This is a genomic window from Campylobacter sp. MIT 21-1684, from assembly GCF_026241315.1.
GTDB lineage: Bacteria > Campylobacterota > Campylobacteria > Campylobacterales > Campylobacteraceae > Campylobacter_D.
This window is the reverse complement of sequence record NZ_JAPHNA010000013.1, coordinates 1-56348: the sequence shown is the minus strand read 5'-3', so window position 1 is coordinate 56348 and position 56348 is coordinate 1. Positions and strand designations below refer to the sequence as shown.

The 56348-nt window shown below is 32.1% G+C and carries 45 protein-coding genes; 31 read left to right on the top strand and 14 right to left on the bottom strand.

The genetic code is table 11. The annotated features are described in order from the left end of the window. Window positions 1-179: 179 nt before the first annotated feature. The 4 genes from OQH62_RS06280 to OQH62_RS06265 form a co-directional block, all read right to left on the bottom strand. Window positions 180-1166 (bottom strand): asparaginase, encoded by a 987-nt coding sequence (locus tag OQH62_RS06280; RefSeq protein WP_266015364.1) that lies wholly within the window; start codon window positions 1164-1166, stop codon window positions 180-182. A gap of 78 nt (window positions 1167-1244) precedes the next feature. Next, window positions 1245-2345 (bottom strand): NAD(P)-dependent alcohol dehydrogenase, encoded by a 1101-nt coding sequence (locus tag OQH62_RS06275; protein ID WP_323053627.1) that lies wholly within the window; start codon window positions 2343-2345, stop codon window positions 1245-1247. A gap of 143 nt (window positions 2346-2488) precedes the next feature. After that, on the bottom strand, window positions 2489-4060 hold the full coding sequence (recJ, locus tag OQH62_RS06270) for a single-stranded-DNA-specific exonuclease RecJ (RefSeq protein WP_266015361.1): 1572 nt from the start codon (window positions 4058-4060) through the stop codon (window positions 2489-2491). After that, window positions 4047-5681 carry a CTP synthase gene (locus OQH62_RS06265; protein WP_266015358.1) on the bottom strand — a complete coding sequence of 545 codons (1635 nt, stop codon included), beginning with the start codon at window positions 5679-5681 and terminating at the stop codon, window positions 4047-4049. Before OQH62_RS06265 ends, recJ begins: the two co-directional genes overlap by 14 nt. A gap of 97 nt (window positions 5682-5778) precedes the next feature. Between OQH62_RS06265 and thyX the strand changes: the two genes are divergently transcribed. The 3 genes from thyX (at window position 5779) to OQH62_RS06250 (ending at window position 8824) form a co-directional block, all read left to right on the top strand. Further along, complete coding sequence (gene thyX / locus OQH62_RS06260; protein WP_266015355.1) at window positions 5779-6399, top strand: FAD-dependent thymidylate synthase; 621 nt, start codon at window positions 5779-5781, stop codon at window positions 6397-6399. Window positions 6400-6630: 231 nt separating this feature from the next. Then, complete coding sequence (locus OQH62_RS06255; RefSeq protein WP_266015353.1) at window positions 6631-7920, top strand: O-acetylhomoserine aminocarboxypropyltransferase/cysteine synthase family protein; 1290 nt, start codon at window positions 6631-6633, stop codon at window positions 7918-7920. A gap of 31 nt (window positions 7921-7951) precedes the next feature. Continuing rightward, window positions 7952-8824 carry a homoserine O-succinyltransferase gene (locus OQH62_RS06250; protein WP_266015351.1) on the top strand — a complete coding sequence of 291 codons (873 nt, stop codon included), beginning with the start codon at window positions 7952-7954 and terminating at the stop codon, window positions 8822-8824. Window position 8825: 1 nt separating this feature from the next. Here OQH62_RS06250 and OQH62_RS06245 read toward each other — a convergent pair whose 3' ends face one another. Together OQH62_RS06245 and purB are read right to left on the bottom strand one after the other, a co-directional pair. Further along, complete coding sequence (locus OQH62_RS06245; protein ID WP_266015349.1) at window positions 8826-11198, bottom strand: ribonucleoside-diphosphate reductase subunit alpha; 2373 nt, start codon at window positions 11196-11198, stop codon at window positions 8826-8828. A 12-nt stretch (window positions 11199-11210) separates the two neighbouring features. Then, complete coding sequence (gene purB / locus OQH62_RS06240) at window positions 11211-12539, bottom strand: adenylosuccinate lyase (protein WP_266015346.1); 1329 nt, start codon at window positions 12537-12539, stop codon at window positions 11211-11213. Window positions 12540-12692: 153 nt separating this feature from the next. Here purB and OQH62_RS06235 point away from each other — a divergent pair, with 153 nt between their 5' ends. Both OQH62_RS06235 and OQH62_RS06230 read left to right on the top strand, forming a co-directional pair. Next, the gene (locus OQH62_RS06235) at window positions 12693-13553 is read left to right on the top strand and encodes an RluA family pseudouridine synthase (protein WP_266015376.1); all 861 of its coding nucleotides are present in this window, start codon (window positions 12693-12695) and stop codon (window positions 13551-13553) included. Between the two features lie 60 nt (window positions 13554-13613). Further along, the gene (locus tag OQH62_RS06230; RefSeq protein ID WP_266015343.1) at window positions 13614-14474 is read left to right on the top strand and encodes a fumarylacetoacetate hydrolase family protein; all 861 of its coding nucleotides are present in this window, start codon (window positions 13614-13616) and stop codon (window positions 14472-14474) included. Window positions 14475-14477: 3 nt separating this feature from the next. Here OQH62_RS06230 and OQH62_RS06225 read toward each other — a convergent pair whose 3' ends face one another. Next, window positions 14478-14825, bottom strand: a complete 348-nt coding sequence (locus OQH62_RS06225) for a hypothetical protein (RefSeq protein ID WP_266015341.1) — start codon at window positions 14823-14825, stop codon at window positions 14478-14480. 286 nt (window positions 14826-15111) lie between these two features. On the opposite strand from OQH62_RS06225, the gene OQH62_RS06220 reads away from it, so the two are divergent. From OQH62_RS06220 to OQH62_RS06190, 7 genes are all read left to right on the top strand, one after another. After that, entirely contained in the window at window positions 15112-15411 is a 300-nt protein-coding gene (locus OQH62_RS06220; protein WP_266015373.1) for a YqcI/YcgG family protein, read from the top strand. Between the two features lie 252 nt (window positions 15412-15663). Continuing rightward, the gene (locus OQH62_RS06215) at window positions 15664-15843 is read left to right on the top strand and encodes a hypothetical protein (protein WP_266015338.1); all 180 of its coding nucleotides are present in this window, start codon (window positions 15664-15666) and stop codon (window positions 15841-15843) included. 480 nt (window positions 15844-16323) lie between these two features. Then, complete coding sequence (locus tag OQH62_RS06210) at window positions 16324-17127, top strand: undecaprenyl-diphosphate phosphatase (protein WP_266015335.1); 804 nt, start codon at window positions 16324-16326, stop codon at window positions 17125-17127. 334 nt (window positions 17128-17461) lie between these two features. After that, window positions 17462-19270 (top strand): threonine--tRNA ligase, encoded by a 1809-nt coding sequence (gene thrS / locus OQH62_RS06205; RefSeq protein ID WP_266015332.1) that lies wholly within the window; start codon window positions 17462-17464, stop codon window positions 19268-19270. Next, window positions 19267-19785 (top strand): translation initiation factor IF-3, encoded by a 519-nt coding sequence (gene infC, locus OQH62_RS06200; RefSeq protein WP_266015329.1) that lies wholly within the window; start codon window positions 19267-19269, stop codon window positions 19783-19785. Before thrS ends, infC begins: the two co-directional genes overlap by 4 nt. 288 nt (window positions 19786-20073) lie before the next feature. Beyond that, a complete protein-coding gene (locus OQH62_RS06195) occupies window positions 20074-21453 on the top strand; it encodes a methyl-accepting chemotaxis protein (RefSeq protein ID WP_266015370.1) in 1380 nt (459 codons plus the stop codon). Between the two features lie 3 nt (window positions 21454-21456). Beyond that, window positions 21457-21948, top strand: coding sequence for a PAS domain-containing protein (locus OQH62_RS06190; protein WP_266015326.1), 492 nt, complete (start codon window positions 21457-21459; stop codon window positions 21946-21948). On the opposite strand, the gene OQH62_RS06185 is transcribed toward OQH62_RS06190, so the two are convergent. Then, window positions 21945-23255: an MATE family efflux transporter gene (locus tag OQH62_RS06185; protein WP_266015323.1), complete on the bottom strand. Its 1311-nt coding sequence runs from the start codon at window positions 23253-23255 to the stop codon at window positions 21945-21947. The genes OQH62_RS06190 and OQH62_RS06185 overlap by 4 nt on opposite strands. Before the next feature lie 639 nt (window positions 23256-23894). On the opposite strand from OQH62_RS06185, the gene OQH62_RS06180 reads away from it, so the two are divergent. The 16 genes from OQH62_RS06180 (at window position 23895) to OQH62_RS06105 (ending at window position 44060) form a co-directional block, all read left to right on the top strand. After that, on the top strand, window positions 23895-25751 hold the full coding sequence (locus OQH62_RS06180; protein ID WP_266015320.1) for a DUF1561 family protein: 1857 nt from the start codon (window positions 23895-23897) through the stop codon (window positions 25749-25751). A gap of 144 nt (window positions 25752-25895) precedes the next feature. Continuing rightward, the gene (locus OQH62_RS06175) at window positions 25896-26084 is read left to right on the top strand and encodes a hypothetical protein (protein ID WP_266015317.1); all 189 of its coding nucleotides are present in this window, start codon (window positions 25896-25898) and stop codon (window positions 26082-26084) included. Continuing rightward, complete coding sequence (locus OQH62_RS06170) at window positions 26048-26689, top strand: restriction endonuclease (protein ID WP_266015314.1); 642 nt, start codon at window positions 26048-26050, stop codon at window positions 26687-26689. The genes OQH62_RS06175 and OQH62_RS06170 overlap by 37 nt, the downstream gene beginning before the upstream one ends. After that, on the top strand, window positions 26676-27881 hold the full coding sequence (locus OQH62_RS06165) for a class I SAM-dependent methyltransferase (RefSeq protein WP_266015311.1): 1206 nt from the start codon (window positions 26676-26678) through the stop codon (window positions 27879-27881). The genes OQH62_RS06170 and OQH62_RS06165 overlap by 14 nt, the downstream gene beginning before the upstream one ends. A 22-nt stretch (window positions 27882-27903) precedes the next feature. Continuing rightward, window positions 27904-28368 carry a restriction endonuclease gene (locus OQH62_RS06160; RefSeq protein ID WP_266015308.1) on the top strand — a complete coding sequence of 155 codons (465 nt, stop codon included), beginning with the start codon at window positions 27904-27906 and terminating at the stop codon, window positions 28366-28368. Between the two features lie 88 nt (window positions 28369-28456). Then, window positions 28457-31378: a DEAD/DEAH box helicase family protein gene (locus OQH62_RS06155; RefSeq protein WP_266015306.1), complete on the top strand. Its 2922-nt coding sequence runs from the start codon at window positions 28457-28459 to the stop codon at window positions 31376-31378. Window positions 31379-31381: 3 nt separating this feature from the next. Further along, a complete protein-coding gene (locus tag OQH62_RS06150) occupies window positions 31382-33460 on the top strand; it encodes a site-specific DNA-methyltransferase (RefSeq protein ID WP_266015302.1) in 2079 nt (692 codons plus the stop codon). A gap of 73 nt (window positions 33461-33533) precedes the next feature. Next, a complete protein-coding gene (locus tag OQH62_RS06145; RefSeq protein ID WP_266015300.1) occupies window positions 33534-35009 on the top strand; it encodes an AAA family ATPase in 1476 nt (491 codons plus the stop codon). Next, window positions 34999-35568 (top strand): hypothetical protein, encoded by a 570-nt coding sequence (locus tag OQH62_RS06140; RefSeq protein WP_266015297.1) that lies wholly within the window; start codon window positions 34999-35001, stop codon window positions 35566-35568. The genes OQH62_RS06145 and OQH62_RS06140 overlap by 11 nt, the downstream gene beginning before the upstream one ends. A 5-nt stretch (window positions 35569-35573) precedes the next feature. Next, window positions 35574-36533: a virulence RhuM family protein gene (locus OQH62_RS06135; protein ID WP_266015294.1), complete on the top strand. Its 960-nt coding sequence runs from the start codon at window positions 35574-35576 to the stop codon at window positions 36531-36533. Between the two features lie 34 nt (window positions 36534-36567). After that, entirely contained in the window at window positions 36568-36777 is a 210-nt protein-coding gene (locus OQH62_RS06130; protein ID WP_266015291.1) for a hypothetical protein, read from the top strand. Between the two features lie 30 nt (window positions 36778-36807). Then, entirely contained in the window at window positions 36808-39093 is a 2286-nt protein-coding gene (locus tag OQH62_RS06125) for a restriction endonuclease subunit M (RefSeq protein WP_266015287.1), read from the top strand. A 154-nt stretch (window positions 39094-39247) separates the two neighbouring features. Continuing rightward, window positions 39248-41353 (top strand): restriction endonuclease subunit S, encoded by a 2106-nt coding sequence (locus OQH62_RS06120; RefSeq protein WP_266015284.1) that lies wholly within the window; start codon window positions 39248-39250, stop codon window positions 41351-41353. 1 nt (window position 41354) lies between these two features. Beyond that, on the top strand, window positions 41355-42854 hold the full coding sequence (locus OQH62_RS06115) for a nucleoside 2-deoxyribosyltransferase (RefSeq protein ID WP_266015281.1): 1500 nt from the start codon (window positions 41355-41357) through the stop codon (window positions 42852-42854). Window positions 42855-42935: 81 nt separating this feature from the next. Further along, on the top strand, window positions 42936-43112 hold the full coding sequence (locus OQH62_RS06110) for a hypothetical protein (RefSeq protein WP_266015278.1): 177 nt from the start codon (window positions 42936-42938) through the stop codon (window positions 43110-43112). A gap of 282 nt (window positions 43113-43394) precedes the next feature. After that, window positions 43395-44060: a hypothetical protein gene (locus OQH62_RS06105; protein WP_266015275.1), complete on the top strand. Its 666-nt coding sequence runs from the start codon at window positions 43395-43397 to the stop codon at window positions 44058-44060. A gap of 331 nt (window positions 44061-44391) precedes the next feature. Here the strand turns inward: OQH62_RS06105 and OQH62_RS06100 are convergent, their stop codons facing one another. Beyond that, on the bottom strand, window positions 44392-46494 hold the full coding sequence (locus tag OQH62_RS06100) for a TonB-dependent receptor domain-containing protein (protein ID WP_266015272.1): 2103 nt from the start codon (window positions 46492-46494) through the stop codon (window positions 44392-44394). A gap of 232 nt (window positions 46495-46726) precedes the next feature. Here OQH62_RS06100 and OQH62_RS06095 point away from each other — a divergent pair, with 232 nt between their 5' ends. Next, window positions 46727-47389, top strand: a complete 663-nt coding sequence (locus OQH62_RS06095) for an energy transducer TonB (protein ID WP_266015270.1) — start codon at window positions 46727-46729, stop codon at window positions 47387-47389. Here OQH62_RS06095 and OQH62_RS06090 read toward each other — a convergent pair. The 5 genes from OQH62_RS06090 to OQH62_RS06070 form a co-directional block, all read right to left on the bottom strand. Then, a complete protein-coding gene (locus OQH62_RS06090) occupies window positions 47386-48486 on the bottom strand; it encodes a DNA adenine methylase (protein ID WP_323053629.1) in 1101 nt (366 codons plus the stop codon). The two genes, OQH62_RS06095 and OQH62_RS06090, sit on opposite strands and share 4 nt — an antisense overlap. Window positions 48487-48931: 445 nt before the next feature. Further along, a complete protein-coding gene (locus OQH62_RS06085) occupies window positions 48932-50728 on the bottom strand; it encodes a DUF262 domain-containing protein (protein WP_266015268.1) in 1797 nt (598 codons plus the stop codon). A gap of 103 nt (window positions 50729-50831) precedes the next feature. Then, a complete protein-coding gene (locus OQH62_RS06080) occupies window positions 50832-50996 on the bottom strand; it encodes a hypothetical protein (RefSeq protein ID WP_266015266.1) in 165 nt (54 codons plus the stop codon). A 192-nt stretch (window positions 50997-51188) separates the two neighbouring features. Next, entirely contained in the window at window positions 51189-54677 is a 3489-nt protein-coding gene (locus OQH62_RS06075) for an acyl-[ACP]--phospholipid O-acyltransferase (RefSeq protein WP_266015264.1), read from the bottom strand. Window positions 54678-54724: 47 nt separating this feature from the next. Further along, window positions 54725-54889 (bottom strand): hypothetical protein, encoded by a 165-nt coding sequence (locus OQH62_RS06070; RefSeq protein WP_266015262.1) that lies wholly within the window; start codon window positions 54887-54889, stop codon window positions 54725-54727. A 394-nt stretch (window positions 54890-55283) separates the two neighbouring features. Here OQH62_RS06070 and OQH62_RS06065 point away from each other — a divergent pair, with 394 nt between their 5' ends. Together OQH62_RS06065 and OQH62_RS06060 are read left to right on the top strand one after the other, a co-directional pair. Continuing rightward, window positions 55284-55472, top strand: coding sequence for a hypothetical protein (locus OQH62_RS06065; protein ID WP_266015260.1), 189 nt, complete (start codon window positions 55284-55286; stop codon window positions 55470-55472). Between the two features lie 624 nt (window positions 55473-56096). Then, window positions 56097-56327, top strand: coding sequence for a hypothetical protein (locus OQH62_RS06060; RefSeq protein WP_266015258.1), 231 nt, complete (start codon window positions 56097-56099; stop codon window positions 56325-56327). Window positions 56328-56348 lie beyond the last annotated feature (21 nt).

Below are 56348 nucleotides of genomic sequence, written 5' to 3'. Positions count from 1 at the left end.
ATTGAATATTTCATTTTCTTTTACTTTTAATGTACTTTTACAATATGAATAAATTGAATTTATTATTAGAGAATACTCGATTAAAATATCTGTGTTTTGTATAAATGCAATAATATTTTTTAATTTATTTAAAATAAATTTTTTCAATACTTAATCTTGCATATTAAAATTGATTAAAACTAACAATTCAAAAAATAATTCTGTATTTTTACAATATCTTTTGTTTCTGTCAAAGCTAAGCTTAATAAAATTCTCGCTTTTTGTGGATTTAAATTGTGAGCACTGATAAAACCTAAACTCTTATCTTCATCACTCAAAACAACTGCGGCACAAAGGACGCGTGAGCTAACAACAACAAAAAGCCCTTGTTTTAAAAGTCTTTTAAGCATATCTTTATGGTCTTTATGTATGCTTCCAGCTCCACTGCCTGCAATAACAAGACCTTGCGTACCATTTTGAAACAAAGCTTGTGCTGCCACACCACTCCCATCATTAGCATAACTATAGAGTATATCAACTTTCGGCAAAACCTTAAGTTCTTTGATATTAAAAAAAAGATTTTGAGATATTTCTGTGCTTTTATTATAAAAAACAGGCTGTCCATCAACTATATAACCTAAATCTCCACTACTTAACGATGAAAAAGCATTAACATTAAAACTATGCGTTTTTACAAGTTCTCTCGGTTTGAAAATTCTATCATTCATAGTAACCAAAACACCTCTTGCATTTTGACTTACTGCTAAAGCCACCGCATTATAAAGATTTTTAGGTCCATCGGCACTTAAAGCTGTCGATGGACGCATAGCACCAACCAAAACAACAGGTTTATCGCTCTTTAAAACAAGACTTAAAAAATAGGCACTCTCTTCTAAAGTATCAGTACCGTGTGTTAGTACTATTGCATCAGCTCCGCGAGAAAAAGCTATATTGATATGCTCAACAAGTTCAAGCCAAATTACATCGCTTATATTAGCACTATCAATATTAGCAATTTGCTTTACGCTAATATCAGCAAGGTCTTTAAGCTCATCAATAGTATTAACCAATTCATCAATCCCAACAACCCCTGACTTGTATAATGTCGAAACAATAGAATTTTTAGCTTTTCCCGCTATAGTACCACCTATAGCCAAAAGTGTTATTTTTGGTTTTATCTGCGCCATCATTTTCTTAAATCAAACATACAAAAAACTTAACAAATTATCTCACAATGTAAATAATCTCAAAGAGTACTCATATCATTACCATTGAATTTCAACTGCAGGTTTGATTAATCCTTCTGGTTTATTTTTCATCATAGCTAAAGCTTGCTCTATAGCTTCAAATTTACCTTTTAATTTATGTGTAATTATTGGTTTAACATCAAGCTTTTTAGTTTGAAGTAGTCGTGCTAGTTTTTCCATTCTGTATCTTCCACCGGGAGTTAATCCTCCTTTTACCGTTTTATGCCCCATACCAACATTCCAAGCTATACGAGGTATGGTAATATTTTCTCCTGTCCCAAGATAATTAACATTTGAAACTATTCCTCCATTGACAAGACATTCGCACGCATCACCTATAGTTGTAACACCTCCTCCTGCAATAAGAATTTTATCCACACCTCTTCCTTTGGTACATTCATTTATCTGACTTTGAAAAGAAGCTTTTGAAAAATTGATATAATGTGTGGCCCCATAGTGTTTATTTGCTACTTCGTATCTAAAATCTACACAATCAACAGCGTAAATTTCACTTGCTCCCATTAAATTTGCTCCTGCACAACACATAAGTCCGACAGGACCAAGCCCTATAACAGCGACAGTCTCACCGGGTTTGATATTTGCATTTTCAGCACAATGAAATCCCGTTGTTACCATATCGCACAACATCACAGCCTCAACTGCCTCAACTCCATCTGGTAAATGGGCAAGATTGCCATCAGCATCATTAACATGGAATTTTTCCGCAAAAACACCATCTTTAAAATTTGAAAATTTCCAACCAGCTAAAGCACCGCCGCTATGTTGTGCAAAACCTCTTTGAGCGTTAATAGCATTCCAATTTGGAGTAATAGCAGGAACAATAACCCTATCTCCAACTTTAAAATCTTTAACAAGCTCTCCTATTTCTACAATTTCTCCTACAGCTTCGTGTCCTAAGAACATATTTTTTCTCTCGCCAATGCCACCTTCATAACAAGTGTGCAAATCAGAAGTGCAAGGTGCCACCGCTATAGGCTTTAATATAGCATCTAAGGGACCGCATTCAATTTTTTTACCAGTCGTAACCTCTTCTAAGTATTCTTTTTCTATAATACCAACCGAACCTATACCAAGCATAGCAAAACCCTTTATAGCCATAATATCTCCTTTAAAAAAATTTTCAAACCCTCTAAAGCATAGAGGACTACTTTAATGAAATACAACATAAATTATTAATTTTTGCTGAAAGTAAAAAATTTGCATAAAGTAGCAATTTTTGTTACATTTTAAAAAAAATTGCTTTAGAGTATCTCTTTTACTATAAATTGCGGTGTTATAAGTCCCTTAAATTCATTTTTAGAAATACTGCCTAAAAGACTAATATTTTCATTAATCTGCGGCTCTTTATCAAAATTAAAAAATAAAGCCTCTATAGTTTTATTTTCCTTAGTAAGTATAAGTTTAAGATGTTTTGATTCTCTACCAAGTATTTTTTTGCTTTTCACATTTAAATTCTCTAAAATAAAAAACGGACGTGGGTTTTTATAACCAAAAGGTTCAAAAAACTCTAAAATTTCAAGCATTTCAAAATCAATCTCACTTGGTTCTAGTACTCCCAAAACTTCATCAGAATCACAAAAACTCTCTTTTGAAAGCTGTTTGCATTCATCTTGCACAAGTTTTTTAAAACTTTCATAGTTTTCAAAATTCAAACTAAGTCCAGCTGCTCCTTTATGTCCGCCATAATTGCTCAATAAAAAATTTGCTTTTGAAATTAAGGATAAAATATCTATTTTTCCAACACTTCTTGCACTACCTTTAAGTTTGTTTTGATTGAGAGAAAAAACAAAAGCTGGCTTATTGTAATGCTTTGCTAAACGACTCGAAACTATTCCAAGAACTCCTTCGTGCCAATTTTCGCCAACGACAATCACGCAACTTTCTTCGTTTCTAACTTGGGTTAAACTTTCTTCAAAAAGTTGTTTTTCTTCATCTTTTCGACTTTCATTAAAATTAACAATTTGTCCTAAATAGATACAAGCCTTATTAAAATCTTTGGTATGCAAAAACTCATAAGAAATACTCGCATCATCCATTCTGCCAGCACTATTGATTAAAGGTGCAATTAAAAAACCTATATTATCAAGAGCAAATTTATCTTTCTGATAGTACTGTTTTATTGCTTGAAATGCTGCTCTTTTGGATTTATTAATATTTTCAAATCCTCTGCGAACCAAAGCTCTATTTAAATCTCTAAGCTCCATCATATCAGCTATTATGGCTATAGCTAAAAGTTCTAAGAATTTACTCATATTATAATTAAGCTTACAAAGCTCCTTTAAAGCAGCAATTAAATACCAAGCAACTTGTGCCCCACAAATTTCTATATTGGGAAAATCACAATCTTTTTGCTTTGGATTAATAATTGCAAAAGCTTCAGGTAAAACATCTTGTGGAGTATGATGATCGGTAATAATTAAATCTATACCCTTTTCTTTACACAATTTGGCAGCTTCAATAGCTGCTATACCATTATCCACAGTAATAATCAAATCAACATCAAGTTCCTTAATAAGTTCTGCATTTAAACCATATCCATCTTTAAAGCGGTTTGGAATACGAACTACATAATCAAAGCCTATATCATCAAAAAATTCAGAAAGTATTACACAAGAAATTATTCCATCAACATCATAATCACCAACAATAGCAACTTTCTGATTTTTTTCAATAGCCTTTTTAATGCGATTTGCCCCTTTATAAGCATCTTTTAAACAACAAGGCAATGGTAAATCACAAAGTTTTGTGTGTAAATCCTTCTCAAAGCGAAGTCTTAAAATCTTTCTTAGTTCGTTTTTATTAATTGTTCTCATAAGCCATAGCTGCCTTAATGAAATTAAAAATAACGGGATTTACTCTTACAAGTCTTGAGGTAAATTCGGGATGAAATTGTACGGCAAGAAAAAAAGGATGATTCTTAAGTTCAATAGCTTCAATGAGTCCTTGACTTTCCCCACTTATAATTAAACCTTTATCTTCAAATTGTTTTCGATAGATTGGATTAGCTTCAAAACGATGACGATGTCTTTCTATAACACTTTTTCTCCCATTATATATTTTATGTAAAAGAGTATTTTCTTTTAATTGACATTCATATGCCCCAAGTCTCATAGTGCCGCCTAAAGGTGTTTTGCTTGTACGAATTTGTTTTGTACCGCTAAAGTCTATAAATTCATCAATTAAATAAACAATAGGGTTTTTACATTTTTCATCAAATTCTGTAGAATTAGCATCTTCAAGGTTCAAAACATTTCTAGAAAATTCTATTAAAGCAAGTTGCATCCCCAAACAAATGCCTAAAAACGGCATCTTATTTTCTCTTGCATATTGTATGGCTTTCATCTTACCATTAATTCCACGAAATCCGAAACCACCGGGAATTAAAATTGCACTGCTGTCTTTAAATACCTCACTAAGTTCTAAATTTTCAAGTTTTTCACTATCAACCCATTTAAGTTCTACTTTCGCATCTAAAGCCGCTCCTGCGTGAATAAGGGCTTCTGTAAGGCTTTTATAGCTTTCCTTAAGATCAACATATTTTCCAACAAAAGAAATCACAACCGAATCACTTGGAGCAATAACTCTTTTAACCAAACTATCCCATTCTTCCATATTCGGTTTTATATTTTTTAAACCAAGAACATTGGCGATTGGATTTAAAATATCTTGCTTTAAAAAATGCAGTGGAATTTGATAAATACTTGCTGCATCAACACTTTCTATAACACAATTTTTTTCTACTCCGCACGAAATGGCTATTTTATCTTTTAAATCTTTATCTAAAGATTTTTCACTCCGACAAATTATCATATCAGGGCTTATACCTATACGACGAAGTTCGCCCACGCTATGTTGAGTCGGCTTTGTTTTAAGCTCACCTGCAGCTTTGATAAAAGGTACTAGAGTCAAATGAATATTCATAGCATTATTTTTTCCAACCTCCAAACGTAAGGCACGGATTGCTTCTAAAAAAGGCAAACCTTCAATATCACCAACCGTTCCGCCTATTTCAACAAGAAGTAAATCCTGATTAACTCCAGCTTTTTTAATACGTTCCTTAATCTCATCTACTATATGCGGAATTACCTGAATAGTTTTGCCAAGATACGCTCCACACCTTTCTTTTTGTATAACGCTTTGATATACTCTACCCGTGGTAAAATTATTATTTTGACTTAAATTCTCATCTAAAAATCTCTCATAATGTCCTAAATCTAAGTCTGTCTCCGCTCCATCATCAGTTACGAAAACTTCTCCGTGCTCAAAAGGACTCATAGTTCCGGGATCTACATTAATATAAGGATCGGCCTTAAGTATGCTTACTTTCAATTTTGAATTTTTTAAAAGTGTGGCAATAGAAGCTGCCGCTATGCCTTTACCTAAAGAACTTAAAACACCTCCTGTTACGAAGATATACTTTGTTTGTTTTTCCATTTTCGTTTAAACCTTGAATTTTAGATAAATTATAACTTTTTAACTTTATTAGAATTTTAAGCAAAAAATGTAACAATACAACTAAAAAGGATATTGTATGCGAGTTACTTTACTTTTTCATACTCCACTTTCAGTATGTTCCCACGCTACAAGAACTTGTTGGCAAAGTTTTGAAAAAGGTGATAATGGTGGCGAAAAAGACAAAGAGCTTATTGACAGAGTTGGAAATAAATTCAAGCACGCTTCAACTTTAGAACACTTAAATTACACTTTTTACATTCAAGATATTTCAAGAGCTTGTTTGCAAGAACTTTCAAGGCACAGACACACAAGTCCTAGTGTAAAAAGCACCAGATACACTTTAAAAGAACTGAGAAATGAAGGGGAATTTAAAATAAATGATTTTAAAAATGCTGCCCGTTATCTTGTTTTGTGTGGAAATGAAAAAGTCGATAATGCAAGCATTCAAGCCTTAGAAAATTTGCGTCAAATTTTGCAAGAAAGTATTTCCTTAGACCTTGCCAAATATTGTTTGCCAGAAAGCTACAAAACAGAGCTTACACTCACAATCAATGCAAGAAGTTTGCAAAACTTCCTCTCACTTCGTAGCTCCAAATCGGCTCTATGGGAAATAAGAAAACTTGCCAATACTCTTTTTAATACCTTGCCAAATGAACACCGATTTTTGTTTGAACACTGTATATATAAAGAATCATAGTTCTTAAGATAAATTTTAGAATGATTAAGTATAATGGAATTTATATTTAACCCTAAAGATTAAGAAAGGAGAGATAAGTGAATACACTCCCTCATACTAAGTTTAGCTTTAATTCTTCTCTTCTTTCTTCCACTTTATTGTATATGCGTGCTTAGCACGCTGTAAATCCCTATTTATTTTTTTACTAAAACAAACATCAAGTTTTATTTACAAAATTCAAAGGATATATTAATGGCAAATTTACAGCATAACAATTTCACACAAAATACTCTTGCACTTCACGCAGGATATGAATATGACACACAAAGAACTTTAAGTGTACCTATCTATCAAAATTCTGCTTACAGCTTTGAAAGCTTAGAACAAGCCGGAAATCGCTTTGCCCTTAAAGAACTTGGCAATATTTACAGTCGCTTGACAAATCCAACCGTCGATGTTTTAGCAAAACGACTTGCCGCGGTTGAAGGAGGTGCATTTAGCATTATCACTGCAAGTGGAACATCAGCTTTATTTTATGCACTTGTTAATACAGCAAGCTCTGGAGATAATATCGTTTATGCAAATAAAATTTATGGCGGTTCTCAAACTTTACTTGCTCATATTTTAAAAAGATTTAATATAGAAGGAAGAGTTTTTGATATTGATAATATAGCTTCACTTGAAAATATTATCGACGAAAAAACAAAATGTATATTTTTCGAGAGCCTCTCAAATCCTCAAATTTCAATAGCTGATACAAACAAAATCACACAAATAGCAAAAAAATACAAAATTATAAGTATTTGCGATAATACAGTACCAACTGCATTTTTACACCGTCCTTTGGATTTTGGCGTAGATGTGGTCATTTATAGTCTTACAAAATACATTAATGGACAAGGTTCTGCCATAGGCGGAGCCATCATAGAAAGAGAAGGTTTAAATGAGCTTTTAAAAGACAATCCTCGATACGAGCCTTTCAATGTTCCAGACCCTAGTTATCACGGAATGGTTTATAACACTTTAGCTTTACCGAATTTTTGCATTCGCGTACTTTTAGAATGGCTTAGAAATACGGGTGCTTGTATTAGTCCTATGAATGCTTGGATACTGTTGCAAGGGCTTGAAACTTTAGAACTTCGTATAAAAAAACATTCTCAAAGTGCTTTAGAAATAGCCAAATTTTTAGAAAATCATCCTTTGATTGAAGAAGTGCATTATCCCGGTTTGCCCTCAAGCCCTTACAATAAGCTTTTAAAATCTTATTTTAAAGATGGACTTTCAAGCGGTTTAATAAGTTTTGAAGCAAAAAGCCTTGAAGAAGCAAAAAAAATTTGTAACAGCACAGAATTGTATTCAATCGTTGTGAATATAGGAGACAGTAAATCCTTAATAATACACCCTGCTTCAACTACTCATTCGCAATTAAGTGAAACAGAATTGTATTCAGCAGGCATTACTCCAAAAACAATACGATTAAGTATAGGTTTGGAAAGTACTAATGATTTGATAGAAGATTTAAAAAAAGCTATTGAAAAATAGAGCGTAGCTATACACAAACAAGGAGAAATAAATGCCTGTTATCATTCCCAAAGAGATTCCAGCATTTGAAGTGTTAAAAAATAACGCTTTTATTATGGACACACAAAGAGCAATTTCACAAGACATTCGACCTTTAGAAATTTTGATTTTAAATCTTATGCCAACAAAGATAGAAACAGAAAATCAAATCCTCTCTTTGCTTGCAAATTCTCCTTTACAAATTCATATAAGCTTTATCTCTACAAGGACTTATATAGGTAAAAATACACCTCTATCGCATCTTGAAAAATTTTATCAAGGAATTGATGAGTGTCAAAACAAAAAATTCGATGGAGCTATTGTAACAGGAGCACCTGTAGAACTTATGGAGTATGAAAAAGTAAAATACTGGAAAGAACTTGTTGAGATTTTTGATTTTTTGCGAAGTAATGTTACAAGCACTTTGTATATTTGTTGGGGAGCAATGGGTGCTTTGTATCATTTTTATGGGATTAAAAAAAAGAAATTAAGAAAAAAATGTTTTGGAGTGTTTGTCCATACAGTCAAAGAACAGGATTTAATTTTAACAAATTTAAATGAAAAGATTTTAATGCCTCATTCAAGACACAGTCATATTAACGAGAAACAGGTAAAAGATAAAAAAGAATTAAAAATTCTCCTTGAAAATAAAGAAGCCGGCATAAGTATGCTAAGAGACAAACGAGATATTTTTATTTTGGGACATTTTGAATATACAAAAAATACCTTAGAACTTGAATTTCAAAGAGATGGCAAAATACAAGCACCAAAAAACTACTACAACAAAAAAGGAGAGATACAATATAACTGGCGTTCAAATGCAAACACAATTTTTTCAAATTGGCTCAATTATGATGTCTATCAAAGCACACCATATGTTTTATAGGTTACTGACATCCCTCACATTCTATACTTCTATCGGCTACATTGTCTGTTATATCACTATTTGGACTTTCACTTCTTAAATAATATGTCGATTTTACTCCAAGCTCCCAAGCAAGTTGATAGATCTCATTAAGATACCTTCCGCTTGCTTTTTCCAAAGATAAAAAAATATTTAAACTTTGCCCCTGATCTATCCATTTTCCTCGCACAGCAGCAGCTTTAACAAGAATCTTTTGATCAAGCTCATAAGCTGGGGTGTAGTATTGCCAAGTTTCTAGATTCAAATTTGGTACAACAACAGGAATCATTCCGCTAAGATTTTGTTCAAACCATTTACGCTTATACACAGGTTCTATGGTCTGAGTCGTACCTACAAGTATAGAAATAGAAGAAGTCGGCGCAATAGCCATTAAATAACCATTTCTTATTCCATTACTCTTTACTTTTGCCCTTAATTTTTCCCAATCACATTCGCTTTGATTAAACAAACCATCACGCAAGGTCAGTGCTTTTGCTTTCGTATTTGCCACATCAATAGGGAAAATACCCTTACTCCAATTTGAACCTTTAAAATCAGCATACGCACCTTTTTCAAGAGCCAAATTTGAGCTTGCATTAATAGCCTCATAACTAATTTGTTCCATAATAGAATCAATAAGCTGCAAGTGTTCATCACTTCCCCAATGAACTTGCTTACTTGCTAACATTTGAGCTTCACCCATAACACCAAGTCCTATTGCTCTTGATTTAAGATTCGTATTTTTAACCTTAATGTGTGGATAAAAATTTAAATCAATAACATTATCAAGCATTCGGATTGCTGTTGGCACAACCCTAGCAATATCTTCTGCAGTATAAACCTTACTAAGATTAATACTTGCGAGATTACACACAGCAGTTTTTCCATCATTTTTAAATTTTTCTACTATATAAATTTTATTTCCATCAATACTATCAAGAGTTGAAAGTTTTTTTGCAGGTTTTTCATATCCTCCGTCAATAAAAACTATTTCTTCTTCATCATAGTGATGTTCCTGTCCATTCTCAAAAACAACTTTAATTTGATAGTAATTTGGTTCAGTATTCTGAAAAATTTCAGTACATAAATTTGAACTCCTGATAATCCCACAATGTGCATTTGGATTCGTTTTATTTGCACTATCTTTAAAACATAAGAAAGGAAGTCCTGTTTCAAAATAATTAAGCAAAATTTTCTTCCAAAGTTCCTTAGCATCGACGATATTTTTTGTTATGGTATGATCCTTTTCATATTCCTCATACCGCTTCTCAAACTTTTCTCCATATAAATCACATAAATCAGGAGTATCAGAAGGATCAAAAAGAGTCCAAGTTTCATTATTGCGTATTCTTTTCATAAATAAGTCATTCACCCATAAAGCCGGGAAAAGTTCGTGTGCCCTTCTTCTTTCTTCTCCAGAATTCTTACGTAAATCAATAAAATCATTGATATCCATATGCCAAGTTTCAATATAAACAGAAATAGCACCTTTGCGTGTACCAAGCTGATCAACTGCCACTGCAATATCGTTTGTGATCTTAAGAAAAGGGATTATTCCTCCTGCTGCATGTTTATGCCCATCGATACTTCCTCCCATAGCTCTTACTTTCGACCAATCCCAACCTATACCTCCACCGAATTTAGAAAGCAAAGCCATCTCTTTATATGAATCAAAAATACCTTCTATATTATCAGGAGTACTTCCTATATAACAAGAGCTAAGCTGGTGTCTTGTTGTTCGTGCATTTGAAAGAGTTGGAGTAGCAAGCATTACTTCAAATTTGGAAATTAAATCATAAAACTTCTTTGCCCATTCTTGACAATTAAATTCATTTTGAGCTAAAAACATAGAAATCGCCATAAACATTTGTTGTGGAAGTTCTATAGGTTGGGCTTTACTATCTTTTATCAAATATCTGTCATATAAAGTTTTAATACCAAGATAAGTAAATTGCAAATCCCTTTCAGGTTTAATATAAGCATTTAAATCATCCAAATCATATTTTTCCTTAAGCCCAAGCAAAATTCTCCCTTCTTTTTCCCCTCTTGCAAAATATTCTTTCAAATGTATATAACGGTTCATATTCCCAACTTTTTTATACAAACTAAAAAGAAAAAGTCGTGCTGCTACAAAAGTCCAGTTTGGGCAATCTAAATCTATCTTATCCACAGCAGTTTTAATAAGTGTCTCTTGGATTTCTTCAGTAGAAATACCATCTCTAAATTGAATTTTTGCATCAAGCTCAAGTTCGCTTACATTGACGCCCTCTAAACCTCTTATTGCATCAGAGGTACATTTTTTAATTTTTGATATATCAAGCTCTTCTGTACGACCATTTCTTTTAATAACCTTCATCTGTTTCTACCTCTATTGAAATACTCTTGAAAAAATTGCATCAACATTTTTCGTATAATAACTATAATCAAAACATTTTCGTATATGTTCTTCATCTAAACTTGCCTTTAATTCTTCATCATTTAAAAGTGCAAGCAGAAAGAGACTTTCGCCTTTTTCATTAAGTGCCGATTTCCCATTTTGTAAATCCTCCCACACTCTCATAGCATTTCTCTGTACTATTTTATAAGCATTTTCACGACTTATACCTTTTAAAGGGAGTTCTAAAAGCACTCTTCCAGAAAAAACAAGTCCTCCTGTAAGATTTAAATTTTTCATCATATTTTTTGGATAAACAAGCAGATTCTCAATAAGTTTTCTTAAACGTACAAGCATAAAGTCAGCTGTAATAAAAGCATCGGGTAGAACAAATCTTTCTACACTTGAATGTGAAATATCTCTTTCGTGCCATAAAGCCACATTTTCTAAAGCTGGAGACACAAAAGAACGCAATATGCGACATAATCCTGTGATATTTTCACTTAAAACAGGATTTCTTTTATGTGGCATAGCTGAACTGCCTTTTTGTTCGGTACTAAAATACTCTTCAGTCTCATACACTTCTGTTCTTTGAAAATGTCTCAAAGCCACAGCAATTTGCTCACACGAACAAGCAAGTAAAGCTAAGGCAGAAATAACTTGTGCGTAACGGTCTCTTTGTATGATTTGGTTTGAGATAGGGGCAGGTTTTAAACCTAAATTTTTACATACTTCCTCTTCGAATTCTAAAGGAGCGTGGGCAAAGTTTCCCATAGCACCGCTCATCTTTCCATAACTTATAAGCTCTTTAGCGTGAAGAATAAGCTCTTTAGCGTGAAGAATTCCATCATACCAAATTGCGATAACGAGTCCGAAAGTTATAGGCTCACCGTGAATTCCGTGGCTTCTGCCAACCATTAAAGTGTCTTTATGTTCATAAGCACGTTTGCGTAGTACAGATAAAAGCTCATCTATATCCTGTATTATAAGCTCTAAACTTTCCTTCATTTGCAAAGCCATAGCAGTATCAATGCAATCAGAACTTGTCATTGCATAATGCACAAAACGGCTTTCTTCTCCTAAACTCTCACTAACACTTGTTAAAAACGCTATAACATCGTGCTTTGTACTTTTTTCGATTTCATCTATTCTTTGTATATCAAAGGAAGCATTCTGAATAATTTTTTTACAATCCTCATCACTAACAAAACCTAAAGTATTCCAAGCTTTTACAGCGGCTAGTTCTACTTTAAGCCAAGCAGTATATTTTGCTTTTAAATCCCACTTTTTCGCCATAAGATCCCGGCTATATCGGAAAACCATTTAAAACCCCGCTCTCAATAAAAATCTTTTTTAAGCTATAATTTTCTTGAAAAAACGAAGTCAATTTTAACTAAATTATATTAAAAGGATTTTAAATTGCCATATAAAAAAATCAGCTTAAAAAACAGCGGAAAAAAAGCTTTTTTAATACTTATGGAAAGTTTGCAAATTCCTATGAATGAGGCTCAAAAACTTATTGATAAAAAAAGACTTTTTTGCAATACAAAACTTGTAGAAGAAAAAAATGCCATACTGAACGGATTAATAGAACTTATAGTCTATGAAAATAAGCCTCGAGGGGTCGAACTTGTTTATGAAAATGAAGATTTTGCCATTCTTGAAAAACCAAGTGGGGTACTCACTCACCCAAATGGAAGACATTGCTTATACAGCCTTTGTGATGAAATTTGGCATCTGTGGGGCAGAAAAGCTTGTGTGGCTCACAGACTTGACAAAGAAACAAGCGGTCTTATATTAGTAGCTAAAAATAAAATTGCACAGCAAATTACAAAATCACTTTTTGAAAAAAAACAAATTTATAAAGAATATGTTGCTCTTGTTAGAGGAAAAGTTCAAAAACAATTTAGTATCCATAAAGCTATGGCTTTAAATGAAAATTATGACGGACATAAAACAAGAATGGATATAAACGAAAATGGAAAAGAAGCTTTCACACAATTTGAAATACTTGAAAACTTTGAGGATTGCACACTTTTACTTTGCAAACCCTTTACAGGCAGACAACATCAAATACGGTTGCATTTATTTTATAGCAAATACCCTATTATAGGTGAATATCTTTATGGTTTAGATAAAAATCAAATCCAAAAAATACTCGACAAAACTCTCACTCAAAAAGAAAGAATACAAATGACTGGTGCAAACCGCTTGTGTTTGCACTCGCAACGTCTAAAATTTTGGTATCAAGGGAAAGAGTTTGATTTTGTTTCACAAAAAAACATCAAAGAGGAATTTCTTCAAGCTAGGTATTGTGAAACAAATCCTTTATCTTAAAAAAATATTTTTAGATTCAATACAAACAGGTTATAATAAATCGATACAGAAAGGATGCCTTTGAAATTTGTAAATATTCTTTGGGATGGCAAACCAGAAATTGGAGTGCTAAATGAAGCTTTGGAAGTTGTTTTTTTAAAAGATTTAGGCATACAAGTTAGCGATATGAACGATTTTATTATTCATTTTGAAAAACACAAACATAAATTACAGACTTTGACTGAAGTACCATCTTTTACAATTTCTAAAGAATTTTTTCTTGCTCCTATCGAAGAACCAAAACAAGATATTATTTGTTTAGGAATTAATTTTTTAGATCACGCCAAAGAATCAGCTACTTTTAAAGGAGAAAAATTTGAAGAAAGGAAGTATCCTGTATATTTTAGCAAACGGTGTAATAAAGCTAGTGCGCCTTATGCAGAAATTGAATCTCATAAAGATCTTACTACTCAATTTGATTATGAATGTGAGCTTGCTTTTGTATTAGGCAAAGAAGCTTATAAAATCAAAGCGCAAGATGCTTATAAATACATCTTTGGCTATACTATTATCAATGAACTCTCCGCAAGAGACTTGCAAAAAAGACACAAGCAATTCTACCGTGCAAAAAGCCTTGAGGGTAGCACTGTTATGGGTCCTTATTTAGTAAGTGCAGATGAAATTACCTATCCGCCGCAATTAAAACTTCAAAGTTTTGTTAATGGGGAGATTCGCCAAAATTCTCACACGAAATTTTTTATTTTTGATATTGCTTATGTTTTAGAAGAATTAAGCGCTGGAATGCGTTTAAAAGCTGGAACCATCATCTCTATGGGAACTCCAAGTGGAGTTGGAATGAGTTTAAATTCCTTTTTAAAGAGTGGCGATGAAGTTCGTTGCACCATAGAAAATTTAGGCGAACAGTGCAATAAAGTAAAATAATTCTCAATAAGCTCTTCTATGACATTCTATTTGAATTTCTTTTGCCACTGGTACAGACATTGCATTTGGTTGGTATGAAGTGTAATACAACTCTACCTCAACAAATTCACCGATTTTTAAATCCTTCCATCTGCCGTGTTTATCCATACCAAAAAACCCACAATTGTCCATATCAATTTCCGTATGTGGGACTACCCTTATAGCCATAACACCGCCATAAGCAGAATCAAGTACCAAAGTTCTATTGTTTTCATATACTTCTGCTATGACTCCATGCACTTTAATCCCATCAGCAAAAAGACAAGAACTTCCAAAAAATAAAACTAAGAAAAATATACAAAATCGTTTCAATTTCATCTCCTTTAATACAGATAGTATAAAAATTTTCAGTGAAGTTAATGTGAAATGAAGTAATTTTATAGAAAAATATTTATGTTTTGGAATTTTTGATATACTTTAGCTTTAAAATCAAAAGACAAAACAATAAATTTACAAAAGCAAAATACTTTACTCAGCTCTCATTTAATTCCTTGGAAGAAAAAAGCTTTTAAGGATTTTTGTGAATTTTAGAAAATGAGGATTTTCCCTGTATTTTTGCAAAATCTGCCTTTGAAAATAAAAGTATTTTTTAAACTTCATCGACAAAAACAATCACAATTCTTTCATAATTTCTTTGAGAGAATATGCAAATTTTTGTAAAAGTACACCTTTGCAAGAAAGAATAAAAAGCCCTTTGGTTATCTTTTTTGAAGAAAAATTTAAAAACTTAGAAGAAGAGCAAAATTTCGCGTGCCAACAAATTCAAAATTTGCACGAAAATGATAATAAAAAATGGCTTTCTCATATTCCAAAAGATACAAGCGATACTCAATGGTGCTTTTGTTTTGAAGAAATGGAATGGTTTTTAATGTTTCTTGTCCTTATTATCAAATCCTAAAAAATAGAAATTTAGGCAGATATTTAACTTTTGTAATCAATCCTCGAACAAATTTTGATTTTGTTACACCTAATAATGCTAAAGGGAAAAAATAAGAACTTTTATAAGAAAAAGAGTAAAAAAATTCAATCAAGGATTTTTTTACTCAAGAATTTGGCTTTTTTGGCGATAAAAACAAATTAGAATGGAAGCAATATACACTTAATGAACCACTGCAAAAACAACTTGTAAAATGCCCTTTGAAGTTAAAAAATGATACATTTTGAACTCCTTGTTGCTTATTTTTTTGCTGTGATTGTACTCATTATCACACCCGGTCCTGTTGTCGCACTTGTACTTAAAAATGCTTTAATCTGGGTTTTAGAGCAGGATTCCTCACAATACTTGGAACAAATTTTGCCTCACTCATACTCATTTTTATTGCTATTATAGCAATTTTAGGAATCATCATAGTTTCTGAAACTCTTCTCTTTTGACTCTCACTTTTAGGTTGTGTGTTTATATTTTATTTAGGATTTTCATCATTTTTAGAAAATTTCAAAAAAACATAATATGAATTCAAATTAAAGATGGTCTCAAATTACAATCCTTTTTTGCACAAGGCTTTATGATAGCTATTTGAAATCCTAAAGACATCATCTTTTTCATAGCCTTTTTTCCACAATTTATCCACCTAAGCACTTCTTTGAATTTAGTCTCTTTTTGCTTGTAATTGTATGGATAATGCTTGATTTTTCTTTGCTTTTAAGCTATGTATTTTTAGGCAAACAAGCCTTTCTTAATAAAACACAAAAAACATCTTCACTTCATCAGCGATCGTATCTTAATGGGAATTGGAATTATTGGATTTTATACCTTACTTATTAGAAAATTATAATACAATATCAAAAATCTTAAAAAATAAAGGCTACAATGCAAAATTTATACGCACTTATACTTGGAATTATAGAAGGTTTAACTGAATTTTTACCCATTTCATCAACAGGACATTTGATCTTAGGAATGACGATTTTAGGGATAAAAATTGATGATTTTTGGAGAAGTTTTACTATTATTATTCAACTTGGGTCGATTTTGGCGGTACTTTGCGTGTTTTGGAAAAAACTTTTGCATAGTTTTATGCTTTGCTTAAAACTTGCAGTTGGTTTTTTTCCTACCGGACTTATAGGACTTTTCGTTGCGAAATATCTCAGTTTTTTGTTTAATGGTTATGTAGTTGTATTGATGATAATAACTTGGGGTATTGTGCTCATAGTTATAGAAAAAATTCATCACAATAAAAACTCTACTATCACTTCTTTAGAACAAATTAGTTTTAAACAAGCCTTTTGCATAGGCGTTTTTCAATCTTTAGCGATAATACCCGGAACTTCAAGAAGTGGTGCAAGCATTATAGGTGGTTTGCTTTTAGGATTTAATCGCAAAATAGCTGCTGAATTTTCCTTTTTGCTAGCCATACCGACAATGATTGCCGCAACAGCATACAGTATTTACAAAGAACCTCAAATTTTCACTCATATCGATTCTTTTATCCCTTTAACCATAGGATTTATAACTGCTTTCTTAGTGGCTTTTTTTGTTATAAAAACCTTTTTAAAATTCATCTCTAAGATAAGTTTTATCCCTTTTGGAATCTACCGCATAGCCCTTGGACTCATCTTTTTTTACCTCTACACAGCGGAAATTTTAGATGCTGGAAGCGAATTTAAGCTTTAGGACTCAACAAAGAGTAGGATACAATAGCAGCTATGCTTTAATCATCGCTCCAAAAAAAGAATTAAAACCTTATTAGTTAAATATTCCTAAATCTCTACACTTTAATTTTAAGTCTTTTAGCTTGTATTGAAGATGATAAAAACCAAAGCAAGTGAAATTAAGATTTTGACAGTCCTTTGGTAATTTCTCATTGTAACATTTTAAACTATGGAAAAATAAGCTCTCATTGTATTACAACCCGAAACGATGATTTTCTCAATTTAAAATGAGTTTAAGCCTACTAAAGCTACAATTATAAGTCTAAGCTCATTTTAGAGCAAATTTTGAGGTAGAAATGGAAAAAGAAATCATCGCTTATTTTGATGAGGGAAAAATAATCGATTTACAAAGTGCTCATTCTACAAACTTTCAAGCAATATTCTTTAACAATTCTAAAGAAAGTTTAGAACTCTTAAGGCATTCCTGTGCGCATTTGATGGCACAGGCTCTTAAAGCTTTATACCCTGAAGTGCAATTTTTTGTAGGACCTGTTATCGAAGATGGATTTTACTATGATTTTAGAGTCAAATCCAAAATCACTCAAGAAGATTTAACAAAAATTGAAATGAAAATGAAAGAACTTTCTAAGAATAATTTTGCAATAGAAAAATACATTCTTACAAAAAAAGAAGCTTTGGAAAAATTTAAATATGATGATTTAAAACAGGAAGTTTTGCTCAAAATTCCTAACAATGAAGTGAGCATTTATAAACAAGGTGATTTTGAAGACTTATGTCGTGGTCCCCATATACCAAATACTAAATTTTTAAAATTTTTTAAACTCACGCGTGTTGCTGGAGCGTATTTGGGTGGTGATGAAAGAAGAGAAATGCTTACAAGGATTTATGGTACAGCATTTGCAGATAAAGAAAGTTTAAAAGAATATCTCCATACCATAGAAGAAGCAAAAAAAAGAGACCATCGCAAACTTGGTACAGAATTAAAACTTTTCACTTTTGATGAAGAAATTGGTGGTGGCTTACCCTTATGGCTAAGCAATGGTGCAAGACTTCGTTCAAAACTTGAGCAGTTTTTGTTTAAAGTCCATCGCTTAAGAGCTTATGAACCTGTGAGAGGACCTGAACTCTTAAAAGCTGATGCGTGGAAAATTAGTGGGCATTATAGCAATTACAAAGAAAATATGTACTTCACAGAAATTGATGAACAAGAATATGGAATCAAACCTATGAATTGTGTTGGACATATAAAAATTTATCAAAGTGAGGTACGTAGTTATAGGGATTTACCTTTAAAATTCTTTGAATACGGACTTGTACACAGACACGAAAAAAGCGGTGTTTTACACGGACTCTTCAGAGTAAGAGAATTTACTCAAGATGATGCACATATTTTTTGTATGCCAAGTCAAATTAAAGAACAAGTTTTAGAAATTCTATCTTTTGTTGATGGTTTAATGAAAATTTTTGATTTTTCTTATGAAATGGAAATTTCAACAAAACCGGAGAAAGCCATAGGTGATGATACAATATGGGAAGAAGCAACAAAAGCCTTACAAGAAGCCTTAGATGAACAAGGTTTGCAATACGGCATAGATGAAGGCGGCGGAGCTTTTTATGGTCCAAAAATAGATATAAAAATTACAGATGCCTTAAAACGCAAGTGGCAATGCGGGACTATACAGGTTGATTTTAATCTTCCAAATCGTTTCAAACTTGAATATACAAATGCAAATAATGAAAAAAAGCGGCCTGTAATGCTTCATAGGGCTATTTTGGGTTCTTTTGAAAGATTTATTGGAATTTTAACTGAACATTGTGCAGGAGAATTTCCGTTTTTCATAGCTCCAACTCAAATAGGAATTGTACCTATTTCACAGATACATTTTGATTATGCTAAAAAAATTCAAAGAATTTTACTCGAACTTGGGGTAGATAGCGAAATTTTTACCAAAAATGAAAGTCTCGGTAAGAAAATTCGCACAGCTGAAAAACAAAAACTCCCTATGATTCTAGTCTTAGGCGATGAAGAGGTGGCTAAAGAAAGTGTTGCTTTGCGAGATAGGAGAACAAAAGAACAAAAAAATCTTAGCTTGGAAGAATTTATTATTATAATTAAGGAAAAAATGAATGAGGTGCATTTTTGAATAAAGAAAAAGAAGTATTACTCAATGAAGAAATCAGAGCGGATGAATTAAGATGTATAGGTGATGATGGCAAGGTTTATGGTATCATCAGTAGTAACGAAGCCTTAGATATAGCAAATCGTCTAGGCTTAGATCTTGTAATGATAGCTCCAGATGCAAAACCTCCTGTGTGCAAAATAATGGACTTTGGTAAATTCCGCTACCAACAGGAAAAAAAACAAAAAGAAGCAAAGAAAAAACAAAAAATTATTGATATTAAAGAAATTAAACTTTCTATCAAAATTGCCCAAAATGACATCAATTATAAAGTCAAACACGCTTTAGAATTTCTAAAACAAGGCAAACACGTCAGATTTCGTGTGTTTTTAAAAGGACGAGAGATGTCAACACCAGAATCAGGAATAATTCTTTTAGAAAAAATTTGGACTATGGTTGAAGAAAAAGCGAGCAGAGAAAAAGAACCAAATTTCGAAGGTAGATATGTCAATATGCTTGTAACCCCGAAAAGGAATTAAAAATTACAACACCTAATACAATAAACCTGTATAAATACATTCAAAAAAACTCAATTCTGCTTGAATGATAATGCTATATACTTTTTTACTCAGTTTTATAGAAGCTAAGAATATTTATTGTATATAGGTCAATTCATAAAATGAATTCTAAATTTAAACTGGATTTTGCACTACTGTAATTAATATTTAGTTAATATTTTATTAAGATTATTTATAATAGACTTACAAATCTAAAAAATTCATTTTAAATCCTTAAAATTTTTAATAATTTATAAACTCTCAAGGTCAATAATGAAAAATATATTTTTACTCGGTTCTATACTAAGCTTTTTAGGAATTTTTGCTGTATTTTACAGCAATTCTTTAGCAATAGCATTTTTCATCGTGCTTATCGCTTTATTTATTGTTTTGTTTGTAATAAAAAATTACGAAGAATTGATGATAGACAAAATTGACGCCCTCTGTAAGCAACTTAAGGAAGGGAATTTTGATGGAAGGATTGTTTATATAAAAAACAAAAATCAAAAACTCGTCCAAATCGCTGATAATCTTAACAACACTATGGACAGACTTGAAGCATATTTACGCGAGATTAATACTTCAATTTCCTGTTCTCAAAAAGGAGAATTTTACCGCAAAGCCTTAAGTCAAGGTTTAAAAGGTATTTTTGCCCATAACATTGAATTTATCAATAAATCTCTTTCAAACATAGAAATTACAGCTAAACAAACCTTTAAAAATGCGCTTTCTAAAACCTTGATGGATCTTAGTCTTGACAATCAAAATAAAGATATGTCTCAAATTTCAGATTCTCTCAATACCGATATTTCACAGATGAAAAATATCTATGAAATAGTGGGTTTCATCACTAAGGTCTCTACAGAAAATGGCAATGAGATATATTCTTTACAAGAGATAATGTCCTCGCTAATGGAATTTGCAAATTCAAGCAAAGAAAGCGTTTCAACCTTTGTGGCTAATTCTCAAAATATCAACTCAATAGTCGAAGTGATACGAGATATAGCTGATCAAATCAATCTCTTAGCATTAAATGCTGCCATAGAAGCAGCCAGAGCAGGAGAACACGGAAGAGGCTTTGCTGTTGTTGCTGATGAAGTACGAAAGCTTGCTGAAAGAACTCAAAAATCAACCAGCGAAATTTCAATCGCTATTCAAACAATGCAACAAGATTTTAATAATATCCAAACAGCAGGTGAGCAGGTTTTTGATATAGTTGGTAAAACCGAAGAAAAAATCACTAATTTTTCTCAAGCCTTTGCAAAACTTGAAGAAAATTCTCAAGTTTTAAGCACAAATTTTGAAAGCTTTGCAAAAAGACTCACCCTTTCTGTTGTTAAGATCGATCACATACTCTATAAATCTCATATCTATCTAGCGCTCAATGGTACACATAACTTTAATTTAGATAGTACTGATGTCATCTCAAATATACTTAATGATGAAAAGACTAGAGAATTCATACTAGAATTTATTAGTCAAAGAGAACTTGATGAAGGTAAAGAATTTATACTTTCTAATGCTAAAAAGGCTATTGAAGAATCAAAACTTGAATATATCAATCAAGAAAATTATGACCATATAGTTAAAGATATTAAAGATTTAGAAAATAAAAGTGCCGCACTTTTAACAAAACTAAAAATAGGATAAAAAATGTCAAAAGAAATTTTTCTAAGCGAAGACACGCTTATCACCTCTAAAACAGACCTCTCGGGAAAAATTGTCTATGCCAATGAAGATTTTTTAAAATACGCAGGTTATGGAATGGCTGATGTATTAAATAAACCACACAATATTGTACGTCATAAAAATATGCCTCGTGTTGTTTTTAAATTTTTATGGCAATACGTCAAAGAAGGAAAAGAAATTTTTGCCTTTGTTAAAAACAAAGCTAAAAACGGAGATTTTTACTGGGTTTTTGCAAATATTACTCCTTCATTTGACCTCAATGGCAATATCATAGGCTATTATTCAGTGCGTAGAGCGCCTAATAAAAAAGCTATAACTGACATTGAAAAACTTTATTCTCAACTGCTGGAAGCTGAAAAAATAAGCATTCAAAACAGCATAACACTACTTAGTGATTTCTGTAAAAATTCTCAAAAATCCTATAATGAACTCATTTTCGATTTGCAAAATTCTTAAAATTTCAGGGTTTTACTTATCAAAAATATGCTTAAAATAATACAAATACTTTCACTTACAAAGGCAGTTGCAAAAATTCCTTTTAAGCCTAAAAAATAGGCAAGCACACAAAGCATACAAAGAGGGATGAAAATATTTTGAGCCAAACCTAAAATCAAAGAAGCACTAGCTTGATTCAAAGAAGTGAGGAGACTTCTTGCAGTAAAATTATACCAAGCAGCAAGATAGTTTAACACATAGATACAAAGTCCAAAAGAAGCAAGTTCTAATAAAGTTGTATCATTAGTGAAAAAATTTACAAGATTCTCACTAAATAAGATACAAACAACAAAAGCAACAAAACAAAAAAATAAACTTGCTCCAAAAGTATAATAAATAAGTGCTTTTAGCTGCTTTGAATTTTTTCTAGCATAATTAAAACTAAGAGCTGGCATAAGAGCCTCGTTAAGACCCATTACAAGAGTAGTGATGAGACTATCAATATAAATAATAATACCAAAAGCCGCCACAGCAATACTTCCACCAAGTTCTAGTAAAAACACATTAATACAAATTGCAAAACCAGAATGTGAAATAGAGCCAAAAAATTCACTGCTTCCATTATAAAAAATATTACATAAAATTTTAAAATCAAGCAAAATTTTGCTAAATTGTAAAACTAAACGGTTAAACAAAAAAGGTAAAAGCCCAAAAAGAACAGAAAGACTAAAACCTATACAAGTGGCAAGTGCTACAGAATAAAGTCCCCACCCAAAAACAACGATAAAAAGATAGTCTAAGAAAATATTACTCAAGGCTATAATTACATTCATTATCATACAATAAAAATTCTTACCACAAACACGTAAAAACACATCAAAAGGATAATAAAAAACAAGTAAAGGCATAAAATATAAAAAGATATTTAAAAATTCTAAGGCTAAATTTTTAAGAGTATCCTCAGAGTTTAAAAGCCCGATTAAAAAAGGTGAAAGAAAATAAAATACAAGGCTTATTAATAATGAAATTAAAAAAATCACAACTAAAGAAGTGCTAAAAATAATTCTAGCTTCTTTCAACTTATTTTTTCCAAGTCGCATTGAAACTTGTACAGAAGCACCTACAGCAACCATATCACTAAGAGCAAAAGCCACCATTATAAATGGCATCACAATCCCCATTGCAGCAAGGGCTTCACTGCCCAAAAACTTTCCTACAAAAATTCCATCAATGATAAAATAAAATGAAAGGAAAAAACTTCCTATCATATTTGGTAAAGCACAGCGAAAAAGCAAGTATAAAGGCGATTTAAGATATAAATACGTCATTGAAAACTTCTAGATTTGCAAACTCTTAGCTTTTAAAACCTTAAGTTTTAACATTGCGTTAAGATATTGCGATTTTATCATTTTTTATATTCAGTTTCAAGAAATTAACTCTATTTTCTTTTAAAAGAACTCACGCCAATTCGGAACAAATTTCTAAAGATTGTTATTTTTAGTGATACATAAGAGACTCAAATAATCATCTTTTCTTTCAGGAAAATTGAGCTAAAATAAGATTTTGTAAATCATAATTTCATTTATAATTGAAAGTTTAAAATATTTTTCAAAATTTTATGATAAGTAATGATACGAGCTAGTGCTAGAAATTTTAAAAATTTTTCACATAAGTCTTTGCTTGATAAATACAATTTAATAAAAACAGGGCTCATTGAAAAACGTTAAAGGAAAGAATTTCTAAAGTCAAATATGATACAAGCTATAAAAATGATACTTGGACTAAAAAATTGTAGAGTTGAAAAGATATATAACAAAAAATAAAATGAAAAAAGAGGGTACTAGCTGTTCTCTCTTAATGTGCAGTGTCATATTAGAAAGCATAAAATTCTTTTGTTATTTAATGAAATTAATTGTAATTAATATAAAATAGTGTAAAACTATAAAAAATACTAATTAAGGTAAATAATGAAAATATTTCTCTTTTCTCTTATATTCTTTCCTCTTTTGGCACAATCTCCCCAAAAATTAGCTGATATGCCTAAAGATAAACCGCTACGTATCATAATGGATTCTAAAATTGGGTGTCTTAGTCCCATTTTTAAGGATAATGAAGGATATGTAGGATTGATGACGTGTGATAAAGCCATAAAAGCTAGATATGATGTCTTTAGTCGTTTAGCTTGGGAAGTAAAAAATACTTGGGTATGCCTAAGTGCCAAAGATGAGAGTCTTGATAAAGCTCTAGTATTACGTCCTTGTAATGTAAATGATACAAGTCAAAGCTTTACAGTCAAAGACAATGCATTATATACCCCTCATTTAGATTATATGCTTGAGCTTAAAAATGGTATTTTAATCTTGCAAAAAGTAAAAAATAAGCAAAAACCCTCATACACTCTCTATCAAATGCAAGATTGGCTAAGAGACATAGCTACTCCTCCAAGCTTAGTTCAAAAAAGTTTCATTGCTTGGAGCTTTATCACTGAAAGAGGTTTTGATTTATATTATATGCGCAATAATGAATCGATCAAAGATGAACCGCTTTATCTCTATTTTAACTATGAAAATGGCTACATAGCCCAATATAATACATCTAACGCACAAATGCTGTGTCTTAACTCCACGCAAACACGAAGCCAAGATTGGAATTGGGTAAGTTGGGAAAATTGCAATTTTCACGCTAAAAAACTTGCAAATGACACTAAAACTTGGGAATTTTTCAGCTTTGCAGACAATAATGAAGCTATGCTGAAAGATTATTTAGGGAATTTCTTGCGAGTTACTAAATATGGCATACATTGGGGTGTACCATATACTGCAAAGTCTTATTTTTTGGCAAAAGATACAGATAAAGGGCAAACTTCATATTTTCGATTCGCTTATGGTTTGCAAAATTGGCAACGTTTTGTAAATGCCAACCTAAGCGATTCTCTGCCTATGTGTCCAGCAATAGGTTATAATACTACGCTACAAGAAACACAAAATATTAAATCCATAGTACCGCCTCACTTTGTTTTAAATGAGGCGTGGAAAAGGAGACTTTGGCAAATTGCCACGACAACCGATGGCACTTTGGCAAGAGCAGGAGATTGTGGTGTGTGTTTGTTGCAAAGCTATCAAATTATAGCTGAAATGACGCAAAATCCATCTACTCCATTAGAATCAGGGGGTTTTTTCTTTGATACAGAATATGGACGCAATCCATTCATATCTTTTCGTATGCGCTACCCAGCTCTTGCTAGTGCATTAGAACCATACAACGCCTCACAAATTCCAGCAGGACTAAGTCAAGCAGATACATTTAGATATGCTGCACAAATGTACCGTTCTATCGCTCTTAGCTTATTTCCCGGACATTTTTGGATTGCATCAAATTTTTTCACAAATCACAGAGATATTCAAAGAAACTTGCAGTCTTTTTTTACACAGCCTCTAGGCACCATGTGGGTTGTACAAATTTTTTCCACCAATCAAAGAGGACAACGTAGTGGGCACGCAATAGTAGCACTTAGAAGTCCTAATGGAGTGCAGTTTATACCTACAAATGTACTCAATGCTACTTATGAAAACTATACTCAAAGATTAACAAATTCTTTCGCACGAAATCCTCAAGAAGCATTGAATGTACTAACACAAGGTGGCAGAATAAATATTTATCTGTTTTTTCATTTGCAATTAAGAGAGATATATCACAATCCGCTTGCTGCCTTTATTTCAAACAATAATTGCACTGGAGAAGGCGATGATAGGCGCGGTAGTAGGGTTTTGCCTCTTAGCAGTATGGTTAATCAATGTGCAAGTGGTAGATGTGTGATACAGTAGAATCATTGTAAGATAAAGTAAATAAATAGTTATAAATATTGAAAGTGGTTATTATGGATTATCAAAAAGCATTTTATTCCAAGCTAGAGGATTGCTATTTGGGTGTGAAAATCAAGGATTTTCATCAAAGAAATATCGCTAAAAGTGGTTTTAGCGATATTTCGCTGTACTAGGATATGGAATAATAAACCTGACTCTATGAATGAGCTAAACGAGCAAGGATTACTCTATACAGCGCTTGAAGCAGATGAAAATAGAGAATTTAGAGTGCCTGAAGATGGAGAGGTATATAGAGTATGGCGACAAATTTTCCTCAAAAATTATATGAAATAGTAGAATTCTTACAACAGCAAAATTTAACTTTAAGCATAAATTCACGCGATGGCAGGGTTAATTCTGCTTTTAATGAAGATGAGATTTTTAATCTTTTATGTCGCAATTTTGTTATTAATCGCCAAAATATGAGAGATTGGTTTGATTTTTCTTTTGAGGAAAATGGAGATTTTTATCCTGTTAATATCAAAATTACAAAACTGAGCACAGATAATTTAAATTGCAAATTAGGCATTTATTACGCCTTTACAGGCAAGATTCCACATTTTGATAATGAAATTTCTTGGTTAAAATTTTTTCAAGCAATTCGTGCAAATGCAGAACAAAATTCAAGAGATTATTACTTTTTAGTTATAAATAAAAATGATACAAGGGATATTTTTGCAACAAGTCTCAAATCTCTTAATGTTTTAACTCCAAATGGCAATAATCTACCATTTCAAGCAAATTGGGCAAAAAATAAGATTTTGCAAAATCGTAATTTTACAGAGGCAAAAGATTTTATTTTAGGCGCTATGGCAAAATCTTTTGCCTTAAGAGCTAGAATCTATAATAAGTTTTTAGAGTACTTTCCTGAATTTAGGATAAACAATGACAAAGCCTAATAATACAAAAAATTCTCTTAATATCGCATATTTGGGACAAGTTTTTACCCCATTAAATATAGTAAGTGAAATGTTAGGGCTCATTCAAAGTGTTAAAAAGCGTGAAAATCCTCGTTTTTTAGAGCCAAGTTGTGGCGATGGAGCATTTTTCTTGCATCTGCCAAGCAATAAAGTTGGCATAGAAATTGATAGCAATGTTATTAAAGATAAAAAAATTTTGCAATGCGATTTCTTTGCCTATCCTATAAGTGAAAAATTTGATACTATTATCGGCAATCCTCCTTATGTGCGTTACCAAGATATTGTAGAAGATACAAAATTTCTTTTAAATCCTTATAAAAATCTTTTTGATATGCGCTCTAACCTCTATTTATTTTTCATTTATAAGTGCATTTTACATTTAAATGAGGGTGGAGAGTTGATTTTTATCACTCCTAGAGATTTTTTAAAATCCACTTCAAGCATTCGCCTCAATAAGTTTTTATTCTCTCAAGGCACAATCACACATTTTTATGACTTAGGCGATAAAAAGATTTTTGAGAATGCCCAACCAAACTGCGCAATATGGCGTTTTGAAAAAGGAAATTTTAAACGCAAAACACAAAGTGTGAAAAATTTTACTTGTATTAATGGACAAATTCTTTTTACACAAAAATCTTATACCATACCTTTTAATGAGTTGTTTTTTGTAAAAGTTGGGGCAGTAAGTGGAGCAGATTCTATCTTTGCAAATGATGAGGTTGGTAATGTAGAATTTGTAAATTCTACTACTGCAAAAAGTGGCAAGACAAGAAAAATGATTTATGGAGAATATGGCAAAACTTCAGAGTATTTGCAAAATTTTAAAAATAAGCTTTTGGCTAGAAAAATAAAAAAATTTAGTGAGGAGAATTGGTGGGAATGGGGTAGGGATTATTATAAAAGCAAAGCTCCACGCATTTATGTAAATACTAAAACAAGAAATCAAAAACCTTTTTTTCTCCACGAATGCAAAGCATATGATGGCTCAATTCTAGCGATTTTTCCTAAATTTGAAGTAGATAGCAAAGCACTGCAAATTCTATGCGATAAGCTAAATAGCGTGAATTGGATAGAACTTGGCTTTGTCTGTGATGGACGATTTTTATTTTCTCAAAAAAGCTTAGAGAATTGTCCGCTTGATGATGATTTTAAGTGTTATAATAAAAGTTAAGCAGTATTTTAAGCAGCTTGTTATGGGTATGTTGCTTAAACTATTATCTTTTGCGCTTTTTCCTAGAAAACGCAAGAGTTATGTTTGTAGGAATAATAGAGATTCTAATAATGCGCGACACAATAAGCAAAAAGGCGATAAATACGAATTGCAAATTGTTAAGCATTACAAACAGCAGGGTTACAAAGTGTATCCTAAGGGTCTTAAGGAGGGGTGGCGCGATAAAGGCATTGACATCATTGCATATAAAGGCAAAGAGGCGCTTTTGATTCAATGCAAGAATTGGGAGCATTCGCAAATCAAACAAGAGCATTTAAGAATCTTTTTAGGAGATTGCACCGCATATTTAGAGCAAAATCAAAAAATTTTTGCCAAAAAGAGCATTCGCCGAGTGTTCATAACAAGCTGTGAAAATATAGACTATGGCGTGAAAAAGTTTTTGGAAGAAAATGATATGGAATATAAGATTATCCCCTATTTTGCGTGAAACTTTCACATACAATCTTAAAGATAATTCAATAAAGCATAAGCCCGATATGGTTAGAATACTGATTAATATTTAAAATGGAGTAAGTATGATTTTTGAAAAACAAGATTATCAGCAAGATTGCCTAGAAAATATCAGCAAGATTTTGCAAAATTTTGATTTTAAGGCACAAAATGTACAAAACCTCCAAATTTGCTTTCAAAATTTCTATGCACAAAATCCTATGCCAATTATTGCTTTAAGCAATAAGCTCAATATTGATATTTTAATGGAAACAGGCACAGGCAAAACTTTTACCTATCTTAATCTTATTTTTGAACTTCATAAGCAATTCAAACAAAACAAATTTATTATTTTTGTACCAAGAAAGGCGATTTTAGAATCTGTTAAGCAAAATATCCGCCTTACTAAAGACTACTTTTATAACCAATACAAACATCACCTTAAAATCTACACTTATGAGGGGAGTAAATCCCAAAGTGCAATTATTAACCACTATATTAAAAACACCGATGAATTAAGTGTGCTGATTCTAACTAATAGCGCGATAGATAAAAAAGATAATATCCTTAACAAAACAAGTGAAAGCCTTTTTGATACAAAAAGTATTTTTGAAAATATCGCCGCACTTAATCCTATTTCCATTATTGATGAGCCGCATTTGCTTAAAGGCGAAGCGTTTAATGCCTATTTTAGCAAGATTAGTGCATTATACTTTCGTTTTGGTGCGACTTTTCCAAAAGAAAAAGATTTTGAATTAAGCAATGTCGCATATTGCTTGGATTCCATTAGTGCGTTTAGAAAGTACCTTGTGAAGCAAATTCGTGTGCATACGATTTCTAAAGATTCTCAAGCACCCTTTCTCCTTTCTGTTAATGGCAAAAGCGCAAAGCTTTCATTTCTAAAGGCAGGAATAGAAAAGCACGACACCTTTATAAAAGGTGTGGATTTAGGAAGATTGGATTCTAGTCTAAGCGGCGTGAGTATCGTAAAAATCGCCAAAGACAAAGCATATTTAAGCAATGGAGAAACATTGCAAAAAGCAAAGTCTTATAAACTAGAAAAATCTGAGATAAACATTTTGCTTGAGAAAGCAATAGATTTGCATTTTGAAAAAGAAGCCATTTTATTTTCGCAAAATATCAAAGCCTTAAGCCTCTTTTTTATCCCAAATATTGAGGATTTTAGGGAAATAGAGGGCAAAGACGAGCCTTTTATCAAAAATGAATTTGAAAGGCTTTATAAGCAAAAGCGCAAAGAGATTTTAAATAATCCACATTTACCCCAAAACTACAAAGACTATCTAGCAAAAGATTTTGATGAAAGCGGAAATTTACGCGTTCATCAAGGCTATTTTAGTGGTGATAGTCAAGTAAGCACAAAGAAAAAAGAAAACACCAAAGAAAATATTGAAGCAAACGATATTAAAATGATTTTAGGGCAAAAAGAAAAGCTTTTATCCTTTGATACTCCTTTGCGTTTTATTTTCAGCGTTTGGGCTTTGCAGGAGGGTTGGGATAATCCTAACATTTTCACCCTTACTAAATTAGCAAATTCTAACAGCGATACAAGCAGACATCAGCAAGTAGGGCGAGGTTTAAGAATCTGTGTGAATAGTGATGGCAAACGCATTACACACCGCTATTTAAATTCTAATGATAATGCCTTTTTTGACATCAATTACCTTGATATGCTAATTAGTGGCGAGGAGCTAGGCTTTATAGAGGGATTGCAGCGTGAGATTATGGATTCTAGCTTTGTTTTTGGTGGGGATTTTATTGATGGCAATGTATTAAATGAAATGATAGAGAATAGAGCAAAAAGTGATGATTTTATCTACTTGCTAAGAAAGCGACTAAAAGTCATTGAATACAATGAGGAAAACAACACTTACAAAATCATTTCTCCCATTTATGAAGCAATCAAAGACAATGAGGAGGCAAAAGAGATTTTGGGTGATGATTTCAAGGGGGTGCTAGAGAGATTTAAAGAATCTAACAACAAACACGACCAGCTTATTAACGCAAACAAATCCCAAGAAAAAGTGAAAATCCGCAAAGAACTAGCCAAAGATTTTAAAGAGTTATGGCGCACAATCAATGCCAAAGCACAACTCACCTACCACAATATCCAAAAACAAGCCCTTATAGATTCTATTTGCTTAAAATTTAATGAAGCCACTATTGAAAAAGAATCTATCACCTATGAACGCAAAATCTATGACGCCAAGCAAAATAAAATCATCATCGCAGATTCTACTACTCTAAAAGACAGAGATTACAAAAAAGCCTTACAAAAAGAACTAACTGCACTTTTGCTTGATTTTGCCAAAGATTCACATTTACCACTTCAGTTGATATGTGGAATCTATAACGCACTTCCTCACAAGAATTTTTATAATTCACCCAAAAAAGCCTTTGCCACACTCAAAAATATCATCACTGATTCCCTGCACGAAAATTTACTCTCTTGCGTGAGTTATGAATTTTGTCAAAATGCGTTTTCTAATACGACCTTTACATTTGCCGAGAATGACCCGCTTTATACAAGCAAGGGTGAGCCAAAAGATGAGATTTATAAACATAAGTTAGGTAAATATGAAAGCAAAGATAAAAAGCCAAGCGATAAGTATCTTTACGATAAAGCCATTTGGGATTCTACAATTGAAGAAGAAGTGATATTAGAGGAACATCAAAATGTAGAGGGCAAGAGCATAGAAGTCTTTGCTAAACTCCCTAAATTTAGCATTCCCACTCCCTTTAAGGCATATCAACCAGATTTTGCATATTTGTTAAAGGACGAAAAAGGGCAAAAAATCTTTTTTGTCTGCGAAACAAAGGGCTATGATAAAGAGAGCGATATTCCTCCACAAGAGCAACAAAAGATAGATTATGCCAAAAGATTCTTTGAATCCTTGCAAAGAAATCTTAAAAACACCCAAGTGATTTTTACCACGCGCATTAAGGCACAAGAATTGCGCGACATTATAAAATCCACACTCAAAGGATGAAGTATGATAGATAAAAAACAAGCAGCACAAAAGGGCATAAAAATCCTTGATAGCACCAAAGATTCAAATCCACTTGAAGAAATGCTAAAAACACACTTTCCACAGAGCATAAAAGAAGGACAAGCAAACTTAAACGCCATTGCCGCGCTATTAGGTAAGGATATAAGCAACGCACAAGGCTATGAACTCACTTTCACAGGCAAAGGACTAGCAAATGCCCTTTATAGCACCCCTACGCAAAAAATGCTGAAATTTGAGGAAACATTTTGCCATTCTAAACATCAATCACACGAAGTGCAAACCTCTAAAAGCGTTGTCGGGGTGGAGGGAGAGTTTGAGAGGGAGGAGGGAGCGACTTCGCCATTCAAGCCCCTCCGCCCTCTCATAAAAGAAGATTCTAACAATAGAGAGATTTCTGCCTTTCAATATGACAAAAATGGCAATGCCACCCAAAATTTTATAATAAAAGGCGATAACCTAGATGTCCTTAAAATCCTAAAATCCGCTTATACTGAAAAAATCAAAATGATTTATATTGACCCTCCTTACAATACAAAAAATGAGAATTTCATTTACCCCGATAATTTTAGAAAAGATTATAAGGCAATCTTGCAAGAAGTAGGACTAATAGAAATAGATGAGAATGGACAAGAGCTAGAATCTGAAACCTTGCAATTTTTTAGAAACATACAAGGCTCACGCACACATAGTGGTTGGCTAAGCTTTATGCTTCCACGACTTAAACTTGCAAGGGATTTGTTGCGTGAAGATGGCGTGATATTTATTAGCATTGATGATAATGAACAAGCAAATTTAAAACTGCTGTGTGATGAGATTTTTGGGGAGGAGAATTTTGTAGAAACATTTTTGTGGAACAAAACACAAACACCGCCTTCTGCTTCAAATAAAACAAGAAAAACACACGAGTTTATTTTATGTTATCAAAAAGAAAAAGATAATCAAAAAATGATAGCAAGAATTTCAGAAGGTGGAGATGCACCATTATGGAACGAAACAAATAGTGAAAGAATTTTAACTTTTCCAGCAAATTATGTTTATAGCAATTTGGAAAATGGAGTCTATAAAAAAGGCATAAGAGATAAAATAGAACTTTTAGATAATGTAAAAGTTGAAAATGGCAGAATTGTTAATTCATTTAGACTTAAAGGTCATTTTCGTTGGAAACAGGAAACATTAGATTTAGAAATTTTGCAAAATGTTTTTTTGATTGTTAAGAGCGATAAATTTTCTATTAGGTATTGTAGGCAAGAAGAAAGAATTGTAATGCCAACAAACGAAATTTCAAAAAGAGATGGTGTCGGCACAAATGAAACAGCTTCAAGTGAATTAAGCGAAATAATGGGAGATAAAATTTTTAATTTTAATAAACCGGTCTCATTATGCAAATATTTAATTTCTTTGGTATCTAACAAACAATCTTCAAATAATTTAGATAAGAAAGATATTATCCTAGACTTTTTCGCAGGCAGCGGCACAACAGCTCAAGCAGTAATGGAGCTCAACGCAGAGGATGGGGGCAATAGGCGGTTTATTTTAGTGCAAATTGATGAGCCAATTTTAGAGGATAAATCAAAAGTCGCTTATGATTTTTGCAAAAATGAGCTAAAAAGTAAGAATCCTGTCATTAGCGATATAACGATTGAGCGAGTAAAAAGAGTAAGTGAAAAAATTGCCAAACATTATGAAGATTCTAAAAACCCAAAAGGTGAAAATCTAGGCTTTAGTGTGCTAGCCTTAAGCGATAAACCCGAACTTATCACAACCGAAAAAGGCACACTCAAACTCCTAAGCAATAAGGATTTAAGCCCCTTAGATAAAGCAATAAACTTAGCCTTACAAAGCGGAAAGACTTTAGACAAACCTCTAAAAACTATCTTTGAAAACAAACTTTATCAATGTGAGGATTGCTTTTATCTCATAAGTTGCGATAAGGAAGTGCTAGAGTTTTTACGCGGCACGCAAAATGAATATATTTTTATCGATGGCTTTGAAGAGTTAGATTTAGAGAGCTTTTTAAACCTTGATTCTAGCCTAAATGATAGACTTAGAGTGGTGTATTGATAAGCAGCAAAAGATATGTATAAATACCCAAAACTGAAAAAGCTAACTATGGTGGGAGTAGAAAGGATAAAAAATGAAAATTTATATTAAAAACATCGGAATGCTTGATGAAGCGGAGTTTGAAGTAGGAGATTTGACACTTATTTGTGGTGAAAACAACACAGGCAAAACCTATGCAACTTATAGTTTGTATGGATATTTGGATTATATTAATAACGATACAGGATATATTCTTTTAAATCTTATTGAAAAGATAACGCAAAAGTTTTTAAAAAATATTGCAATAGAGGATGAATGTGTAATGAAAATCTCCTCTAATATAATGAAAAGTATTGTTAGTGAGTTATTTAAAACATTAAATATAGCGTATAAGAACAGTTTAGCTGAAATCTTGGCTAGCAAAGAAGAAGATTTTAATAATAGTGAGTTTCATATAGATATTGTGGAAGAAATGATTTCATATATAGAACAGGTAGAAAGTGCAGAAATACGAGAAAAGGTATTGGGTTATTTTTCTTATTCTTTGCATTTTGAATTACTGGAAGCGACTAGAGAATATTTTTTGTTTGATTATAAAAAAAGCAAAAATCGTTTTAATGAAAAAATGCAAAAAGATATTGGTGTAAGAAAGCAAATTTTTATATCAACTTTGTTTCGTTATATTATTGTAGGTTTTTATCCTTACGCATTTATTTTAAGCACTGAACGCACAGGTGCTACAATGTTTCAAAGAGAGTTAGATGTGAATAAAAATGAAATTGTAGAGAAAATTTCAAGGGCAAATGGAAAAAATATAGAGGAGACAGTGTTTAATGTGTTAAACACTAGGTATTCTCGCTATCCAAAGCCTGTAAAGGATAATATTTATTTTGTGCGTGAGCTTGATGAGGTAGCTAAACAAACAAGTTTCATCAAAAAGGGCGAAAAAGAAAATGTCTTGTATAAAGAAATCATAGAGTTGCTCTATCAAGTAATAGGCGGGAAGTATATCGTTAGCCCAGAGGGGATAGAGTTTGCACCCGGTGCAAAACAAAGAATTACAAAAGGAAAATTTTTAGTGCAAAGAGCTTCTAGTTCAGTGCGCTCCCTTTTAATGCTTAATTATTATGTTTTGCATAGGGCGCAAGTTGGTGATATTTTAATGATTGATGAGCCAGAACTCAATTTGCACCCCAAAAATCAGATTCTTGTAGCAAGATTGCTTGTCTTACTTGTGAATGCAGGAATTAAAGTGTTTATCACAACACATAGTGATTATATTGTAAGGGAGCTAAGTAATTGCATTATGTTAAAGAATCTTTCCAATGAGCAGATTACGAAATTTAAAAAGCAAGGATATAGCAAAGAATATGGCTTAGAATCTAAGAAAGTTAAGGCATATTTGGCAGAGAATATTAAAGGTAAAAATACTTTAAAAGCAGTAGAAATCACACAAGAGCAAGGTATTTTTATGGAAACCTTTGATGAGCCTATTGATTGCCAAAATGAGAATCAAGGATTGATTTTTGAGGAGGCTATAAGAGGCAAAGGACGAGGCAATGACAATTAAAGATTTGAAAAATTTTCGCAATGCGATTCATAGAGATTTAAAAATATCCCCTCAAAACGAAAAAAGTTCTTGTTTTATCGTAAGAGAAGAGAAAAAAGAAAGTGCTATTCAAAGAATAGAATTTACTTTTAAAAATCAAGATGATGTTTTGATTATTAGACAAGAAGCAGAAAAATGTTCAGCAATTAAAAATCTTTTTGAAACAAAACCGAACTTAGATTCTTGCGATTTTATCGTGTTGCTTTGTAAGAATAGAAATATAAAAATATGTTTTTGCGAAATAAAATCAAGCAAGAGTAAAGAAAATCAAGAGAAAGCCTTAAAACAAATAAATAGCTCTAAAATATTTTTAGAATATTTGTGTAAGTGCTATAAGGAACATTTTGATAGTGCTTTTGAGTTTTCTTCAGAAATGACAGAAAATATTTATATTTATCCCGCTTCAAACTCTCAGAAAAATCGCACTTCATCTTTAGGTAGTAATTTTAAGTTTAAGTCTATTAAAATAGATAATGGTAAGGCAATTATAGACAACGGCTATGAATTTTTTAGAGACTAGAATTTGTGCCAAACCTCCTCCTCTACACCACGCAAGATAAAAAGATAAAAGTTGAACTCTATGAGCTTGGTGAGAGTATATTTTTAGCTCAAGATTCTATGGCAAAACTTTTTGACACCTCGCGAGAAAATATTACGATGCACATTAGGAATATCCTTAAAGATGGGGAATTGCAAGAGAATTCAGTATGTAAGGAATACTTACATACTGCTAATGATGGTAAACAATACAAGGTAAAATTTTATTCCTTAGAGATGATTTTAGCTGTAGGCTTTCGTGTGCGAAGCAAAAGAGGGGTGCAGTTTAGAATCTGGGCAAATGAACATTTAAGCAGTTATTTACAAAAAGGCTTTCTTGTTGATAGCGATAGGCTTAAAAATCCAAATGGTAGAACTGATTATTTTGATGAGCTTTTAGAGCAGATTCGCGATATACGAGCGAGTGAAAAGAGGTTTTATCAAAAAGTGCGAGAACTTTTTGCTTTAAGTATAGATTATGACTCAAGTGATAAGGCAACGCAAATGTTTTTTGCCCAAACGCAAAATAAACTTTTGTATGCAATTACACATAAGACTGTCGCGGAGCTTATTTGCGAGAGAGCAAACGCAAATAAGCTTAATATGGGGCTTACAAGCTGGAAAGGTGGTATTGTGCGTAAAGGCGATGTGATTGTCGCTAAAAATTATTTAAATAAAGAGGAGCTAGATAGTCTTAATCGCTTAGTCAATGTATTTTTAGAATCTGCAGAGCTTAGAGTAAAGGATAAACAAACTTTGACTATGGACTTTTGGAGGCAAAATGTGAATTCTCTATTGACCTTTCAAGGAAAAGAAATTTCAAAAGATAATGGCAGTGTTTCTAATGTACAAATGGAGCAAATTGCCTATGAACAATATGAAATTTTTGCTTCAAAGTGTAAAGAGAAAATTTGCTTAAAGCACAAAAAGAAGGTGATGAGCTTTTAGAATCTACTTATAAATCACTCACAAGGAAAACTCAATGAGTAAAGCAAAATCCGCACAGAATAAAAACTCTTTAGAAAAAAAGCTCATTCTCAAAGAAATCCTTGAATCTAAAATGCAAAACTTTGAATCACTTTTTAACTCCTTAGAATTAAGTAGCTTTTCTCACAGCATTATTTTGCAAGAGTATCAAATTGCTGCTTTAAAAGTGCCATTACAGCTTAAAATTTTTACACACAAGGTATAATTCACCTTATGAAAAAATCAAGGATATTCAATGCAGGATTTAATCAACGAAGGAATTAATAAGGGTTTAATATCTTTTGACCAAAACAAAGAAACCATTACTTATATTCATCAAAACAAAAAACGCAAATACAGTAATCCCGAAGAACAAGTGCAAGCCTTGAGTTTTCTTAAACTCATACTTCACTATAATTATCCTGTGGAGTGTATCAAGCAGTTTGAGCCTGTGAAAATGGGCAGCTCCACAAAAGAAGCAGACATCATTGTTTTTAATGACAAACAATGCCAATCGCCTTATATTATCGTTGAATGTAAAAGACAAGATATTTCAGATTTAGAGTTTAAAAGTGCGGTAGAACAAGCCTTTAGTTATGCTGTTTCGGAATTGGCTTCGTATATTTGGGTAAGTTCTGGTCTAAAAGATGAATACTATGAAGTTCCAAAAGAGCGTCCAAGACAAAGAATTCCTATCCCAAATATTCCTCGTTATGGCTCAAAGGAAATTTTAGAATATAACTTTGTAGCAGGTGGTGAAAGAGAGGGCAAAAAATATTTTGATTTACAAGAGATTGAACAAAGCCAATTAACGCAGGTCTTTAAGCAAGCACATAACGCTCTTTGGGGAGGAGGAGAGCTAAATCCAAGCACTGCTTTTGATGAGCTTGATAAATTGATATTTTGCAAGATTTGGGACGAGAAAAATACTCCAGATGGAGAACCTTATAAATTTCAAATCTATACCATAAAACAAAATAATAAAGAAGAATCAAACATACAAGATATTATGAATAGGCAGCTTATGGCAAGGATTCAAGAGCTTTATGAAGAGGGACGCAAAAAAGACCCTGAAGTTTTTAAAGAGGATATTCGCTTAAGCCCTGAAAAGATTAGGGCAGTTGTTGGATATTTGGAAAAAATTAATCTTTCAAAGACAGATTTAGATGTTAAAGGCAGAGCTTTTGAAACCTTTATGGGTTCATTTTTTAGAGGGGATTTTGGGCAATACTTCACACCTAGAGAAATTGTTAAATTTATTGTAGATGTTTTACCTATTACTAACGATTCTTTCGTGCTTGATACGAGTTGTGGTAGCGGAGGCTTTTTACTTCGTGCTTTAGATAAAGTGCGCAAACAGGCGTGCAATAAATTTGGCATTAGCGAAGAAGATATAAGGCTTTATAAACATTATAAAAATGATTTAGCTAATTTTATGCAAAATAATTCTTATGATAAAGAGACTAAGGATAGGGTTGCAAAAGTTGCGAAACTTTATGAGCATTGGAAAAGATTTTGGCACGATTTTGCACAAAACAATCTTTTTGGTATAGAAATTAACGAACAAATCGCAAGAGTGGCTAAAATGAATATGATTATCCACGATGATGGGCATACAAATGTGATTGCTTATGATGGATTAGCTCCTATTGATGAGAATTCTATAGAAGATAGCAAGGGGCAACAAGAATTAAAAGAGAGATTAAAAAAGCTTACGATTGACAAGCAAAATAATAATTTTAAATCTAATCATTTTGATTTTATTATCACAAATCCTCCTTTTGGCTCTACGATTAAACAAACAGAAAAAGCCTATTTGCATCAATATAATTTTGGCAATAGCGAAATCTCTTGGCTTGATTTAAGACCTTATAGAAAGGAAAAAGGAAAAGAAAACCAAAGCACAGAAATTTTATTTATGGAACAAGCTCATAATTTTTTGAAAGATAAAGGTATTTTAGCTATTGTAATCCCCGATGGAATTTTGACAAATTCTAGTTTGCAATATGTGCGTGATTCTTTGGAAGAACTTTACCGCATTGTAGCGGTTATCTCTATGCCTCAAACTGCTTTTTCTCACAAAGGTGCGGGAGTAAAAAGCTCGGTGTTATTTTTACAAAAATACAACCCGAAGCAGACACAAGCAATAAAAGATTTTAAAGAAAAGCTACAAAATAAGCTTAAAAAGAGCGAAAAATATGAAGAGCAAATGCTAGACTTTGAAAAAATAAAAAGACAAGAGATGAAAACACTTGATACGAAATACCCTAACAAAGCAGACAAAGAAACCACCGAATACAAAGAAGCAAAGGCAAATATTAATGCTCTATACAAAGAAAAAGTAGAGTGCCTACAAAGTAAAATGCAAGAGTTTTATCAAGAGCAAAAATCAAAACTTTTTGAGGAAGAGGGGCTTGATTATGAAATCTTTATGGCGATTGCTGAAAATATCGGCTATGACGCCACAGGTAAGCCCACAGGCAAAAATGAATTAGATGATATTACAAAAGAACTTGAAAGGTTTATTAAGGTTTTAGTATGAGTGAAATGCTACTTGAAAGAATTTGTAAAAATTTGATAGCAAGTTTTGATAAGGATTTGGTGCATTATGCAGAAAGTGGCGGAAAAGAATCCGCCTTGAAAGAACCAAAAGTATAGTCAAATAAAGATAATATGAAGCTTAAATAGGGAAGTAAATGGAAATCTTTACAAGAAAATGGAGTGAGCTAAGCGGGGGTAGGTTTGACCCTTTGTATTTACTTTTTAGTTCTAAATCCTTTTTAAAAAATACACATTTTGAAGTTAAATCATTGGCTAGTGTTATAAAAAGTGCTAAAACAGGTTTTGCCATTGGAAGAGATTATCAAGAAGATTGCAATAATGGTATTTTACAAATTAGACCCACAAACTTAGATGAAAATGGAATATTAAAATTTGATAAAAATATTTATGCTCCAAAAAATGTAAGTAAAGAGCATTTGATACAAAAGGGCGAAGTTTTGTTTAATAATACAAATTCGCAAGAACTTGTAGGAAAAACTGCCTATTTTGATGTTGAAGGAAATTTTGTATGCTCTAACCATATAACAAGAATTCAAACAGATACTGATAGTTTGTTACCAAAGTATCTTTGTATTCTTTTTAATATTTATCAAAAAAATAAGGTATTTTTTAATACTTGTGTGAATTGGAATAATCAGTCGGGCGTAAATATAGATTTTCTTAAAAGTTATCTTATTCCACTTCCACCAAAAGAAGCTCAACAACAAATCATCGCCATAATGGATAATGCTTATAAAATCAAACAAGAAAAAGAACAAGAAGCAAAAGAAATTTTAGATTCTATTGATAGCTATCTTTTAGGAGAATTAGGCATAAAATTACCGGGGCAAGAGAGCGAACAAAATCGCACTTTTATAAAAAAATTTAGCGAGATAAGCGGCAATCGCTTTGACCCGAGTTATCATCAAAAATATTATCACGATTTAGAAAAGGCTCTTGCTCAAAGCGTTTATCCACTGACGAGCCTCTCTACTATCATCGCAAATTTCAAAAAGGGCATAGAAGTAGGAAGCGGGAATTATGCACAAAATAAACAAATCCCTTTTATTCGCGTAAGCGATATTCAAAATGAGGGCATAATGTATGAAAAAGTTGAAAAATTTATCACTGCATCTTTATATGAAAATTTACAAGAATTTAAACCTAAAGACAATGAGCTTTTATACTCAAAAGATGGCACAATAGGCTTGTGTTTAAAGGCTGATGTGAGCAGGGATTATATTATAAGCGGGGCAATCTTGAGGCTTGAGTTAAAAAAAGAGGTAAATATTGATTTTGTGCAAAATATTTTAGCCTCGCATTTACTAAATATCCTAGCAAATAGAAAGGCAATAGGTGCAGTGATAAAACATTTAAGCGTAAGTGAGTTTTTAAGCCTTAAAATCCCTTTACCACCGCTAAATGTGCAAGAAAAACTAGTAAAGTCTATACAAGAATCCAAAGAAAAAGCTACTTTACTTCAAAACCAAGCAAAAGAAATTTTAAGTGCGGCAAAAATTGATGTAGAAAATATGATATTGCACAATTCTGCTGCTGGGGGGGGGGATTTAATAGAGATTGATTTTGATGTTCTACAAAAAGCTTTGGAGTCTTTAGATAAGACTATTTTTGATTTTGGAAATTCTTTACAAAATGTATGGAGCGGCGGGAGGTATAAGCTGGTAAGATTGGGAGAGATATTAACATTTTTGGCATCTGGCTCAACACCAGAAGCTAAAGGCGAGGATTATGAGCAAAATGGTAAATATCACTTTTTAAGATTGGTTAATTTTAATGCAAATCTTAATATTGATCTTGAAAATTCTTTATTTGTTAAAGAACATATTTATAAAAACTTACTATCAAGGGTTCAGCTTCGACAAAATGATATTTTGTTTGGCATTGCTGGGAGCATTGGAAAGGTTGCGCAATATAAAAGCAATAAATTTGCAGTTGTTAATCAAGCCATTGCTATTTTAAGATTCAATACTAATGTTACAAATGATTTTATGCTTTATTTGTTGGCATCTTGTCTTGCACAAATTCAAGTAACAAGATTGCAAAGACCTATTGCTCAACCTAATCTTAATACCGCAGAATTAAAAAGCATATATATTCCCCTGCCGCCCCTTGCAATTCAAAACCAAATCGCAAATGAAATCACCAAACGCAAAGAAAAAGCAAAAGAATTACAACAAGAAGCAAAAAATATCTTAGAATCTGCGAAAAAGCAAGTAGAATCTATGATATTAGGAGGATAAAATGAAACTAAAGGGTATTATGGAAAAGTCAGTTGGAGGATTCTTGACCTTTAGAGGCTTTGCAAACTTTAATGATGTGGTGAGAATCTCAAAACCTGATGAAGCATACCAAATAGAAATTGACAAATCGCATAATGAGGACTTGCAAGAATTTTTGAAAAAGGGAGAAAATCTCTTTTTCCCTGAAGTTGTGCTAGGGTGCTATTTGCCTGAAAATGATGAAGAAATAGTGAGACTAGAAGAATTTTATCAAGCATTTCAGGGAAACCAAAAAGGCAATTTTGGATTTAAAAAGCTCAATATTGGCATTCAATCCCCAAAACCTAAGAATTCCACTTTTAAGGTGGCGACTTTAAACACCTTAAAAGAAAGAGGCGATAAAGACATTTTCTTTCGTATTGATGGAAATCATAGAATTACCGCATTTGAAAATTTAAATAAAGAAAAAATTTTTCTTGAGAACCCAATGCTTGCTATTTGTGTTATATTTTTTAGAACAAAAGAGGAGTATATAAGACAAAGCCAAATGATTTTCCATAATCTAAACTTTAAAGCTATTCCTCTAAAAAAAGAGCATAGCTTAAAGCTTATTTTTGAAAACTTTGATAATGAGATTTTAAAAACTGATAAATCTTTTGGAATGCCCTACTATTATGCTAAAGAAATTTCAAAATGTAATTTTAAGGAGTACTTCACAAATTTAGAAAGTCTTTTCAATGATAACAAAAGAAGTAGTTTTTTGGATTTTTTTAAATTTTTAGAATCTAAAGGAATAAAAATAGAATTAGAAACTATCAAAGCAAACCTTAGTGATGTAAATACTATCTTTAGAGATAAAGATTTAAGGGTATCAAAAAATACTAATTTATTCTTAGTGTTTTTGTATTATTGTATTTGTGGAGAGAATACAAAAAAGATAGAGCTTTTTACACAATGGGTGCTTAAAAATCATATTTATAAGACCAAATCAATAGATTTAGAGAGCTTAATTAATATCTTTGATGAAATTTATAACTCTCGGATTCAAAAAGTTTTTGTAGCTATGGCTTTTTCTGGAGAACATTGTGAGAATGTTTGGGAGAGTATTGTTGATGTTTATAATGAGCTGATTGCAGAGGGATATGAGCTTAGCAAAGAACATCAGCAGGGTGATAAATATATACCTTACAGAGTTGATAAAGAAAAGAGAGAATCTAAAGATATTATTGAAAAAATAAAAAATGGCATTAAGGAGTGTGATTTGATGATTGCCGATTTGACACACGCTCGTCCAAATGTTTATTATGAGATTGGTTTAGCAGAGGCTCAAAATAAACCTTTGATTTTATTGTTTAATAAACAGATAAAAGCACTAGATAAAGAAAACAGAGATTTGGTTCATTTTGATTTAATAACAAAAGAACGAATTAATTACAATTCAAATAACTTTAAACAACTTAAGCAAGAATTAAAAGAAAAATTAAAAAGTATTTTAGAAAGCATTTGTGAGCCTTTAAAATAATCTTTATATGCAAATCTCATCTTTTGGCTAAAGCATAAGCAAAGCAAAGAATATAAAATTATTTTCATAGACTCTAAAGGCTTGGAACACGAGGCAAATCCGCGAGATAAAGTGCAAGGCTTTGAAAATATTTTTGGCAAAAATGGCAGTGAGAATTTAGGAACTCAAACATTTTTATATTATTTTAATAAACAAAATCACACCACTTCAGATATGAGAAATTACATAAAAGCTACTCCTGAAGAGATATTTGATTGATTAAATCAACAAGGAGAAAATATCAATATGGCAAAGGATATACACACAGAGTATAGAGAGCTTTGATATTTGACACTATGGCAAACCCTTATAGAGTCGAATATCAAAAGATTATTTTTAGATTCTTGTAATAGAATAGTGCGAATTTGACAATGGCAAAATCGTCTCTTTAAACACTTTAGATTTACACAAATACCCAAAACTGACTTTGTAGAACAAGGAGGTGGAAATTATACGCTAAGTGAAAATGAAATATTTTTTATAAAAACTAAAGATGAAGATATGGGAGAGTATCTTGACAAAATGAAACACACAAATAATTGCATAACTAAGGACGCTTTAAAAAAGATAGAAACTCTATATGTTTTTGAAAAAATAAATGATAAATTTCACCTCTACATTCAACGAATAATGCCTTCAGCTAGAGTTGAAAAAACTTATTTATCATTTAAGCCAGATATTAAATTGGCTCATATTGAGACAAATAAAGTCAATATACCTATTTTAAACTACACGCATCTTTATTGGAATCAGCAAGAACAAAAGATATATTTTAGGAAATTTAGCGATTTAGGGTTGGTATTCCCTAGCTTTTCTAAATATTATAGAGAAGCAACAAAAGAAGATATAGAGTGTTTTAAAGATAATGAAAAGTATCCATTTTTAAAAGTTCAAAATTTAGATGTTGAATCTTTGCCGAAAACAAAACTTAAAACGATTGCAATGATTGTTGATGAGCTAGAAAAAGTAAAAGAAAGATTTGAGGAATATAAAAATTATGCTCTTAAATACAAGCAAGATTTTATTAAAGATGATAGATTTGAGATTAGTAATGCAAAAGATATAGAACATTTAGCTGATATAGTATTTAGAAAAATTTATACGACAGAAGCAGGCCAGGAAGAAATAAGAGTTGCAAATTCATATAAAACAATCCAAAATAAGTGAAGTCTTATGCCAAACCTCCTCCTCTACACCACGCAAGATAAAAAAGTCAAAGTTGAACTCTATGAGCTTGGTGAGAGTGTGTATCTCAATCTTCAAAAGCTTGTTTTATTAAATCATTAGAGTTGTATCTTTACTCTGCTAATACAACTGCCAAGAGTTCAAAAATAAAGTATTTCATAAAAAACTCCTAGTCGTATAAGATTGTAGTACAATGCATTACATTTTAAGCTTAAGGATTGTAGAAAAATAAAATGTAGCTAAAAATATCATTTTAGCTTGCATTTTATTTTTTCACTGACACATCAAAACTCAAATTTCTAAGTTTCTAAACTCAAAATTTACCATTTATCGCCAAATACAACCTCCTTCCTTCTTCGATACGATTGTAAGTGTTGATGAAATTTGTTGTTGTCGTACTATTTGAAGTTGTTGTATATGTTTCATAGGAATCGGTGAAGTCTTTATCAAAGAGATTGTAGATAGAGGCATTTATACTCCAGTTTTTGTTGATTTCATAACTTATACCTAAGGAAGCTAAAAAAACATTTTTATAGTATTCCCTATTAATGTCCGCATTGCCCATATAACGATCTATTTGATATTCAGTTTTTATCCAAGGAATGATTTTGTTAAACGCTTTGTAACTTGCTTTAGCGATAATATTGTGTTTTAATGTCCCTGTTTCGGGTTTTCCTATATTCGATGCTGTTTGACTTTCTTTAATTTCCGTATCGAGGAAAGTATAGGCAAAATCCAAGTCAAAACTATTTAGAGGTTTGAAGCCAGCACCAAATTCCACTCCTTTGTACTGGACCTTACCGTGATTAGTAGCTTGTATACAACGAGCTGCTGTGCAAGTAATTCCTAAGCTTTGAATCATACTATTTTGAGAATAGGAATCAGTTGAAATTTTATCTTTAAAATCGGTTAAAAACCCTGTAAGGGAAAGAGTAGCAAAATCATTTGTGTATGCTGCTGTGATTTCATAATTGATAGAAGTTTCTTCCTTAAGATTTGGATTACCATAGATTGGGAAACGTCCTTGCCCACCATAATTGTAAGTTCCCGCTATAAGACGATTGGCATAAGGAGTTTTAAATCCGGTAGAAATACCGCCCTTTATGGTAAAATTTTGATTAAAATTATAAACAAAATAGCCTCTTGGCGAGAGATTGTTACCAAAGATTTCGTGTTTGTTAAATCTTGTGCCTAGTGTCAGTCTTAAATTTTCAAGTATGCTGAATTCATCTTCAGCAAAAACACCTATGAGGTATTGGTCAAAACTTGTCGGAGTAGCAATTTTATCGCGCATTTTTTCAAGTCTGTACTCAGCCCCAAGACTTAAGATATTTTTTAATCCTAAAGGAATAACAGCTTTACTATCAAGAATAATATCTTCTGCACGAATATCTCTGTTCTGTCCAAGAAAAGGTACAGTGCTTTGTCCTACAACTTGTCTTCCATCGTTTGTAACTCGATTATACTGCAATCCTGAATTAAGGAGAAATTTCTCATACACACCTTGATGAGTAAAAAAACTTACAAGTTTACTTATGTTCATTTTTCTTTCATACCCACCTCTTAAATCACCTGCATTGGTTCCACTTGTTGTCAATGTTCCAAGTTGTCCTCTTGAATTGTCATAATGGTTTTTTGAAAAATCTACATCATAAGTAAAAGTATTTTGCTCATCAAATAAAAAATTGATACGAGTGCCAAGATTAAAATTGTTTGCTTTTGTAGGACTTTGAGCTTGATTTGCAGGAACTTTTTGTCCTCTAGTGCTAGTTTGAATAACTTCTGATTGTTCTCTGTATGATTGTCTAAAACGCAAATTCACTCCGAGTCTTTTTTCAAGTAAAGGACCACTTGCAAAGATTCCTGTACTATAAGTATTGCCCCAAGCTTTATCTTGATGTAAAAGAGTGTCAAAACTAACTGAAGTTGCCCAAGTATCGCTCACTTTTTTTGTGATGATGTTAATCACACCACCTAAAGCTTCACTTCCATAAAGTGTACTCATTGGTCCTTTGATAACTTCTATCCTTTCTATACTTGAAAGTGGTGGTAAGGTTGCATTAAGCGTTTCTCCAAAGCCATTAGGTCCTATTTCTCCACCTATACCTTGCCTTCTGCCATCAATTAAAATCAAAGTATAGCCTCTAATACCTCTCATTGTAATATTAAAATTTCCTGTTTTGCCTTTACTTGCATATAAATCAACCCCGGGTATATCGCTGATTACTTCTGCAATATCTCTATAAGGTTTATTTTCAAGTTCTTTTGCGGTGATGACATTTATTGTGGCCGGAGCTTCTTTTATATCTTGCAAAAAACCTGAAGCACTTATAGTAGATTTTTCTAGCGAGTATTCATTAATATCTCCATAAAGCACACTAAAGCCCAAGAAACACATTAACGCTTTTTTATTCATTTGAAACTTCCTTTCCTAAATTAAAAGTCTTTAGTTAATAAAATTGTTATAATATGATATTAATTATTAATAATATATAAATTTATTGTTTATTTCTCATTTCTTTATAATTATTATATTTAAAATAATCTTTTTATCATAAATTTAATGATATTAATTATAAATTTATATTTATTTTGATACACTCTCTAAAATGAATCACAACTTAGAAATGTATTCTTTAAGGAAGTTAATGAATTCTAAAAATTTTTTCCTAAACCATAAGGCTCAAGCTTTTTATTTCACGCTTTTACTTTTTTCACCCCTTGCTTTTTTGTTTTCCAAAGCTGTCTTTTTTACAGTTCAAATTCCTGCACAAGAAAAATTTACTCTTGCTGTGCAGCATTTCATTACGCAAACTTTTACTCAACAGCCATCACCTCAACAAATCGAGGATCTTCCTTTGATAGAACCTGAAAAAGAATTTGTAAAACCTGTAAAAAAAATTCACAAGAAAAGAATGAAAAAACCAATAAAAAAGTCTGTTGAGAGAAAGTTTCAACCACCTCCACAGGCGCAAAATTTTTCTGAGAAAATACAACAAGTTTCTAAAGAAGTACAAGTTTTTCAGTATGGCAAAGAGGACAATCCTTTTCTTAGGGAAATTAAAACAGCTATCGACAAATCAAGAAATTATCCAAGACAAGCAATAAAAATGCGTATTCAAGGTAGAGTTGTGGTCGAGTTTTTGTGGAAAGAAGAACAAATTTTAAGTGAAGTAAAGATTATTCAAAGTTCAGGATATAGAATTTTAGATGATAATGCCTTACAAACTATACAACTTGCCTCAAAACATTTCCCACCTCATAATAGTGATGCAAGGATTAAAATACCTATAGAATATTCTCTGCATTAGTTCTTGATGAGTATATAAAGCTGTTCGTGTATATATAAAGGACGGCTTTTAAGATTGCGGCTTGCGCGAAAAGTGTTGTATTTTTCTTCTAAAATTTCACATCTTCCAAGAGTGCAAAGCCTCTTTTTAAAATGTTCTTTTTGGATAAAGCCTTCGCAATTATAAGAAAGTAAAATTATTTTTGCTTTCAAATTTGCTATTAAATTAAAAAGACTCTCCTCGGCACAATTTGCTTTATTAAAATCGCTACGATTCCAATTGTTCGGTATGCCGCTGACCTTTGAAATTTGAAGTGGTCGTTTATAGTTTGCAATGAGATTGAGCATAAAATAATTAGAGCTGTAAGGATGTTGATTATAAGGCGGATCAAGATAGGCTACATCAATATTTTCAAGTTCTTTTGCAAGAATATTTGCTTCTTGTTGTATGACTTCAAAAGGACATTGAAAATTTGAAAAAAGGGGCATTTGTAAAACAATTTCACCTTTAATTCTTTTGAGTGCATTCTCACCTTCTCCGCCAAATTTTCCAATTCCATTTTTTCCTTTATAAAAACCTTTAAAAATACCAGCTGTATTAGAATGCACACTTGCTTCGTAAATAAGAGGGGCGATAAAAAAATGCCTTAAATTTGATGGAATTTCATTTTGAATTTTTTGTCTCATTGTATCTAAATACATCGCATTTTTTGGTGTGTAAAAAACCCTTTCACCTTTTTGAATATGATTTTCATCTTTTGGGGCATAGAGTTCTGTAATAAAACCCTTTTGGAGTTGTATGTTTGAAGTAAGTTTTTGATGAAAATTTTGGAGTTCTTTTATGGTATCTGTGTTTTCATTTGAAAGATAACAAAGATTAATAATTTTTGAATACTCTTCTAAATCATTGGCGACAATAAAATTTGAATGTTTTTTAGCAAATCTCGCTACAATACCACTTCCGCTAAAAACATCACAAAAGCTAAATTTTTCTTTTTTAAGTTCATCTTTGGCTGCTTTAAAACCTTTTTCTAAAAAACCAAGCAATGCTCTTTTATTGCCAAGATAAGTGATGATTTGTTCTTTTAAAAATTTTTGATTTTCTTTTCTATTTTTCACAATCTTTCCTAGAAAATATAGTATCTCAATGAGGTTTCAGCAATTTCTTTCATAATTTCAAACATCTCATCAACTTCCCATTTTTCAACTCGTAAAATTATGGTTGTTGTTTTATAAACAAATTCCAGGTTTTTGTAGATTTTAAAAAGTAATTTCTTGGCAATCCTCTTTGTTCAATCTCTACTTTACATTTTTTGTATCATCTGGCTTTTGTTTTATTCATCTTTTAAATAATTTCTTTTTGGTTTCGTGTTGTTTTCAATTTTATTTTTTAGATTTTTCTTGAAAGAAATTTTTCCTAAAAGTCTTCATTATATTCTTTTTAAGATTAAATTAGCTTTTATAAATGCATTAAAACAACATTGTTTTGTTTATATAGTTTTTTATCAGCTATGCATTTAAAAACTTCAATATTGCTTTTCTCGTAATCTCTGCGGTATCTTTATTAGTCAATTCTCAAGTTTTTCTCAAAAAAATCTTTTAATATTTTATAAATTTGCTCATTTCTTGCTTCTATATCCTCTTTAAGCCAATCATTTTTAGGATACTTAGCCAAGTATTCTTTTACTTCTAAGAATTTTGATTCTGCATATTTTTCTTTCTTTTCTCTAAAATAGCCATTACCCGCTTGAATATTTTGCTTTTTTTCAAGCAAAGTTTTATTGCCTATATATTCCAAAAATTTTGTAGCATCTTTTTCATTCCAACCTGCATAATTTGCTTCTGTCCATTTTTTTGGAAAAATATGTTCAATTTCACCTTTGATAACACTATAATTTTTCTTATTGTGATTCCATTCCCATTCTTGATTTGTATCATAAATCAATGTATAAATTGCTAAAATATATCTTATGTGCTTTGGTAGGGCTTTTATGCAAAAGCTTGTAAAGTAATCAATCTGTGGCATAACTAGCTCTGGAATATTTTGCGAGGGTTCAAAAATTTTCTCTTTTCTTTCGTGGATAAGGATATTTGCCCTCATAAATCCCCAAAATAAACCTGAAGCACCACCTTTTCCATAAATAAGGCCAAGTGCGCAATAGCTTACAAGCTGTGGAAATACAACATCAAAGATATTGCTTTCTTCTCCATTGTTTTTCTTTGGTTTATATTCATAAAAACACATACTTACAACCATTTGCCAAAGTTTATTTTGATAAATGCTTAAAATATCAAAGTATTTTTGTGCTTGAAATGAAAAGTAATCTTTAGGATTGCACCAAAACTCTGCTAATTCTTGTATAAATACAAAAGTTTCATTTTTATTCAGCAAGTCCTCATTGGCAGCAAAATTCACTTTTTTCTTTTTAGAATTTGCTTTATCTTTTTTTGTGAAAAAATCTAAAGTGCTAGGGATAACTGTATCTACTTCATTATTTAATGCTCTTATAATATGTTCATATTGTGTGAATAAAAAACCTATATTTTCTTTATTTAAATAATAAGAGTTAGTGATTTTTTCTTCTAGCTTTTTCCATTCTGTTGCAAATTCTTTTCTTTCTTGCTCATTTCTTTTGTTAGCAAAAATAAGTCCCTTAAAAATATCTGATACGCTTAAAGAAACGCCGCGATTATTTAATGTGTTGAAGATTCTTAAGGCATTTTCTTGTCCATCACATTCAATAGGTAAAATAATGCAAGAATTTAATAAAGTAAGACAAAAATTAAACCAATCAGCAGGGTATTCTTGTGCCAATTCATCAATTTTCTTTATAAAAAAGAGATAATTTTTCTCATAATTTGAAGAAGATTTTTTTATAACATTCTCTATTTCTTCTTTTTTTAATTTATAACCATTGCTTAAAATTTTTTCTAAAAGATTATTGTCTGAATCAATAGCTACTTCACTTTGCAAATGAGGTTTTTCAAAGTCTATTTCTCCATTAAGTTGATTTCTATCCCAAAGACACGAAGACAATTTAATGATAAGTTCTGAAATATTGTTATTTTTCTGATTGGTAGCTTTTTCATACAGGGCACGAATTAAAAGACTTAAAGTCGTTGTTCTTTGTTGCCCATCAATGATATTTTGTTTGTTATTTTCTTTGTATATCACAACAGAACCTAAAAAATATTCATCATTTTCATTAGGCTCACTACCAAAGAAGTTAAAAATATCTTCCCATAGTTGCTCACATTCATCTTCTTTCCAAATATAAGTTCGTTGATACATTGGAATCAAAAATTTATTTTTAGATAAATACTCCAACACGCTTTTGCGTTCTGTTTTCATTTCAGCCATTATAGTCCCCTTTTGCCAATTCCGCTATTGTAGCTAAAAACAATTAAGAAATTTCTAAGATGATTGAATTGCTCTCACAAACAACTTTAACATATTTTCTTTATCATCTGTTGTGCTTCTTTGTTGTTTTACATTCCAATTCTTCTTTTGCTGTTTCTATTGCTTGTTCTATTTCATAGCCTCGCTTTACTAACTCTTTAGCCCTCGTTGCAATATGTGCTGGAAGTCCTTTCTTGTCAATCTCTTTGTATTTTTCCTCTAAAGTCATTGTTTCTCCTTATATTTCTACTTTTTACCCCTCACATTTTATCAAAAAAAACAAATTGCAAATAAATGGATACAAATTCAAGCCAAAATCCGCAAAATACATGATCTTCAAGTTACCAAAAGCACCTGCTATTCATAATGCACCAGCAAAACTGCTAAGATAATACTCCACATATTCACCTCCTTAAAATTTTCAACCAACAAGCCCTTGTGCTATGCTTTTTGCACCCTTTAAATCAATCTTGCCAGAACCAAGAGTTGGGATAGATTCTACGATGAAAATTTTAGATGGCTTGAAAAGTGCAGGAATTTGCGCTTCTTTAAGTGCAGATTCTAACCTTTGTATTTCATCTTTCTCGCCACTTACAAGTAGCACGACACTCTCACCCTTTTTGCCATCTTCCACTGCGACAGCGACATATCTAAGCGTCTCATCAATCTCGCTTTTTTTAATGATTTTTTGTATCTCCTCCTCAATACCGCCAAGACTCACCATTTCCCCACCTATTTTTGCAAAGCGTGAATACCTATCTACGATATGAATAAACCCATCAGCGTCTAAATGCCCTTTATCCCCGCTTTTATACCACCGAATCCCATCAATTTCTACAATCACATCTTGAGTCTTTTGCTCATCGTTAAGATAGCCCACCATTACTTGATGCCCTCCAATGAGTATCAATCCATCTTCGCCTACAGGTAATTCCTGCATTGTGTTCGGATCCACAATTCTAATCGCACTCCCGGGCAAAGGCATTCCCACACTTCCCTCTTTGCTTGCCCGATGAATACTCCAATTTTCTACATCAAACTCATTAGGGAGATTCACACTTGCCACAGGTGTAGTTTCTGTCGCACCATAACCCTCATAAATTTCTTTATTGAATTTCATCACAAAGGCTTCTTTAACATCTTTTTTGAGTTTTTCAGCTCCTGCAACAACTAAGCGCAAACTATCAAACATTAGCTTATCTACCTTGCTATTGCGTACATAAATGCCTAGGAAAGTTGAAGTCCCACACATCACGCTTACTTTATTTTTCGCAATCGCTTTAGCAATGCCAACTGCATCGGTTGGATCAGGATGCGTAACAGAAAGCATACCTTCGAGCAAGGGCATAAACATCGTAACAGTAAGTCCAAAAGCGTGAAATGGTGGTAAAGAAGAAAGCATAGAATCCCCATCACGTGCGTGGATAACATCAGAGATTTGTAAGATATTGCTCATAATATTGAGATGTGAGAGCATTACACCCTTTGGTTTGCCCTCACTTCCACTACTAAAAAGAATCGCGGCAATGTTTGTGTTTTTCTGCGATTTGACATAAAGCCATTTGAGGATAAAAGCTGGCAGTAACACAGCCTGTACCATTTTAAGTGCAAGATCAAATTTATTTGCTCTCATCTCACTTACTAAATCTTCCATATAAAAGATTTTAACATCGGACAGAAATTCAAACTCTACACCCTTATGCTTTAGCTTTTCTATAAAAGTCTTTGAAGTAAAAATAGTTTGAATCTGCGCCGATTCCACAGCTGCATCAATAGCATTTTGTCCGGCAGTAAAGTTGAGATTGACCACTGTTTTGCCTGCCATAAGCAAAGAAAGATTACACAAAGAGCTTGCAAGCGAAGCAGGTAAGATAATACCAACATTGCGTTCATTGGTGATATTTTTTCTAAAAAATGTAGAGAGGATTATCGTCAAAACAAGCATTTTTGTATAACTCATCGCTCCATTCACGCTATCGACAATAGCGATCTCACTGCCCCATTTTTTCGCACTATCCACCCACGCTTTACCGATTGTCGATAGGGATTCACATTGAGATTTCCACGCGTTAAAAGAAAGTTCAAAGACTTTTGCTTTCACGCGTTGTGCGCTAGAATGAATCTCTAAGCACTCGCCAAAAGCGATGGTTATATTGCGCTTAGAAAAAGTTCTGCGTCGTTCTTGAAATCCTTGATGACTACGCGAAAATGCACTTCCCCACAAACCACGAATATAGAAAGGTAAAATCACGGCCTCATTAGGTTGCAAATGTTTTGCAGCAAGTTCAAAGCCACTTTTAAATTCATTGAGATGTCCGTGCCTTGAAATTGAACCTTCCGGAAAGAGGCACACCATATGCCCTTGTGCAAGTTTTGCTGCAATAGATTCTAAAGCCTTCTTGCTTCCAGCACTTGAGACAGGTATCACGCCAAATCTATCAAGAAAAATGCGAATATACCACCTATCATAATAGCTTCTTTCCATTACAAAATAAACCTTGCGTGGCAATGCCAACTGCACCATTGCCCAATCTATAAAAGATATATGATTCCCAAGCAACAATACACCACCTTCTGCAGGAACATTCTCAAACCCTTCTACATTCAAGCGATAACGTTGAAAAAACGCAAGGGTAACAAGCATTCTCACTAATGAAAAGGGCAAAAGTCGCACAACATAAATCATTCCACAAAAGGCAACAATCATACAGAGATAAAATAAATACACCACATCAAGATGAAAGAGTGAAGCCAAAGTTCCAATGCCTAAGAATCCGAGCATTCCGATATTTTGAATAAAATTATTTCCAGCTAAAACCTTGCCAAGTTCGCCCTCTTTAGCGTGAAATTGAATGAGGGCATTGAGCGGAATTACAAAAAGCGCACCTCCCATACCGAAAAGAAAAAACACAATTGCATAAGATGTGAGACTAGAAAAGCTTAGTAGAAGCAGGCTCATCAAGCATACAAGAGCTGCTCCTAGAGGGATAAGCCCTGTTTCAATGTATTGCTTTGAGAATCTCCCCGCAATGATAGAACCAAAGATAATACCAAGCCCAGAACACCCAATAACCATTTGCACCCTAAAGGCATTGTGTTCCTCAAATGCAGCTTTAACATAAGTAGGAAATGTCGCCAAAAGCAGTTGAGAGATAGACCAAAAAACAGCTATGCCTACAACAGAAAGCCAAATATTACGATGAGACTTAAGGAGTTTAAGATTGTTTTTCAATAAAGAACCGCTCAAATATGCCTTTTTATCAAAATGCTCTTGTGTGCCTTTTGTGAGAGTAGGCAAACGATAGCATAAATAAAGCTCAATCATTGCACAGAAAAATAAAATGAATCCAAGTGGGGCAATACTTTGTAGAATTTCACTCTTTTGTGCTAAGAATCCTAAGCCACTTATATTATACATTATTTCAAAAAAGAATGAAAACACACTCATTCCTGCCAAAATTGCCACAATAGCTGTTGCTTGCATTATTCCATTTCCCCACGCAAGCATATCTTTACCGACTAAATCCTTAATAAAGCCATATTTTGCAGGAGAATAAATCGCTGATTGCACCGCCATAAGTAATGTCGCTCCAAAAGCAACCCAAAACCAGCCCATAAAATAACATATTGTAATGAGAGCTGTAAGAGCTACACTAAACCACGCACTCACACGCATAACAACATTTTTAGAGAATCTATCAGCCAAGAATCCAGAAGGTGTAAAAAGCAAAATAAAAGGCAATAAAATAAGAGCATTGATGATACTTGTAAGCAATGTTAATTCGCTTCCATCATAGACTTTATAAAGTGTATTTTGAATGGTAATTTTATGTCCCAAATCAACAAAGGCATTGATAAAAGCCACAAGAACAAAGGATATAAATCCTTTAATTTTCCACATTCTACTCATTCTATCTCCTTAAATTAAAATATTTATTTTGTTTATTTTATAGAGAGTTATTTTTCGCTTGGCTTATCATTGAAAAAAGCTTTATAATCTTGGAAAAAACCTATAAGATACATATTACGATGCAACTCATTTGGATAAATAGATACATTAGCATCAATATGTCCCATAAAGCCTAGTGTCAATATGCACCAAAGCACTCTACATAATCTCATTTTTACTCCTTTTGTTTCTAAAAGAAATTATCAAAGTAAAATCATACCCTAATTTTTTCAATATTTCTCTTTACTTACTCCAGTCCTTATATATCTCAACATCAAGCTTTAAAAAACACTTTAGGACTTAGAAATTTGATTTTTTCACCCACACACTTACTAAATATACGCTTAATACTACTGCGTCCTTTGCTAATAACTACATTTTTTGACCTGATTTTTCTACGATGTATGGAAACAAAGTTTTACATTACTCCATACCTTATTCAAATTTTTTAACCACATCAGTCTTGTATGAAATATAATCAAATAAGCTCTAACAAATCATTGTAATGCAAGCATTTATTATGCAAGAGAGCATTGCAACAAAAAAGAAATTAATTGCGTATCACCTTTGCAAACAAATCTCACGCAGGAGCAAACAGACATTATCACTCCCTTTAAAAAACAAAAAGCACATTTGCAAGATAATGTAAGCAAGATAGAAATAAATATGTTTATAAGAGGCAATTATCCTAAGCGCAGTGGAAATGAAATAAGTGATTTTATTGATAATCCAAATTTGCTTAATGTTGCTATCTGAAAACCTCGTTATCACTCGTTAAAAGAGCACATTAACTCTTATGGGAACTTAGATATTGTTATCCCACTGTATAGAACTTAAGCTCTACTCAAAACTTAATTGAGTAAGAGAAGTGATGAGACTAGGAAAAGCAAGTGAAGCTTTGGAGAAATGAACTCTTAAGCGACATTCAAAGGCTTAAAATACCTAAAAAAGTCAAATAAATTACAAAAGCATACAAACACAGATTGAGTTAGGAATTTATTTAGATAATATTTGCTACAATGCAAATTTTTGTTTAAGGGTAAATTTTGAGTAAAAACTTAACTAAAACAAATGTCAAAAAACACATTTGATTACACCAAGTTTGCAAAAAGCTACTTATATTTGGAGCGCCTCATTGGCAATATTTATAAATAAAAACTAGTGGAAAAATCTTTACTTGATTATGTGATTAAGAGGCATTTAAATACAAAATAGTGTAAATTACACCGAACTTAAGCCTTTAAACTACAATCTTTAAAAGCATTTTAGGACTCCTATTACCCACCCTCTTTAGAATCTGACAAACTAGAATGTATCCATAAGGGTAAAGTTCTTTTATCCTCTAGTAATAAAGACTTTTTCAATGTAGAGAATGTAGAAATGATTACTCTACAAGATTTAAAGAATGCAAGTATTCTAGGTTGCACTCATACTATTGCAGGAATCCCTACTCCTTGCACCAAACTTGCAAGCATTCCAGAATCTATTGCTTCTACTCTCCTTGAAGTCAATGGACAAAAAGTAGTTTTAGCAGAATGTATTAATCAAGTCTTAACAGATAAAAGCTCTCTTTTACTCTTAGTAGGGAATCTAAAACTAAAGGGATCTTAAGAATTTAGAAAAATTTGACCA

Coding starts and splice junctions, on each gene's coding strand:
- OQH62_RS06095 (WP_266015270.1), top strand. CDS start 46,727: ATGAATTCTAAAAATTTTTTCCTAAACCATAAGGCTCAAGCTTTTTAT.
- OQH62_RS06275 (WP_323053627.1), bottom strand. CDS start 2,345: ATGGCTATAAAGGGTTTTGCTATGCTTGGTATAGGTTCGGTTGGTATT.
- OQH62_RS06150 (WP_266015302.1), top strand. CDS start 31,382: ATGATAGATAAAAAACAAGCAGCACAAAAGGGCATAAAAATCCTTGAT.
- OQH62_RS06100 (WP_266015272.1), bottom strand. CDS start 46,494: ATGAATAAAAAAGCGTTAATGTGTTTCTTGGGCTTTAGTGTGCTTTAT.
- thrS (WP_266015332.1), top strand. CDS start 17,462: ATGGAAAAAGAAATCATCGCTTATTTTGATGAGGGAAAAATAATCGAT.
- OQH62_RS06060 (WP_266015258.1), top strand. CDS start 56,097: ATGATTACTCTACAAGATTTAAAGAATGCAAGTATTCTAGGTTGCACT.
- OQH62_RS06190 (WP_266015326.1), top strand. CDS start 21,457: ATGTCAAAAGAAATTTTTCTAAGCGAAGACACGCTTATCACCTCTAAA.
- OQH62_RS06255 (WP_266015353.1), top strand. CDS start 6,631: ATGGCAAATTTACAGCATAACAATTTCACACAAAATACTCTTGCACTT.
- OQH62_RS06140 (WP_266015297.1), top strand. CDS start 34,999: ATGACAATTAAAGATTTGAAAAATTTTCGCAATGCGATTCATAGAGAT.
- OQH62_RS06130 (WP_266015291.1), top strand. CDS start 36,568: ATGAGTAAAGCAAAATCCGCACAGAATAAAAACTCTTTAGAAAAAAAG.
- OQH62_RS06250 (WP_266015351.1), top strand. CDS start 7,952: ATGCCTGTTATCATTCCCAAAGAGATTCCAGCATTTGAAGTGTTAAAA.
- OQH62_RS06160 (WP_266015308.1), top strand. CDS start 27,904: ATGGGTATGTTGCTTAAACTATTATCTTTTGCGCTTTTTCCTAGAAAA.
- thyX (WP_266015355.1), top strand. CDS start 5,779: ATGCGAGTTACTTTACTTTTTCATACTCCACTTTCAGTATGTTCCCAC.
- OQH62_RS06115 (WP_266015281.1), top strand. CDS start 41,355: ATGAAACTAAAGGGTATTATGGAAAAGTCAGTTGGAGGATTCTTGACC.
- OQH62_RS06075 (WP_266015264.1), bottom strand. CDS start 54,677: ATGAGTAGAATGTGGAAAATTAAAGGATTTATATCCTTTGTTCTTGTG.
- recJ (WP_266015361.1), bottom strand. CDS start 4,060: ATGAGAACAATTAATAAAAACGAACTAAGAAAGATTTTAAGACTTCGC.
- OQH62_RS06215 (WP_266015338.1), top strand. CDS start 15,664: ATGATACATTTTGAACTCCTTGTTGCTTATTTTTTTGCTGTGATTGTA.
- OQH62_RS06080 (WP_266015266.1), bottom strand. CDS start 50,996: ATGACTTTAGAGGAAAAATACAAAGAGATTGACAAGAAAGGACTTCCA.
- OQH62_RS06145 (WP_266015300.1), top strand. CDS start 33,534: ATGAAAATTTATATTAAAAACATCGGAATGCTTGATGAAGCGGAGTTT.
- OQH62_RS06105 (WP_266015275.1), top strand. CDS start 43,395: ATGGGAGAGTATCTTGACAAAATGAAACACACAAATAATTGCATAACT.
- OQH62_RS06245 (WP_266015349.1), bottom strand. CDS start 11,198: ATGAAGGTTATTAAAAGAAATGGTCGTACAGAAGAGCTTGATATATCA.
- OQH62_RS06125 (WP_266015287.1), top strand. CDS start 36,808: ATGCAGGATTTAATCAACGAAGGAATTAATAAGGGTTTAATATCTTTT.
- OQH62_RS06070 (WP_266015262.1), bottom strand. CDS start 54,889: ATGAGATTATGTAGAGTGCTTTGGTGCATATTGACACTAGGCTTTATG.
- OQH62_RS06165 (WP_266015311.1), top strand. CDS start 26,676: ATGACAAAGCCTAATAATACAAAAAATTCTCTTAATATCGCATATTTG.
- OQH62_RS06265 (WP_266015358.1), bottom strand. CDS start 5,681: ATGGAAAAACAAACAAAGTATATCTTCGTAACAGGAGGTGTTTTAAGT.
- OQH62_RS06185 (WP_266015323.1), bottom strand. CDS start 23,255: ATGACGTATTTATATCTTAAATCGCCTTTATACTTGCTTTTTCGCTGT.
- purB (WP_266015346.1), bottom strand. CDS start 12,539: ATGGTTTTCCGATATAGCCGGGATCTTATGGCGAAAAAGTGGGATTTA.
- OQH62_RS06235 (WP_266015376.1), top strand. CDS start 12,693: ATGGAAAGTTTGCAAATTCCTATGAATGAGGCTCAAAAACTTATTGAT.
- OQH62_RS06155 (WP_266015306.1), top strand. CDS start 28,457: ATGATTTTTGAAAAACAAGATTATCAGCAAGATTGCCTAGAAAATATC.
- OQH62_RS06120 (WP_266015284.1), top strand. CDS start 39,248: ATGGAAATCTTTACAAGAAAATGGAGTGAGCTAAGCGGGGGTAGGTTT.
- OQH62_RS06210 (WP_266015335.1), top strand. CDS start 16,324: ATGCAAAATTTATACGCACTTATACTTGGAATTATAGAAGGTTTAACT.
- OQH62_RS06170 (WP_266015314.1), top strand. CDS start 26,048: ATGGCGACAAATTTTCCTCAAAAATTATATGAAATAGTAGAATTCTTA.
- OQH62_RS06085 (WP_266015268.1), bottom strand. CDS start 50,728: ATGGCTGAAATGAAAACAGAACGCAAAAGCGTGTTGGAGTATTTATCT.
- OQH62_RS06180 (WP_266015320.1), top strand. CDS start 23,895: ATGAAAATATTTCTCTTTTCTCTTATATTCTTTCCTCTTTTGGCACAA.
- OQH62_RS06280 (WP_266015364.1), bottom strand. CDS start 1,166: ATGGCGCAGATAAAACCAAAAATAACACTTTTGGCTATAGGTGGTACT.